At 67.6% G+C, this 57,671-nt stretch carries 38 protein-coding genes and 1 pseudogene (2 of these 39 cut by a window edge); 32 read left to right on the top strand and 7 right to left on the bottom strand.

Annotation, left to right across the window (positions count from 1 at the left end; translation table 11 throughout):
• From J2Y70_RS03745 to J2Y70_RS03755, 3 genes are all read right to left on the bottom strand, one after another.
• Nucleotides 1-2,215: the 5' portion of a DDE-type integrase/transposase/recombinase gene (locus J2Y70_RS03745; RefSeq protein WP_309913498.1), read on the bottom strand. It extends 161 nt beyond the left edge of the window; the window shows 2,215 of its 2,376 coding nt (coding positions 1-2,215); the start codon lies at nucleotides 2,213-2,215; its stop codon lies off the left edge, out of view.
• 1,000 nt (nucleotides 2,216-3,215) lie between these two features.
• Nucleotides 3,216-5,540, bottom strand: coding sequence for a hypothetical protein (locus tag J2Y70_RS03750; protein ID WP_309913501.1), 2,325 nt, complete (start codon nucleotides 5,538-5,540; stop codon nucleotides 3,216-3,218).
• Between the two features lie 295 nt (nucleotides 5,541-5,835).
• Nucleotides 5,836-7,035 (bottom strand): toll/interleukin-1 receptor domain-containing protein, encoded by a 1,200-nt coding sequence (locus J2Y70_RS03755; RefSeq protein ID WP_309913505.1) that lies wholly within the window; start codon nucleotides 7,033-7,035, stop codon nucleotides 5,836-5,838.
• Nucleotides 7,036-7,203: 168 nt separating this feature from the next.
• Between J2Y70_RS03755 and J2Y70_RS03760 the strand changes: the two are divergent.
• The 3 genes and pseudogenes from J2Y70_RS03760 to J2Y70_RS03770 form a co-directional block, all read left to right on the top strand.
• Nucleotides 7,204-7,455: pseudogene (locus J2Y70_RS03760) on the top strand (formyltransferase family protein); the annotation flags it as partial.
• A gap of 542 nt (nucleotides 7,456-7,997) precedes the next feature.
• Nucleotides 7,998-8,420 (top strand): PAS domain-containing protein, encoded by a 423-nt coding sequence (locus J2Y70_RS03765; RefSeq protein WP_206256775.1) that lies wholly within the window; start codon nucleotides 7,998-8,000, stop codon nucleotides 8,418-8,420.
• A gap of 23 nt (nucleotides 8,421-8,443) precedes the next feature.
• Nucleotides 8,444-9,961: a sulfite reductase flavoprotein subunit alpha gene (locus J2Y70_RS03770; protein WP_263395929.1), complete on the top strand. Its 1,518-nt coding sequence runs from the start codon at nucleotides 8,444-8,446 to the stop codon at nucleotides 9,959-9,961.
• A gap of 43 nt (nucleotides 9,962-10,004) precedes the next feature.
• Here the strand turns inward: J2Y70_RS03770 and J2Y70_RS03775 are convergent, their stop codons facing one another.
• Complete coding sequence (locus J2Y70_RS03775) at nucleotides 10,005-10,406, bottom strand: ribonucleotide reductase subunit alpha (RefSeq protein WP_179567646.1); 402 nt, start codon at nucleotides 10,404-10,406, stop codon at nucleotides 10,005-10,007.
• Nucleotides 10,407-10,591: 185 nt separating this feature from the next.
• On the opposite strand from J2Y70_RS03775, the gene moaA reads away from it, so the two are divergent.
• The 17 genes from moaA to J2Y70_RS03860 all read left to right on the top strand — a co-directional run bounded on the left by moaA (nucleotide 10,592) and on the right by J2Y70_RS03860 (nucleotide 29,303).
• Nucleotides 10,592-11,572, top strand: coding sequence for a GTP 3',8-cyclase MoaA (moaA, locus tag J2Y70_RS03780; RefSeq protein WP_179568085.1), 981 nt, complete (start codon nucleotides 10,592-10,594; stop codon nucleotides 11,570-11,572).
• 4 nt (nucleotides 11,573-11,576) lie between these two features.
• Nucleotides 11,577-12,575 (top strand): bifunctional molybdenum cofactor biosynthesis protein MoaC/MoaB, encoded by a 999-nt coding sequence (moaCB, locus tag J2Y70_RS03785; protein ID WP_263395928.1) that lies wholly within the window; start codon nucleotides 11,577-11,579, stop codon nucleotides 12,573-12,575.
• Nucleotides 12,572-13,828: a gephyrin-like molybdotransferase Glp gene (gene glp, locus J2Y70_RS03790; RefSeq protein WP_309913510.1), complete on the top strand. Its 1,257-nt coding sequence runs from the start codon at nucleotides 12,572-12,574 to the stop codon at nucleotides 13,826-13,828. Before moaCB ends, glp begins: the two co-directional genes overlap by 4 nt.
• Entirely contained in the window at nucleotides 13,825-14,085 is a 261-nt protein-coding gene (locus tag J2Y70_RS03795) for a MoaD/ThiS family protein (RefSeq protein WP_218848162.1), read from the top strand. Before glp ends, J2Y70_RS03795 begins: the two co-directional genes overlap by 4 nt.
• Nucleotides 14,086-14,090: 5 nt before the next feature.
• Complete coding sequence (locus J2Y70_RS03800; RefSeq protein ID WP_179567640.1) at nucleotides 14,091-14,654, top strand: molybdenum cofactor biosynthesis protein MoaE; 564 nt, start codon at nucleotides 14,091-14,093, stop codon at nucleotides 14,652-14,654.
• A gap of 114 nt (nucleotides 14,655-14,768) precedes the next feature.
• Nucleotides 14,769-15,188, top strand: coding sequence for a hypothetical protein (locus J2Y70_RS03805; RefSeq protein ID WP_179567638.1), 420 nt, complete (start codon nucleotides 14,769-14,771; stop codon nucleotides 15,186-15,188).
• Between the two features lie 142 nt (nucleotides 15,189-15,330).
• A complete protein-coding gene (locus J2Y70_RS03810) occupies nucleotides 15,331-16,749 on the top strand; it encodes a NarK family nitrate/nitrite MFS transporter (RefSeq protein ID WP_263395925.1) in 1,419 nt (472 codons plus the stop codon).
• A 73-nt stretch (nucleotides 16,750-16,822) separates the two neighbouring features.
• Nucleotides 16,823-20,563 carry a nitrate reductase subunit alpha gene (locus tag J2Y70_RS03815; RefSeq protein ID WP_191825150.1) on the top strand — a complete coding sequence of 1,247 codons (3,741 nt, stop codon included), beginning with the start codon at nucleotides 16,823-16,825 and terminating at the stop codon, nucleotides 20,561-20,563.
• A complete protein-coding gene (gene narH / locus J2Y70_RS03820; protein WP_191825151.1) occupies nucleotides 20,563-22,110 on the top strand; it encodes a nitrate reductase subunit beta in 1,548 nt (515 codons plus the stop codon). Before J2Y70_RS03815 ends, narH begins: the two co-directional genes overlap by 1 nt.
• Nucleotides 22,107-22,790, top strand: a complete 684-nt coding sequence (gene narJ, locus J2Y70_RS03825) for a nitrate reductase molybdenum cofactor assembly chaperone (protein ID WP_191825152.1) — start codon at nucleotides 22,107-22,109, stop codon at nucleotides 22,788-22,790. The genes narH and narJ overlap by 4 nt, the downstream gene beginning before the upstream one ends.
• Complete coding sequence (gene narI / locus J2Y70_RS03830; RefSeq protein ID WP_191825153.1) at nucleotides 22,787-23,491, top strand: respiratory nitrate reductase subunit gamma; 705 nt, start codon at nucleotides 22,787-22,789, stop codon at nucleotides 23,489-23,491. The genes narJ and narI overlap by 4 nt, the downstream gene beginning before the upstream one ends.
• Before the next feature lie 2 nt (nucleotides 23,492-23,493).
• Nucleotides 23,494-24,402 (top strand): peptidylprolyl isomerase, encoded by a 909-nt coding sequence (locus J2Y70_RS03835; RefSeq protein ID WP_191825154.1) that lies wholly within the window; start codon nucleotides 23,494-23,496, stop codon nucleotides 24,400-24,402.
• Between the two features lie 86 nt (nucleotides 24,403-24,488).
• On the top strand, nucleotides 24,489-25,811 hold the full coding sequence (locus J2Y70_RS03840; RefSeq protein WP_191825155.1) for a nitrate/nitrite transporter: 1,323 nt from the start codon (nucleotides 24,489-24,491) through the stop codon (nucleotides 25,809-25,811).
• 208 nt (nucleotides 25,812-26,019) lie between these two features.
• Nucleotides 26,020-27,222, top strand: a complete 1,203-nt coding sequence (locus J2Y70_RS03845; protein ID WP_191825156.1) for a coproporphyrinogen III oxidase — start codon at nucleotides 26,020-26,022, stop codon at nucleotides 27,220-27,222.
• Between the two features lie 55 nt (nucleotides 27,223-27,277).
• Nucleotides 27,278-28,024, top strand: coding sequence for a helix-turn-helix domain-containing protein (locus J2Y70_RS03850; RefSeq protein WP_191825157.1), 747 nt, complete (start codon nucleotides 27,278-27,280; stop codon nucleotides 28,022-28,024).
• 206 nt (nucleotides 28,025-28,230) lie between these two features.
• Nucleotides 28,231-28,479, top strand: coding sequence for a hypothetical protein (locus tag J2Y70_RS03855; RefSeq protein ID WP_191825158.1), 249 nt, complete (start codon nucleotides 28,231-28,233; stop codon nucleotides 28,477-28,479).
• Nucleotides 28,476-29,303: a cyclic nucleotide-binding domain-containing protein gene (locus J2Y70_RS03860; RefSeq protein WP_225209861.1), complete on the top strand. Its 828-nt coding sequence runs from the start codon at nucleotides 28,476-28,478 to the stop codon at nucleotides 29,301-29,303. The genes J2Y70_RS03855 and J2Y70_RS03860 overlap by 4 nt, the downstream gene beginning before the upstream one ends.
• Nucleotides 29,304-29,396: 93 nt before the next feature.
• Here the strand turns inward: J2Y70_RS03860 and J2Y70_RS03865 are convergent, their stop codons facing one another.
• Together J2Y70_RS03865 and J2Y70_RS03870 are read right to left on the bottom strand one after the other, a co-directional pair.
• Entirely contained in the window at nucleotides 29,397-30,620 is a 1,224-nt protein-coding gene (locus tag J2Y70_RS03865; RefSeq protein ID WP_191825160.1) for an NnrS family protein, read from the bottom strand.
• Between the two features lie 364 nt (nucleotides 30,621-30,984).
• Nucleotides 30,985-31,602: a TetR/AcrR family transcriptional regulator gene (locus tag J2Y70_RS03870; RefSeq protein ID WP_263395923.1), complete on the bottom strand. Its 618-nt coding sequence runs from the start codon at nucleotides 31,600-31,602 to the stop codon at nucleotides 30,985-30,987.
• A gap of 125 nt (nucleotides 31,603-31,727) precedes the next feature.
• On the opposite strand from J2Y70_RS03870, the gene J2Y70_RS03875 reads away from it, so the two are divergent.
• The 3 genes from J2Y70_RS03875 to J2Y70_RS03885 all read left to right on the top strand — a co-directional run bounded on the left by J2Y70_RS03875 (nucleotide 31,728) and on the right by J2Y70_RS03885 (nucleotide 35,832).
• Nucleotides 31,728-33,989, top strand: coding sequence for a TonB-dependent receptor (locus tag J2Y70_RS03875; protein ID WP_309913533.1), 2,262 nt, complete (start codon nucleotides 31,728-31,730; stop codon nucleotides 33,987-33,989).
• 11 nt (nucleotides 33,990-34,000) lie between these two features.
• On the top strand, nucleotides 34,001-35,173 hold the full coding sequence (locus tag J2Y70_RS03880; RefSeq protein WP_309913539.1) for a tyrosine-protein phosphatase: 1,173 nt from the start codon (nucleotides 34,001-34,003) through the stop codon (nucleotides 35,171-35,173).
• A gap of 206 nt (nucleotides 35,174-35,379) precedes the next feature.
• Nucleotides 35,380-35,832, top strand: coding sequence for a hypothetical protein (locus tag J2Y70_RS03885; RefSeq protein ID WP_309913541.1), 453 nt, complete (start codon nucleotides 35,380-35,382; stop codon nucleotides 35,830-35,832).
• A 47-nt stretch (nucleotides 35,833-35,879) separates the two neighbouring features.
• Here J2Y70_RS03885 and J2Y70_RS03890 read toward each other — a convergent pair whose 3' ends face one another.
• Complete coding sequence (locus J2Y70_RS03890) at nucleotides 35,880-36,377, bottom strand: hypothetical protein (protein WP_309913544.1); 498 nt, start codon at nucleotides 36,375-36,377, stop codon at nucleotides 35,880-35,882.
• A 51-nt stretch (nucleotides 36,378-36,428) separates the two neighbouring features.
• Between J2Y70_RS03890 and J2Y70_RS03895 the strand changes: the two genes are divergently transcribed.
• From J2Y70_RS03895 to J2Y70_RS03935, 9 genes are all read left to right on the top strand, one after another.
• Nucleotides 36,429-37,106: an STN domain-containing protein gene (locus tag J2Y70_RS03895; protein WP_309913547.1), complete on the top strand. Its 678-nt coding sequence runs from the start codon at nucleotides 36,429-36,431 to the stop codon at nucleotides 37,104-37,106.
• Nucleotides 37,103-37,639 (top strand): RNA polymerase sigma factor, encoded by a 537-nt coding sequence (locus J2Y70_RS03900; RefSeq protein ID WP_309913550.1) that lies wholly within the window; start codon nucleotides 37,103-37,105, stop codon nucleotides 37,637-37,639. The genes J2Y70_RS03895 and J2Y70_RS03900 overlap by 4 nt, the downstream gene beginning before the upstream one ends.
• Nucleotides 37,639-38,685, top strand: coding sequence for a DUF4880 domain-containing protein (locus J2Y70_RS03905; protein ID WP_309913553.1), 1,047 nt, complete (start codon nucleotides 37,639-37,641; stop codon nucleotides 38,683-38,685). Before J2Y70_RS03900 ends, J2Y70_RS03905 begins: the two co-directional genes overlap by 1 nt.
• A 326-nt stretch (nucleotides 38,686-39,011) precedes the next feature.
• Nucleotides 39,012-52,571: a filamentous hemagglutinin family protein gene (locus tag J2Y70_RS03910; protein ID WP_309913556.1), complete on the top strand. Its 13,560-nt coding sequence runs from the start codon at nucleotides 39,012-39,014 to the stop codon at nucleotides 52,569-52,571.
• Between the two features lie 173 nt (nucleotides 52,572-52,744).
• Nucleotides 52,745-54,448, top strand: a complete 1,704-nt coding sequence (locus J2Y70_RS03915) for a ShlB/FhaC/HecB family hemolysin secretion/activation protein (protein ID WP_309913559.1) — start codon at nucleotides 52,745-52,747, stop codon at nucleotides 54,446-54,448.
• Nucleotides 54,449-54,486: 38 nt separating this feature from the next.
• Nucleotides 54,487-56,316 (top strand): DUF2341 domain-containing protein, encoded by a 1,830-nt coding sequence (locus J2Y70_RS03920; protein WP_309913562.1) that lies wholly within the window; start codon nucleotides 54,487-54,489, stop codon nucleotides 56,314-56,316.
• A 9-nt stretch (nucleotides 56,317-56,325) separates the two neighbouring features.
• Nucleotides 56,326-56,739 (top strand): biopolymer transporter ExbD, encoded by a 414-nt coding sequence (locus J2Y70_RS03925; protein ID WP_263395912.1) that lies wholly within the window; start codon nucleotides 56,326-56,328, stop codon nucleotides 56,737-56,739.
• A 4-nt stretch (nucleotides 56,740-56,743) separates the two neighbouring features.
• Nucleotides 56,744-57,448 (top strand): energy transducer TonB, encoded by a 705-nt coding sequence (locus tag J2Y70_RS03930; protein ID WP_309913565.1) that lies wholly within the window; start codon nucleotides 56,744-56,746, stop codon nucleotides 57,446-57,448.
• Between the two features lie 53 nt (nucleotides 57,449-57,501).
• Nucleotides 57,502-57,671, top strand: partial view of a putative porin gene (locus tag J2Y70_RS03935; protein ID WP_309913568.1) — the start only. 1,552 nt of this gene lie beyond the right edge of the window; only the first 170 of its 1,722 coding nucleotides appear in the window; the start codon lies at nucleotides 57,502-57,504; its stop codon lies beyond the right edge, outside the window.

Genomic DNA, 57,671 nt, shown 5'->3' on the forward strand with positions numbered 1-57,671 from the left:
TCAGAAGCGCACCACGCACATCCGAGGACTCCAGATGGCGAATGGACTCAAGCGCGGGGGTGAAATCTTTGCTGAGATCCATCGTCGCCGGAGATCCATGGCGACACGGGACAAGCACGCCATCGACGAGCGCATACAAGGTGTTCATGTCCCAAGGCTCTTCGAAGACCTTGAGCCTCTTGCCGTGCTCCTTGGGCTCAAAGAGCTTCGGATGGGTGAACCAGCGCCCCAGGTGCCGAATCCCGCGAGCCAGGTCGACTTTCAACAAATTTTTCAGCGGCATCGCAGTGAGCGCTAGGAAGTCGGAGTCAAATGACGTCAGCACACCGCTCTCGGGAAAGAGGGACAGCGCATTGGCGGATTTTGTAGATCGGCTGTCTACATCGCAACGCGCCGCACTAGAATTGAAGAGCTCGAATACGAATCGATCGATTGCGTTGTAGGCCTCAACAAGCGTCCAAGCTGCATGTGACCTTCCCTTATGGGTAGCGACCGCGGAGCGGCTTCTGCCGTCATTGTTGGTGTTGCCATGCTGCGAGCTAAGGAACGCCTTCAAGGAATGGAACCATCCCTCGATTGTGCCTCCATACCTGGGCCGCCCCGGCGGCCGACGCTGGATCGCCACCCCCAGCCGGGCAAGTACTACTTCGAAGTACTCGGAGTGAAACTCAGCGCCATTGTCGACCACGATCGTTTCGGGCAATCGTCCATGCCGCCTGACGCAGTCCCGGACTACCGCTAAGCAACTGTGGCGACTTGGAGCTTTGAAGCTAAGCGACACAGCCAGAACAGAGCCTGTTGCCTCGTCGCGCATCGCAGTGAGTTGCGGACGTCGCGTGTGCCTCTTTGCTCCATCCGCAACAAGGACATGGATGTCGCAGAGATAGTGGTCGACATGCGCGCGCTCAAAAGCTCTGACAGGTGAAAGATACCTAGAGACCGGTGCCACGGGCTGTGCTGCCGCGGCAGCTGCGCGCCCTCCGCTGCGTGCAGCAGCTAGCTCCTCGGCGGGAAGACACCTGCTACGCGCAGCATACGTAACGTAGGAGACCGCCACGGAGGACTGGGCCAATGTACCTCTTGCCACAGCTCCTTGATGGTCGACTAAGTACTGGCCGTAGGCAGCCATGCGCGAAACGCACAGCTTACTCAGATAGTGCTCGCGCAAAGACGATAGGAGTAGGGCTTCCTCGTCATCGGATAGGCGTGGGGTGCGGTTCCCCTTGCTCCGATGATGCGGCCGGAGGCCGAGGGGATCGCCGTTCGACGCTTGTAGCTTCCTTCTCCACCTGCGAACGCTTCTGTGGGAGCGATGGGACTGAATTTCGCCACGCAGAACAAGGAGGCGATGATGAGCTTCCTTTAGCTCAGGGCTCGATAGCTGGGTCAACGCCTGGCTGCCAGCTGCCAGTGCTACCAGGGCTGAAACGTGCGCTTCGATTGCATCTTTGGATCGGGAAATTAGGCACTCGTCTGGTACCGAGAGCCGCCAGCGATCGAGATCAGTGAACAGATCGCCTTGCTCGACCAGACGCACAATTGGAGTTGCTGTCGCGATATCGGCATTTAGCATCAACTGCCCGATGCTCAGTACCTTGCTTGCGGATAGCGCGACGAGAGCCTTGCTCAACTTTCTTGCGCCCTCCGGCTCCACTGCAGCCTCCCGCACGTGGAGCATCAACCGGCAGTTGTCGGCGCGGACCTTGTGCCCCTGACCGCCTGAATAGACCAGATGCGGCAAGCCGATTTCTAAAAATCGTTCGGAGGCGGCCGTGTCGTGTGCTACTCCTCCGCTCCAGGTCCAGCGATTAGGGTGCTCACGAGACAGGCGCTCGCATTGATCCGCGGGCTTGACTTGGACGACTTGGATCTCGTTGCGTCTCACCACCAAGAAGTCGGGCACGTACGCGCATCGACGACGATGCCCATTTTTATCGCGAATGACGAGGGCGATGTTCGGCGGTTGCTCCCAGTATTCAAGGACATCCGCGTCGAATTCCAACTGGATGGCCAGGATGAACTCTTCCGAGCTTTCCAGCGCCACAGTAGTCCCCATCTTGGCGCTGGGATAGCGCCACACTGTGTTGTGACGGCCGTTCGACTCGACTCTGCGCGCGGGGTTGCTGGACCTGGCTTGGCTCACGTAGTCGATCGCTAGTTGCGACAGACACAGGCGCTTCGCGTACTTCCTGAATTCGGCAGTGGTGATAGGCATAAGACCTCCTACACCGCGGTTGCCCGCGGAGGAGAAAAAGAGAAGGCTCGCGGCATGCCGCGGGGCTTGACTTCTTTGGAGGGCTGCTCGCAATATCTAGCAACGGGCGACAATCCGTACGCTAGACCAAAGGCCGCACACTGCAATGTGCGGCCTTTGTTTTTGAGGGCCCCGTAGCTGAACTAGCTCATGGGGGGATCTCCTCTCTGTTCAGGGATTGCTGGAGCCAGGCGCAAAGCTCTTCTCGCCGCGCGAACCAGCCGCGACGCCCCGGAAGAGTGAACATTGCTATCTCGAGGCGTCCCGTTCTGCGCGCCTTCGCCAGCGCTTCTCGAGACGGGAACCCCATCAAGCGTGCCGTATCGGCCGCTGAGAGGATCGGGCTATTGGGGACTATTACGCCGGAGGGCAGCGGGCTCCATTGAGCAGGATCTGAGCGTGTAGAAGTGGTCTCAGCAGAACTGGACATGCTTAGTCGCGCTCCATCCGTTCCAGGCCTTGTCTAAGCGACGTAATAGCCTACAATTGCAAACAATGCAAGTGATTGATCTGATTGATATATTTATATTGAACTTGGCCGCTGGCGGGGAGCGAACGTGAGAAGTGGACAGCCGGGTCATCTCGACGGGCAGTCGGAGGTTGACGATCAGCGGCCTAGCGCAGCCGTACTTTCTTTCAGGCTGAAGCGCGAAGTCAGCGGATATGGCGCCGTTGGAATAGAGAGGCTCGAAGGCCTAGAGCACATACGCAAGCGTTCGGATGTCACTTGGCTTGGGGGAGAGTGAAGTACCTATCGCGGTGCTGCGCGAGCTCTCGCGCATCCTGGACAGTCACCCAGAGCTTCGTGCAATGAGGATCCTCGACCATGAAGGTCATGAAATGACTCTGTGGACCGGCGATCTTCCTAATGGATACGGCTGGCGTTTTCCAAGATTGCGACCATCGCCAAGGCAGTGCCGCGGCTTTCGCAGAAGCTGCGATACGGACGCAGGGGCAGCCTCTAGGGTTCGATCGTGTCGTCGGCAACGTCGGTGAAGTAGAGCTGGTGGGTGATCAGCGCCAGTTCCTCGCATGAGTGTGCCCGAATGCCGATGCCATGTTCGGCTTTGACACGTTCGAACAGGTGGTAGGGCTCCAGTTCACGGGCAGAGAGCAAAATCACCCGGCGTCGATGCTCGTCGTTCAACACGCTGGCGATCGCGATCTCCTCTTTCGTGAACGGCGCGAGCTTGATGTACGCCACGTAAGTCTGGAATCGATCCGATGGGAAGGCATCGGCGATGCGGCGCAGATTTTCGACGTCGCGCCGGAACTCATCCGGTTCGATGCGGCCACGGTCCTTGCATTCGCCGAGGATGACGGAGGTGGGCTTCGGATAGGTATTCATCTGCACCCACACGAAGTCGACCTCGCAGTCAGGATGTTGCGGGTCGTTGCGGGGCTTCAGGTCGATCGAGGGAGAGTAGACGCAGGAACTGAACGCCCGGTCCAGGTTTGCATCCAGCTGCTGCAGCGTCAGCACCACGGGAATAGCCCCTTGTGCGTTGCGCTCCGCACCCAGCACGCCTGAGCGCCGGAAACGCCACTCGCTGGCCAACAGTTGGCCAGTCGCGTCATAGTCGTGACCGCACAGTTCACAGCTGATCTGCTGCTTGAGTACGTCGAGCGCGACCCAACTCCTCATTCCGCATTGCGGGCAATCCAGGTCGACGCCGATCCGGAACAGTCCCGCGTCCACCATGGCCGCGAAGACGTGAGGAGGCGTCAGCTTCTGGTCGATCGGGCGTGGCCCGAGGAAGAGATCGACGTGCGCGCCGAACGTGCCCCTTAGTTCCTCGCTGGTCTTTCCCGAAATCGTCGCAAGCGCAACCTCCCTGGAGAACGTCGCCCGGGGGCCGAAGGACCTCAACAACTCCCTGGCTCCGGGAATCTTGAATACGCGCGCGCCCTGGAGGCCTCCCAGTTGCGTCAGCAGCTGTCGGGCGATGCGTCCGCTGTTGCTCAGCGTGCTGTTGTAACCCGCCAACGCGAAGATGCGTCTGATCAGTTCAGCGACCGGCATTGCGTTGAGAAACGCATCGTGATCGGCGGCATCAATGATGAGCCCGACCTGCTCCGGCTCGACGCGCAGCTTATCGTGCTCGAAATGCATGGTCCGGGCGTAGAAATGATTGAGCTCCGGAACGTATGGAACATGGAACGTGTGCTGTTGATCGCCGAAGAGGCCGCCGATCAGCGACACAGAGGCAACGAGGTGCTGATGCATGTAATGCGGGTGTCCGTGGTAGGGCTTCTCTGTCAGCGCGAAGCTCACGCGTGGCACGCCGCGTTCGCTTCCGATGACGCCCAGCGTCGACGCTTCTCCAAGGCGCATGACCGGTGGTACGACCGCGCTTCCGGACCAGAATCCCTTCCCGACGCTGTGCACGATCAGCCGCCTGTTCTCGAACAGTTGGTCGACTTGCGCGGCATCGCCGCGTGACCAAACGCCCAGGCCCGCGTCCGCGTCCATGCTGTGTTGCGCCATCTCCTGGATGATGGCTTCCATCTGCGGTATCAGACCTGCGTAGCGATCAAGGTGGGCGGTGTCGAGAAACCACAGGGGGACGTCGCAGGCGCGGATGTTCCAGTAACAGATGAGGTCCTCAAGATCGCCCGCGTCGCCGATAAAGAAGCCGGGCGTCTCCCAGCCGGGGCGCACCGTGTAGTGACGCCCAATCGCGAATCTACACACCGATGACAGGCTCGGGCGCCGCAGGAAATCGCCAGGTATCGGCGCGTCCTGCTGCAGCGCTACCGTGATCGGGTCCAGCAGTTCCTCGACCATCGCTGCGTAGTCGACGCCGACTTCCTCAACGTCCGGATACCTGCCGAACTGCATCAAGAACACGTCCGCCAGCGGATCGTCGCCTTGCCACTCGTACTTGCACAGACCCATATCCTTGAACTGGGTCCACTCGGGCTTGTTGTGCCAATGCGCAGCGGTGTTGAAGATATCGAGCACCCTCGAGAAGTTTCGCCACCGCGCTTGTTTGACGAAGATAGAGCCGCCGTGGAACGAAGGCTTCAGGTGGGGAAAGCGCTCGGCGAACTCTCGGACTTCCAGGCTGTCGCCCAGCGGCCAAACGACATCCAGACGGAATAGCTCGACCTGTTGCCGGGCTTCCTCCTCGTTGTCGACGATCAGAATTGGATTGAAGCGTCCACCCCAGAGGACGTGGGAGTAGCGTACCGCCCTTCGAAATCCCTCCAGGTCGTCCGCGCGAACCGCCCAGCCGATGCGCAAGGGCCGGTAGCACAGATTGACTCGTACGGTGTCGGCCATGTTCTCCTTGTTCGGTTCGTCTACATCATTATTTGGATATTGCCGGTTTACTTCAGTGCAGGACGATACTTGACTGGTGTTGGCGTTGTTGTGCGCGCTCCCCGGAGTCGCTTCCCCGTACGTTCTGGAGCGCGGCAAGTTGCTGGTGGAACTTTCGAGCTCCGCAGCAATCCTTCGGGAAAAAACGGCTCTTGATCCAGGCGTCGCTGGCCGCGCGAAACCCGGAGCCCGGCCGCCTGCGGGGGCGGCGCAAGGCTCTAGGGGGAAGGCACATAAGTTCCTGCATGCTGTCGCTTCAGACGCGGCTGCGGACGAAGCGCCTGGTCGCGTCGTTGCGCCGAATCTCGAAGCAGATGTAAGGGCTGGTCGCAAGAGCTTTCGACAACTGCACGGCCTCACGCTCTTCGAGATAGGCCATGGCCGGGTTTAGGCGCCGCGGCTCCCATCCGTAGCGCTGGCCGATCTGATCGGGCGCCCTGGGAAAGCTGGCATCGTTGACGGTATCCGCAGCGAGCCTAAGTGCATCCTCGGCCGGGTTCCAAGGCTTCCAGTAGCGGTCGAATTCGGCATAGAACGTATCCCGGACAATCACCGTGCCGTAGTCGATCTTGAGCCAGCGCCGCAGTTCGTGGAGCGCGTCGGTGACGTCTTCGCGTGACAACGAAGTGTGTTGTGCGATGCACTCCTCGTCGTCGCTGACGTCGCCGAACTCCCCGTTGTGGCTTTTCTTGACGAAGTACTCGGCGATCGCCATCGCCGCCGACGTGTAGCGGGTCTTCGGCAGCAAAGTCTGGGCAGGGGCTCGCCCTAAAGCGGGCTTTCGCGAGATGCCATGGATGTCGTTGATCAACTGCTGGATTTGGGTTAGCTCCCGGTCTATCTCGGGCGAAAGCGAGCCGGCAAGCAGCGGCGGCAGCCGGGATGCCTCCAGTCCATGGCGCAGGCCGATGAACTTGGCGCCCCGGCCGAGCTTCTGGACGAAGCCCGCATCCATCTCTTCCTGCACCCAGGGCCGGCTGATCGATGTAGGAGTCAGCAGGACGATGAAGTGCGTGCAGTCGCCAATACCCTGGTCGATCTTGCGACGCAGGCTATCGCCCATCATGATCTCCCACTCCGACCACCACGTCGATATGCCATTTCGCTGCAAGGCTTCCGCAATTCGTCTTGCCAGGTCGTGATCCTCCCAGCCGAAGCTTAGGAAGACTTTCGGCGGAATTTCTGCGCCGGTCTGGTCGCGTTCGTTATCCTCCACATCGGCCTCCACGTTAAGATCCTGGCGCACTTGATCCAGGACGGCAGGTGTTCCCTCGATGCGCAAACTCATGTCGTCTAAGTGCTCGCCGTCGACGATCACGGTGGCGAACCGCCCGGTTTCCGGATCGCGAACAGAAGCCACCCGTTCGCGCAGGTGGTCGCCCACCAGCTTTGCGGCGGCCTTGTGCAACGCCTTCTGGAAGTCATCGGCCTTGAACGGCTTCCCGTTGAACTTCATGACCATATCCGTCCTCCGTGAGCAGATCGTGCCTGAAATAGGAGGACCAATCCATACGCGGGACATCCCGGCTTTCCGGCGAGGATTTCAGGCGTCCCGAGGGACGGCCGGCGGCATCCCACGCTGATACATGACAGCTTCGGTCCCGGAGCGCCTGCGCGTTGTGCTTGCCATGACGTTGCAGAGTCGTCCGTGCCGCGTTGGCGGGGCGCTGCGCCGATCCAACGCGCCATCGAGGCCGGCAACGCCGAGACTGGCGTGTGTCTGAAGCAGATGGAAGCCGGACTGGACACCGCCCTGGGCTGCTGGCGCAGATCACCGCGATCGGCCAGCGGGAGACCGGACCAGCTGCGCGACCGCCTCGCCACCGTGCTGGCCGACGGCCTGGGAGTGCTGCACGCAGGCCTGACCCCGCTGCCGTGAAAGCAACCGGAGGAGGGCGCCGCTTACCTCGCAAGTTCCCTGGCTTGATTGGCGGGTCTAGGCGCGCCTGTAGCGCAGCTGAGGGCGTGATGCCTGCATCCTGCTAGCCGGAAATGCATGGCAATCCGGCAGTGCATGGTGGACGGACGTGGGTAGGTCCTTGGCGGACATCTTATGCCTTTAGATCGCGGACAATTTATGCTTACAAGAACAACGCCATCCAGGGTGCTCGCGTCATGCGGAGGGGCCACTGGCGCAATGCGCTTGCTGTGCAGCGGCAGCCGGCAGCGTGATCGCATGAACGGCTACGCGTCGCTGCCGGCATGCGTTGCCCGTGCCGCGCCGCCGCTGCCGGGCGAACGGCGGCTCAAGCGGCTCGGGCTTGATCTAGATCAACGCATCGCCTGAGCCGGCAGCCTATAAAGATTCTCAGCAAGAGTCCGGCAGCGTCGGGCATGCGGATCCCCGCAACATGGCGAGGATCCGCCATCCGGACGCCGGCTCTTCCGAACTCCATTCCCAAGGAATCGCTCATGGGCATCGCGCTCGCTCCAGAACAATTGCTGTCTTCCCTCGAGAAGGTGATGGTGATCTCCACCACCGACCTGCAGGGCACCATCACCTATGCCAACGACCTGTTTTGCCAGCTGACCGGCTTCGCGCGCGAAGAGTTGATCGGGCAGCCGCACAGCATCGTGCGTCACCCGGACGTGCCCAAGGCGGTCTACAAGGACATGTGGGACACGATCAAGGCCGGCAAGGTCTGGACCGGCATCGTGCCGAATCTGGGCAAGGGCGGCGTGCTCTACGTGGTCGATACCACCGTGCAGCCGTTGTACGACGAGCAGGGAAATATCAACGCTTACATCAGCATCCGCCGCGTGGTCAACGATCTGATGACGAACTTCGAGGCGGTGGAAGCGGCGAAGGAATACTTCGACGACTACTACGCCGGCAAGTGAGCGCTGCGCCCCCCATCGCGCGCGTGCTGGTCGGCTACGGCTCCGAATCGGGCAATGCGCGCGCACTCGCGCAACGCCTGGGCACGCAAGCGTTCCTGCAGCCGCACGGTCCCGTGGTGTTGGCGCTGGACGAGATCGATCTCGCCAGCCTGGGGCCGCACGATGCCCTGCTGATCGTCTGCAGTTCGTTCGGCGACGGTGAGCCGCCGGGCAACGCCGAACGCTTCCTGGACGCGCTCAGGCAGACACGGACGTTGCCGGACCTGCGCTATGCGGTCTTCGGCCTGGGCGACACCGCCTATCCGCGCTTTTGCGGCTTCAGCAAGACGCTCGACGCGCTGCTCGCCGAGCGGCTGGCGACCGCCCTGGTCAACAGGGTCGATGCCGATGCCAACTACGCTGCCTTCTTCGAGCGCTGGCTGCCCGTGCTCGAGCGGGTGTTGCATGGCGACCTGCAGGCAGGCCGCGACCTGCACCTTCAGGTCAAGGCCTATGGCGAGGCCAACGCGTTCGCGGCCACGGTGATGGAGCGACGCAGGCTCAGCGCCAGCGATCCGGCGGCCTGGCATGTGCGCCTGGATATCGCCGGCAGCGGCATCGTCTACCGGGCCGGTGACACGTTGCATGTGGTGCCGGAGAACGACGAGGACCTGCTCGGACGTCTGGCGTCCTGGTACGGGCAACCCGAGGCAGTACCGACTCTGCGCGGCAAGGAGTTGCGCCAGATCGGCAAGCCGCTGTTGCGCGAGCTGGCGCGGCTGGGCGGGAGCGAGATCCTCAAGGGCCTGACCAAGATCAGCCAGCGCGCCGCGCTGGAAGCGTATCTGTACGGGGCGGACCTGCTCGACGTGCTCGAGGATCACTGCACGCCCGACACGGTTCCGCTGGCGAGCCTGGCCGACCTGTTGCCTGGATGCCTGCCGCGCGCCTATTCGATCGCGTCGCGGGCAGATCCGGACAGCCTGGACCTGTGCGTGCGCGAAGTGCGCTATACGCGCGGCGGCCGTGTTCGCAGTGGCGTCTGCACCGGCTGGCTGTTGAGCGATCGCGCCGAACGGGTACGTATCTTCAGCCGGGCCAATCCGGGCTTCCACCTGCCGCCCGATCCGGGTTGCCCGCTGATCCTGATCGGCACCGGGACCGGCGTCGCGCCGCTGATGGGTTTGATGCGCGAAGCCGCCGCCAGCGACGGGCGCCGCGAGATCTGCCTGATCTTCGGCGAGAAGCGCCGCGAGCAGGATTTCCTCTATCGCGACGAACTCGAGGCGCTGCGCGACGGCAAGGTGCTGGACCGTCTGATCACCGCCTTCTCGCGCGACACCGACGCGAAGTACTACGTGCAGGACGCCATGGCCGAACACGGCGACTATCTCGCCGGGCTGCTGCGGCGCGACGCGCACATCTATCTGTGCGGAAACAAGCGACACCTTGAGGGCGTGGTGGAGCAGGCCGTAGGTGGGCTGATAGATGCGGACGCATCGCAGCAGGCTCCCTGGCATGCGCTGTCAGGGCAAGGGCGGCTGCACCGCGAGCTGTATTAGTCTTCGCACGCGGCCGGCAGGGCGGCCGCCGCATGGCGCGGCGTCAGCCGAAGCGGACCGGCACGCCCTGGCGGTCGAATGCGGCGAAACGGTCGATGCGGCCTTCGTTGATCGCATTGACCATGAAGCGCAGCGGCTGCATGGCCTCGTCGGCCGAGGGCGTCACGCCTGCGCGTCCAGCCAGGCCGCCGACGAACAGCAGATCCCACGCGATGCCGGTCCGTTCCGATTCGGCGAGCAATGCCTGGAACGACGCGATCTCCGCAGGCAGTTTGTCCACGCACAGCACGGGTGCAAGAGTGCCGCCCTGCCCCGATCGGTGTTGCTGCCGCTGCACCTCGGTCGCCGAGGCAGGCAGGTCGGTGCGAACGAAGACCAACAACAGGCGTTGCGGCTCCTGCTGAGCGCCGGCGGCCCGCAACAGGTCGGAAAAACTGGTCAGCATGGTGTGCTCGTGGGTGATGGCGGTCGCCTACAGCATGCACGCGGCAACCACAGGGTTTCTTGATCAAGATCATGGTGCACGCCGGTCGCATGCCCAAAGCTATGCGCAGTGGGAACAGGGGCGGAAGGCGGAGGGATCTCGTCGCCGCGCGGCCAGCCAGTGAATCAGACGAGCGAGCACAGATGATGGGCAGCCTCACCGACGGCTACGGGCGCAGCTTTCCCTATCTGCGCCTGTCGCTGACCGAAGCCTGCAACTACCGCTGCAGCTACTGCCTGCCGGACGGCTACCGCGCCGACGGCGCATCCCGCTTTCTCGGGATCGCGGAAATCCGGCGGCTGGTAGGCGGTTTTGCCGCGCTGGGAATGCACAAGATCCGCCTGACCGGCGGCGAACCCAGCCTGCGCAAGGACCTGCCGGCGGTGATCGCTGCGGTGTCGGCGGTGCGCGGTGTCCGCAAGATCGCCTTGACCACGAATGGTTGCCTGCTGCCGCGGCACGTGCGCACATGGCGCGAGGCCGGGCTGACCGCGCTCAACGTCAGCATGGACAGCCTGGATGCTGGACGCTTCCACGCCATCACCGGCCACGATCGCTTTGCCGAGGTCTACGAAGGCATCGAACAGGCGCTGACGCTGGGATTGGAGTCGGTCAAGGTCAACGCGGTGCTGCTGCGCGGCTGCAACGACGATGAGCTGCCGTGTTGGCTGGATTATCTGCGCGAGCGCGCGCTGAGCGTGCGCTTCATCGAACTGATGCGCACCGGCGACAATCTGGCGTATTTCGAGCGTCACCATCTGCGTGCGGAGGAGCTCGAGCTGCGCTTGCAGGCGGCGGGGTGGCGCCTGCGCGTGCGCGCCGCCGACGCCGGGCCGGCGCGGGAGTACGCGCATCCCCAGTTCCGCGGCACCATCGGCGTGATCGCACCGTACTCGAGGGATTTCTGCACCGGTTGCAACCGCTTGCGGGTCACTGCGCGCGGCGATCTGCGGCTGTGCCTGTTCGGCGACTTCGGCATCGCGCTGCGGCCGTTGCTGCAGTCCGATGCGGACCACGATGCGCTGGTGATGCGTATCGCCACGCAGTTGGGGCTCAAGGCGGCCGGACACGGCCTGCACCAGGGACATACGGGCCTGACCCCGCACCTGGCATCGATCGGAGGTTGAAACCATGAACGGCGATTCCGCAGCGGCCTTCCACATGGCCGACATCCGCGACAAGCGTCCGACCGCGCGCCGTGCGGTGGCGGTCGGCGAGCTGATGGCCGGGCCACTGGCGTACCCGATGATCGTCGCACGGCGCCTGCCCAAGGGCGACGCACTGGCGTTGGCGGAAGTCGCCGGCCTGCAGGGCGCCAAGTCGGCTTCGACGCTGATGCCGCTGTGCCATCCGTTGCCGCTGGAGCTGGTACGCACGTTGTGCGTGCCGGTACCGGAGCGGTATGCGATCCGCGTGTACTGCGAGTGCGCCAGCCAGGCGCGTACCGGCGTGGAAATGGAGGCGCTGGCCGGCGTCAGCGCGGCGTTGCTGACGCTGTACGACCTGAGCAAGCCGGTCGAACCGGCGCTGACCTTTGGCGGCGTCCGCCTGTTGTTCAAGGAGGGCGGCAAGCGCGGACTGTGGCGGCATCCGGATGGCATGAGCGAGTCCGAGCAGGCGCGCTTCCGGCCGCGCGCGCCGCTGGCGCTGGACGGCGTGCCGTGCGCAGTGCTCACGCTCAGCGACCGTGCCGCCGGCGGCCTCTATGCGGATGCGTCCGGCCCGGTACTGGTGGATGGGCTGCGGCATTTGGGCGCGCAGGTGTCCGCGAGCGAGGTGCTGCCCGACGGCATCGAGCCGCTGGCCACGCGCCTGCGCGCATTGGCGGACGCGGGCGTGCGGCTGTGCCTTTGCACCGGCGGTACCGGGCTGGGTCCGCGCGATCTGACCCCGGAGGCCTTCGCATGCGTCGCCGACCGCCGTGTCGAGGCGCTGGCGCAGATGCTGCGCACGCTCGGCGCGCAACATACGCCGCTGGCCTGGCTCAGCCGTGCCGAGGTCGTGCAGGTAGGCCGGATGCTGGCGTTCGCGTTGCCCGGAAGCCCGCGCGCGGCGGCGCAATGCATGGACATCCTTGCGCCGGTGCTCGGCCACGCGCTGCGCATGCTCGATGGAGGGCGGCATCCATGATCGGCTATGCGCAGGCGCTGTCGATGGTGCGCGAGGCGGTTCCGTTGCTGGGGATGGAGGCCGTGCCGGCGATTGCGGCCGAAGACCGGGTGCTGGCCGAGCCGCTGGTCAGCGCCGCTGCGCTGCCGCCGTTCGACAACTCGGCGATGGACGGGTTCGGCGTGCATGCCAGTAGCGCGGGACTGGCTGCCGGTGTGGAACTCGCCGTGGGCGGCTGGCAGGCGGCCGGCGATACGCAATGCCGCGCCGGCGATGGCGCCTGGGAAATGATGACCGGCGCGCCCGTGCCTGCCGGGCTGGATGCGGTGATTCCGGTGGAGCAGGTGGAGGTGCTTGCACGGGCCGAGGGCCGGCCGCTGGCGATCCGCCTGCTGGCCGCGGTGCAGCCGGGCCAGCACGTGCGCCGCAGTGGCGAGGACGTCTGCGTGGGCGAACCGGTGCTGCCCGCCGGCGAGCGCCTGGGTGCGCCGCAGACCACCATGCTGGCAGCGCTGGGCGTGGCGCAGGTGCTGGTGCGGCGGCGTCCACGGGTGGCGGTGATCGCCACCGGGCGCGAACTGGTGGGCGATCCGGCACAGCCGTTGGCCTCGGGCCAGATCCGCGACAGCAACCGTCCATTCCTGGCCGCGCAACTGCGCGCGGCGGGTGCCGAGGTGGTCTGGCAGGGCATCGTCGGCGACGAACCTGCGCAGTTCCATGCCGCCCTCGACGCTGCGCTGGCAGCGGGCGCCGATGCGGTACTCAGCAGCGGCGCGGTGTCGCAGGGACGCTACGACTTCGTGCCCGAGGCGCTGCGCCAGCGCGGCGCGCGGATCGGGTTCCACAAGGTGGCGATCCGCCCAGGGAAGCCACTGCTGTTCGCCACCCTGGCGGAGGGGCCGCTGTACTTCGGCCTTCCCGGCAATCCAGTGTCCAGCGCGGTAGGCCTGCGCTTCTTCGTCGAACCGGCGCTGCGCGCGATGCTTGGCCTGGCTGCGGAAAAGCCGCTGTGGTTGCCGGCGGGCATGCCGATCGCCAAGCCGGCAGCGCTGCGCTTCCATGGCAGCGGCGTGGTGGCGTGCGATCGCAGCGGGCAATTGCGCGCTGCGATCCTGCCGCAGCAGCACTCGTTCCGGCTGCGGCCGCTGCTGGCGGCCAATGCGTGGCTGGTGGTGCCGGAAGGCGTGGCCGACGTGGCCGCGGACGAACCGGTGCAAGTGTATGGCCTGGGCCATTGGCAGCCCGTGCAACTATCCTGGGAGAAACAGTCATGAAGATTTCGGTGCGCCTGTTCGGCGCGCTTTCCGATTACGCCGCCGGCCAGCCGCTGGAATTCGAACTTGCGGCCGGGCAATGCATGGCCGATCTGCGCGCGGTGCTGCAAGAGCGCCTGGAGGCCACGGTTCCGGGCTTCCGCCCGGCGCTGCTGCGCTGTTCGGCGTTCGCCGACAGCCGGCAGATCCTGCACGAGCGCGATCCGCTGCCAGCCGATGGCGAAGTGGCGGTGCTGCCGCCGGTGAGCGGAGGTTGAGCGGGATGAACGCACATGCAGGCATCCTTCATGCGCAGGTCGTCGATCGCGCGCTGGCGGCGCTGGATCCGGCCGCAGCGATCGATTTCGTATCCGACCCCGGCTTCGGCGGGCTGGCCGTCTTCATCGGCCGCGTGCGCGACTTCAATCATGGCCGCGTCGTGACCGGCATCAGCTACGACATGTTCGATGCGCTGGCGCTCAATGGCTTCGAGCGCATCATGCAGCAGGCGCTGGCCGACATCGGGCCAAAGCTGAAACTGTACGTGGCGCACGCCAGGGGGCGGCTGGCCATCGGCGAACTGGCGGTGGTGGTGGCGGCCGGCTCGCCGCATCGCGACGAAGCGTTCCGCGCGTGCCGGCGGGTGATCGAGGCGGTCAAGCACACCAGCCCGATCTGGAAGCGGGAACACTACCAGGACGGCAGCAGCGAGTGGAGCGAAGGCTGCACCTTGTGCGAATCGGCGCTGGTTCCCGCCTCAACGGCGGACACCGAGCGCGAGTCCGTGCATGCGCATCGCCACGACCGGGATGTCGCCGCGGACGGCATGGCGTTGACCGATGTCTGACGGCGCCATGTGCTGCGGCGCGCGATGCAGTGAGCGTCGATTGTGGGGCCATCCCTTCGCAACCGCTGAGCCGATGCGCCCGGCTGCGCTATCACTGACGTGGAGAAGCGATCCATGAAGCTGCAACACCAGGCACAGACCTTGCGGTTCCGGGTGGACGAGGCGGAGCTGGCCGTGCTGCTGGGGGGCGGAGAAGTGGCGAACCGGTTGTGCATCCCCGGCGGGCCTTCGTTGTGCCAGACGCTGGTATTGGCCGAACTGGAAACGGCGGCGATGGGTGGCACGCCGACCCACTGGCGGGTGGCGCTGCCACGCGCGGCGGTGGAGGCCTACTGCGGGCGATTGCCGTGCCGCGACGGGCTCCAGTTCCAGGCGGCGGCGCAGCAAAACGGCCAAAGCGCGCTGCGGATGGTGTTCGAAGTGGATGTGCGCGACAGCGCGCGGACGCGGACCGGCACCGCACGCGGACGCAATGCCGAAGCGCAGGCCGTGACCGGCATCCAGATCGGCTTTTCCGGCGACGGCGCCGTTTGACATTTGTCATGGATATCCGATTGGAGGCGGCGGGATTGATTTCGATCAACGGCCTGGTGCCGCGGTGATGGCTCAATGGCCGTGGGGCGATGGGAGCTGTATCTCCGCATCTGCCGCAAGTCCAATTCATCAGGTGACGGCCATGACTGTTCAAGCAGATGTCGCAACTCACAATCCCGGCGGCGGCCGCGGCCGCATCATCCAGGACTGGCGTCCCGAGGACCCGGCCTATTGGGCAAGCACCGGCCGGCGCATCGCCACGCGCAACCTGGCGATCTCCGTCCCTTCGCTGCTGCTGGCGTTCTCGATCTGGATGCTGTTCTCGGTGGTGAGCGTGAACCTGCCGCGCGCGGGCTTCGCCTTCGACACCAACCAGCTGTTCCTGCTGGTGGCGCTGCCGAGCCTGTCGGGGGCGACGCTGCGGATCTTCTATTCGTTCGTGATTCCGTTGTTCGGCGGGCGCCGCTGGACAGCGCTGTCCACCGCCCTGTTGCTGATCCCAGCGCTGTGGCTGGGCTTCGCGGTGCAGAATCCGAACACGCCGTACTGGGTGTTCGTGGCCATCGCCATCTGCTGCGGCCTGGGTGGCGCGAACTTCTCGTCCTCGATGTCCAACATCTCGTTCTTCTATCCGAAGGCGCGACAGGGCTTCGCGCTGGGCATGAACGCCGGGCTGGGCAACCTGGGCGTGTCGGTGACGCAGTTCGTGGTGCCGCAGGTGATTGCCTTCGGCATCTTCGGCGCGTTGTCTGGCGCGCCGCAACAGGTCAAGGACGGCACGGCACTGTTCCTGCAGAACGCCGGCTTCCTGTGGGTGCCGCTGTTGCTGGCCTGCGTCGTCGCGGCGTGGTTCGGCATGAACGACATCGCCAGCGTGCGCTCGTCCTTCGCTCAGCAGGCGCTGATCTTCCGGCGCAAGCACAACTGGCTGATGTGCTGGCTGTACGTCGGCACCTTCGGTTCGTTCATCGGCTTCTCGGCCGGGTTCCCGATGCTGATGAAGACCCAGTTCCCCGAGGTCAACGCGCTGGCCTATGCGTTCCTCGGCCCGCTGGTCGGCGCACTGACGCGTCCGCTGGGCGGCATGCTGGCCGACCGCCTGGGCGGGGCGCGGATCACCTTCTGGGTGTTCGCGCTGATGGCTGCGGCGGTGTTCGCGGTACTGCACTTCCTGCCCGGCGCGCACGGCGCAGGCAACTTCTTCGGTTTCCTGGCCTCGTTCCTGGCGCTGTTCGTGCTCACCGGCATCGGCAACGGCAGCACGTTCCGGATGATCCCGGTGATCTTCCGCACGCTGCACGAGCGCTGGTCGTCGCGCGCCGATGCGCAGGGCAAGGCCGCGGCGACACGGCAGGCGGGCATCGAATCGGCCGCGGTGGTCGGGTTCTCCGGCGCGATCGGCGCCTATGGCGGATTCTTCATTCCCAAGAGCTATGGCTCGTCGATCGCCCTGACCGGCGGTCCGGAGGCGGCGCTGTACGTGTTCGTCGCCTTCTATTGCACCTGCCTGGCGGTGACTTGGTGGTGGTACTACCGGCGCGGTGCCGAGGTTCCGTGCTGATCCGGCCGCCTGGCCGCGCAACGATTGGAAACACCCAAGCCACGATGCACACATTAGCGATGGGAGAGGCACGATGAGTTATTTCCTGGACCGGCTGCAGTTCTTCAAGCGAGCGCCAGAGCGCTTCGCCGACGGACACGGGGTCACCAAGAGCGAGAGCCGCGAGTGGGAGAACGGTTACCGCGCCCGTTGGCAGTACGACAAGATCGTGCGGTCCACCCACGGCGTGAACTGCACCGGCTCGTGCAGCTGGAAGATCTACGTCAAGAATGGGCTGGTGACCTGGGAGACGCAGCAGACTGACTACCCGCGCACGCGCCCGGACCTGCCCAACCACGAGCCGCGCGGCTGCCCGCGCGGCGCCAGCTACTCCTGGTACCTGTACAGCGCCAACCGGCTGAAGTACCCGCTGGTGCGCGGCGCGTTGCTGCGCATGTGGCGGCAGGCGCGCAAGACGCTCTCGCCCGTGGACGCGTGGGCCAGCATCGTCGAGGATCCGGCCAAGGCCATCGCGTACAAGTCGCGGCGCGGCATGGGCGGCTTCGTGCGCGTGCAGTGGGACGAGGCCAACGAGATCATCGCCGCGTCCAATCTGTACACGGTCAAGGAGTACGGCCCGGACCGGGTGATCGGCTTCTCGCCGATCCCGGCGATGTCGATGGTGTCCTATGCCGCCGGCGCGCGTTACCTGTCGCTGCTGGGCGGCGCCTGCCTGTCGTTCTACGACTGGTACTGCGACCTGCCGCCGGCCTCGCCGCAGGTCTGGGGCGAGCAGACCGACGTGCCGGAATCGGCCGATTGGTACAACAGCCGCTACATCATCGCCTGGGGTTCGAACGTGCCGCAGACGCGCACCCCGGACGCGCACTTCTTCACCGAGGCGCGCTACAACGGCACCAAGACCGTGGCAGTCACGCCCGATTACTCGGAAGTGGCCAAGCTCACCGACCACTGGCTGCACCCCAAGCAGGGCACCGACGCGGCGCTGGCGATGGCGTTCGGCCATGTGATTCTGCGCGAGTTCCACGTCGACAGCCCCTCGCAGTACTTCACCGACTATTGCCGGCAGTATTCGGACATGCCGCTGCTGGTGCGGCTGGAGCGTCGCGCGGATGGACGCCTGGTGGCGGGGCGCTACCTGCGCGCCAGCGACCTGGGCGGCCTGGGCGAGGACAACAACCCGGAATGGAAGACGCTGGCGTGGGACGAAGCCAGCGGCCGCATCGTGGTGCCGAAAGGCTCGATCGGCTTCCGCTGGGGCGAGCAGGGCAAGTGGAACATCGAACAGCAGGACAGCGCCGGCGCTGCGACCCGCTTGCGGCTGAGCCTGAAGGACGATCACGAGGCGATCGAGGCGGTCAGCTTTCCGTATTTCGGCGGCATCGAGAGTGCACCGTGGACAGCGTCCACGTTCCAGGACGTGCTCGAACGCAATGTGCCGGTGCGCCGCCTGCAAGGCGCCGACGGCACGATCGAGGTGACCACGGTGTACGACCTGCTGCTGGCGCAGTACGGCGTGGATCGCGGCTTCGGCGGCGGCAACGTGGCCACCAGCTTTGACGAGGACGTGCCCGGTACGCCGGCCTGGCAGGAACGCATCACCGGGGTGCCGCGTGCCGACGTGATCGAGATCGCGCGCGAATTCGCGCGTACCGCCGACAAGACCCGCGGGCGCAGCATGATCATCGTCGGTGCGGCGGTGAACCACTGGTACCACAACGACATGAACTATCGCGGCCTGATCAACATGCTGGTCATGTGCGGCTGCATCGGCCAGACCGGCGGCGGCTGGTCGCATTACGTCGGTCAGGAGAAGCTGCGCCCGCAGACCGGCTGGCAGCCGCTGGCGTTCGGACTGGACTGGAGTCGTCCGCCGCGGCACATGAACGGGACCTCGTTCTTCTATTTCAATTCGGACCAGTGGCGCTACGAGAAGCTGGAGGTGAAGGAAATCCTGTCGCCGCTGGCGGACCCGAGCAAGTTCACCGGCACCATCGCCGACCTCAACCTGCGCGCGATCCGCATGGGTTGGTTGCCGAGCGCGCCGCAGCTGGACCGCAATCCGTTGCAGCTGACCCGCGAGGCCGAGCGCGCCGGCGTGGCGCCGGCCGAGTACGCGCTGACGAAGCTGAAGGATGGCACGTTGGATTTCGCCTACGCCGATCCGGATTCGCCGCAGAACTTCCCGCGGGTGATGTTCATCTGGCGCTCCAACCTGCTCGGTTCCTCCGGCAAGGGCCACGAGTACATGCTCCGTCACTTCCTGGGCACCCGCCACGGCGTGCAGGGCAAGGACCTTGGCGAGGAGGGCGCGCGCAAGCCGGACGAGGTGAAGTGGCACGACGCGCCGGCCGAGGGCAAGCTCGACCTGCTGGTGACGCTGGACTTCCGCATGTGCACGACCGCGCTGTACTCGGACATCGTGCTGCCCACCGCCACCTGGTACGAGAAGGACGATCTCAATACCTCGGACATGCACCCGTTCATCCACCCGCTGTCCAAGGCGGTGGACCCGGCCTGGGAATCGCGCAGCGACTGGGACATCTTCAAGGGCGTGGCCAGGACGCTGAGCGCGATGGCGCCCGGCGTGCTGGGCGTGGAGCAGGACCTGGTGCTGGTGCCGATCCTGCACGACACCCCCAACGAACTGGCGATGCCGATGGGCGTGACCGACTGGACCAGGGGCGAGTGCGAGGCGGTGCCGGGCAGAACCATGCCGTCGATGACGGTGGTCGAGCGTGACTATCCGAACCTGTACAAGAAGTTCGCCTCGCTCGGCCCGCTGCTGGACAAGCACGGCAACGGCGGCAAGGGCATGAACTGGGATACCCGCGACGAGGTGGCCTTCCTCGGCAAGCTCAACCATACCGTGCTGGAGGACGGCGTCAGCCACGGACGTCCGGCGATCGAGTCGGCGATCGACGCCTGCGAGGTGATCCTGCACCTGGCGCCGGAAACCAATGGCCACGTCGCGGTGAAGGCATGGGAATCGCTGGGCAAGTTCACCGGCCGCGAGCACACCCATCTTGCGGTGGGCAAGGAGCACGAGGCGATCCGCTTCCGCGACATCCAGGCGCAGCCGCGCAAGATCATCTCCTCGCCGATCTGGTCGGGGCTGGAGGACGACCACGTCAGCTACAACGCCGGCTACACCAACGTCCACGAGCTGATCCCGTGGCGCACCCTGACCGGGCGCCAGCAGTTCTACCAGGATCACGAGTGGATGATCGCCTTTGGCGAAGGCTTCATGGGCTATCGCCCGCCTGTGGACACCAAGGCCGCCGCGCCGATGCTCGGGCGCAAGCCGAACGGCAACAAGGAGATCGTGCTGAACTGGATCACCCCGCACCAGAAGTGGGGCATCCACAGCACCTACAGCGACAACCTGATCATGCAGACGCTCTCGCGCGGCGGCCCGATCGTGTGGCTCAGCGAGGACGACGCGCGCAGCGCCGGCATCGTCGACAACGACTGGATCGAGCTGTTCAACGTCAACGGCGCGATCGCCGCGCGCGCGGTGGTCAGCCAACGGGTGATGTCCGGCATGGCGATGATGTACCACGCGCAGGAACGCATCATCAACACGCCCGGGTCGGAGGTCACCGGCACCCGCGGCGGCATCCACAACTCGGTCACACGAGTGGTACTCAAGCCCACCCACATGATCGGCGGCTACGCGCAGCTGTCCTACGGCTTCAACTACTACGGCACCTGTGGCACCAACCGCGACGAGTTCGTGGTGGTGCGCAAGATGGACAAGGTCGATTGGCTGGATGGCGAATCCGCGAAGGTCGCGGCAGGGGAGGTGGCGTGATGAAAGTTCGTGCGCAAATCGCGATGGTGTTGAACCTGGACAAGTGCATCGGCTGCCATACCTGCTCGATCACCTGCAAGAACGTATGGACCTCGCGCGAGGGCGTGGAATACGCCTGGTTCAACAACGTCGAAACCAAGCCCGGCGTGGGCTATCCCAAGGAATGGGAGAACCAGGACAAGTGGAACGGCGGCTGGGTGCGGACCGCCGCCGGCAAGCTGATCCCACGCGCCGGCGGACGTTTCCGGATGCTGGCGAAGATCTTCGCCAACCCCGACCTTCCGCAGATCGACGACTACTACGAGCCGTTCGAGTTCGACTACCAGCACCTGCATACCGCCCCGGACGTCAAGCACCAGCCCACCGCGCGCCCGCGCTCGCTGATCAGCGGCCAGCGCATGGAGAAGATCGAGTGGGGGCCGAACTGGGAGGAAATCCTCGGCACCGAGTTCGCCAAGCGATCCAAGGACCGCAATTTCGACAACGTACAGAAGGAGATCTACGGCGCGTTCGAGAAGACCTTCATGATGTACCTGCCGAGGCTGTGCGAACACTGCCTGAATCCTGCCTGCGTGTCGGCGTGTCCATCGGGCGCGATCTACAAGCGCGAGGAGGACGGCATCGTGCTGATCGACCAGGACAAGTGCCGCGGCTGGCGCATGTGCGTGTCGGCCTGCCCATACAAGAAGATCTACTACAACTGGAAGAGCGGCAAGTCGGAGAAGTGCATCTTCTGCTACCCACGCATCGAGATGGGCGAACCGACCGTGTGTTCGGAAACCTGCGTCGGCCGCATCCGCTACCTGGGGGTGATGCTGTACGACGCCGACCGCATCCAGAGCGCCGCCGCGGTGCCGGCCGAAAAGGATCTGTACCAGGCGCACCTGGACATCTTCCTGGACCCGGAAGACCCGCAGGTGATCGCCGCCGCACGCGCCGAGGGCATCCCGGATAGCTGGCTGCAGGCGGCCAAGGCCTCGCCGGTGTACAAACTGGCGATCGACTGGAAGCTGGCGCTGCCGCTGCATCCGGAATACCGCACGCTGCCGATGGTGTGGTACGTGCCGCCGCTGTCGCCGATCCAGTCGGCGGCCGAGCGCGGCCACATCGGCATGAACGGCGAGCTGCCGGACATCGCATCGCTGCGCATTCCGGTGCGCTATCTGGCCAACCTGCTGTCGGCCGGCGACGAGGCGCCGGTGGTGCGCGCGCTGGAGCGGTTGATGGCGATGCGCGCGTGGCGCCGCGCCAAGAACGTGGACGGCGTGGAAGACCTCGCGGTGCTGCAGCAGGCCGGACTCAGCGTGGCGCAGGCCGAGTCGATGTACCGGTACCTGGCGATCGCCAACTACGAGGACCGCTTCGTGATCCCCACCGCACATCGCGAGTACGCCAACGACGCCTTCGGCGAGCGCGGCGGTTGCGGCTTCACCTTCGGCAATGGCTGCAATGGCGACAGCGCGGCGGACCTGTTCGGCAACCGCAAGCCCACCGGCCACACGGTGCCGTCGCCCAATCGGCGCGGAACCGAGGAGGTGGTGCGATGAGCCTGCTCAAGCTGATCGGCGTGCTGATGGATTATCCGCAGGACGCTCTCTGGCAACACGGCGAGGAACTGCTGCAGGCGGCCGACGATCCGGCCTTGTCGGCGCCGCGCCGCGCCGCGCTGTGCGGCTTCGTGCAGGAGCTGCTGGCCGAGGACCCGCTCGCGGTCCAGGACCGCTGGCTGTCCATGTTCGACCGCGGCCGGGCGATGAGCCTGCTGCTGTTCGAGCACATCCACGGCGAGTCCCGCGATCGCGGCCAGGCGATGGTCGACCTGATCGAAGCCTACCGCAGCAACGGTTTCGAGCTGTCCGCGCGGGAGCTGCCGGACTACCTGCCGCTGCTGCTGGAATACTTGGACCAGCGGCCCGACGCGGAGGCGCGCGACTGGCTGGGCCATGTCGGCCATATCGTCGGCCTGCTGGCGGCGCGCGCCGCCGAGCGCGAGAGCGGCTACGCGCTGCTGTTCGAGCTGCTGCTGGAATACGCCGATGGCGAAGTGAACCTGGCGCTGCTGCGCAAACGTGCCAGCGGCGAGGCGCGCGACGACTCGCCCGAGGCGATGGACCGGTTGTGGGAAGAAGAAGCGGTGCGCTTCGGCGCGCAGGCGCCGGGCGAAGACTGCAAGCCGGTCCCGCGGCCCGTCGCAGGCATCCAGGCCATCAACGAGGTGAAGCCATGAACCACTTGCATCAGTTCGCATTCCAGATCTATCCGTACATCGCGCTGGCGGTGTTCTTCGTCGGCAGCTGGGTGCGCTTCGACAAGTCCATGTACACCTGGCGCACCGGCTCCAGCCAACTGCTGTCCGACCGCGGCATGCGCATCGGCAGCAACTGCTTCCATGTCGGCGTGCTGGCGATCCTGGGCGGACACCTGGTCGGATTGTTGACGCCACACGCGCTGTACGAGCACTTCATCACTGCTCCGCAGAAGCAATTGCTGGCGATGGTCGTCGGCGGCGTGTTCGGCGCGCTCTGCTTCGTCGGCATCGCCATCTTGCTGGTGCGCCGGCTGACCAATCCGCGCGTGCGCGCCACCGGTACCTTCGGCGATACGCTGGTACTGGTGCTGCTGTTCGCACAGTTGGTGCTGGGCATGATCAGTATCGGCTACTCGACGCAACACATGGACGGCGCAGTGATGATCCGGCTCGGCGAATGGGCGCAGCACATCGTCACTTTCCGCTGGGGCGCGGCCGACTACATCAGCGACGTTTCCTGGGTGTACAAGACCCACGTGTTTCTGGGGATGACCCTGTTCCTGATCGCCCCGTTCACCCGCCTGGTGCACGTCTGGAGCATTCCGCTGAGCTACCTGTGGCGTCCGTACCAGGTGGTGCGGCGGCGTCAGGCGCCGCTGAACTACGACAGGAGGCGCTGAACATGGCCGCCACCTTGTCCGTGCCGCGGCGCCTGCCGCTCACCGTGATCGATTCGCAGCAGCCGGTGGCGGAGGAGGCGCACGCGCACCACGACGATGCGGATGCTGGCCCGCGCACGCTGGGCGCGCCGGCGCCGTGCCTGCTGTTCGTCGGCGACACGCCGATCAGCGAGGCGGATATCGCGCAGGAGATGCAGTTCCACCGCGCGATGCGGCCGCAGGTGTCGCGCGCGGCCGCGGCGCGCGCGCTGGTGGTGCGCGAACTGCTGCGCCGCGAGTGCGAGCGCCTGGGATTGGCGGCGCAACTGCCTGCCGACGGGCGCGAATCAGCCGAGGAGGCCACGATACGCATGCTGCTCGAGGGCGAGATCGAGCAGCGGGTGCCGGACGAGCAGGCCTGCGCGCGGTACTACGCGCAGAACGCCGAGCGCTTCCGCTCGCCGGACCGGGTCAAGGCCAGACATATCCTGTTCGCGGCGCCGGCCGACGATGTGGGCGGGCGCCACGAGGCGCGCCGCCGCGGCGAGAGCCTGATTGTCGAACTGCAGCAGCGCCCGGAGTTGTTCGCCGATTTCGCCATGCGCCATTCCGACTGCCCATCGCGCGAGCAGGGCGGCGAGCTGGGCTGGCTGCAGCGCGGGCAGACCACGCCGGAGTTCGACCGCCAACTGTTCCGCCTGCGCCAGGGCCTGGCCGGGTTCCCGATGGAATCGCGCTGGGGCTATCACGTCGTCGTCGTCGACGACATCGAGCCGGGCCTGCCGCAGACCTTCGAGCAGGTGCATCGGCGGATCGCCGACTACCTCGAACTGCAGTCGCGGCAACGCGATCTGCAACGCTACCTGCAGCTGTTGCAGGAACACTACGGGGTGAGCGGCCTGGATGCCATCGAGGCGGAAGCGGAGGCCTGAGCCGGCATGGCCTCCCGCCATCCCTCCAACCGCCCAAGATGCAGGCAGGCGCGCCTGTGCCTTTCACTACGAATGCAGACCATGCGATGAACGCCGTCCTTCCCTCCGCTGCCCAGCAGCGCGCCTTGTGGCTCAGTACCTTCGCCTTCACCACGTGCTTCGCGGTATGGATGATCTTCTCGATCGTCGGCATCCAGATCAAGCAGCAACTGGGACTCAACGACACCCAGTTCGGCCTGCTCATCGCCACGCCGGTACTGAGCGGTTCGCTGATCCGGGTGAACCTGGGCGTGCTGACCGACCAGATCGGCGGCCGACGCCTGCTGACCGCGGTGATGTTGTGCGCGGCGGCGTCCACCTGGCTGCTGACCTATGCGCGCAGCTACCCGCAGTTCCTGTTGGCGGCGCTGTTCGTCGGCATCGCCGGCGGCGCGTTCTCGGTCGGCGTCGCCTACGTCTCCAAGTGGTTCCCGGCGGCGAAGCAGGGCACCGCGCTGGGCGTATTCGGCGCCGGCAACATCGGTGCGGCCGTGACCAAGCTTCTGGCGCCAATGCTGATGGTGGCGGCCGGCTGGACCACGGTGGCGAAGGTATGGGCCGTGGCGCTGGCGGTGATGGCGGTGATCTTCTACCTGTGCACCCAGGAAGATCCCTCGCAGGCCGAACGCAAGCGCTCGGGCGTCAAGCCGATGTCGTTCCGCGAGCAGATGCGGCCGCTGGCGAAGCTGCAGGTGTGGCGCTTCTCGCTCTACTACTTCTTCGTGTTCGGCGCGTTCGTGGCGTTGGCGTTGTGGTTGCCGCGCTACCTGATCGGCGCCTACGGCATGGACATCCGCCAGGCCGGCCTGGTCGCGGCCTGCTATTCGATCCCGGCGAGCCTGTTCCGCATCGCTGGCGGCCTGCTGTCGGACCGCTATGGCGCGCGCCGGGTGATGTACTGGACGCTGAGCGTATCGGTAGTGTGCACCTTCCTGCTGGCGTACCCGGATACCCGTTACGTGATCAAGGGCATCGACGGCGACATCGCCTTCCACCTGGCGGTTGGCGTGGTCCCATTCACCGTGCTGGTGTTCGTGCTCGGCTTCTTCATGTCGCTGGGCAAGGCCGCGGTGTTCAAGCACATTCCGGCCTACTACCCGCAGCACGTCGGCGCGGTCGGCGGCGTGGTCGGCATGATCGGCGGGTTGGGGGGCTTCGTGCTGCCAATCGCCTTCGGTGCGATGAACGACCTGATCGGGGTGTGGACCAGCTGTTTCATGCTGTTGTTCGTGCTGGTGAGCATCGCCCTGGCGTGGATGCACTTCGCGGTCCGGCGCATGGAGCATCGCCAGCATCCCGGCCTGCGCGCGCAGACCGACCTGCCGGAGATCGCCGAGGCCGCCGCCGCAGCGAACGCACCTCTGGCCTGAACCGCCTGCAGCGACGCCTGAGACAGGACGGCGCCCACGGTTGCGGGGCGAGCCGCTCGGTCTGCTGCGCATCCGAGACGTCGGCGCAGCCATTCGCAACACCGCTCGCCCCGGCGCACGGTCGCCACCCGATCGCGATCGTCGCGTTCGAGCGCCGACTTGATCTTGATCAGGGCCTGGCTGGCAAGTGGCCGCTAACGTGTCCGGCATGGAATGCTCCCCGTTCGCGATCGACCGGGCTGCTCTGGCACGCTACCTGCCTGCAGCACCGCACTGGCCGTTGCATCCGCCTTGCGCGCACTACGTCTGCGGCTTCGGCGATGCCGATTTCGCCAAGACGGTGCGGGTCGGCAACGACCACCTGATCCCGCGCTCGCTGACGTTGTGCTTCGGCGCTCCGCGGGGCGGGTCGCCGATCGCGCCGGGCGAGTACCTGCACTGCCTGTTGCGCGCGCTGGCGCGGAGCGCGGCGCTGTTCGACGAGGATCGCGAAGTGCTGTACATCGTGCTGGGCGAAGGCTTGCCCGAGCTGATCGGCTGCGGCGGCGTGGCGCGCTTGCTCAATGCGATCCCGCAGTCGCTGCGCACGGTCGCACGCGCGGACGTGGCCGTGCTGTTGCGGCCAGGCAATTCGGTGGCGGCGCGTTCGCTGGTGGCCGCGGGCTGTACCCGCGGGGTACTGCTCGACGACGGCACCGCGTCCGCGGCGTCGCGGCTGGCCGCGCGCGAGGCAATCGCCGGCGCCGGCTTTGCCGCCACCGGTCACGTGCTGGCCGGATACCCGGATGCCTTGCGGCTGGAGGAGGTATTGTCGTGGCGACCGGATCGGGTGGGACTGGCCTGGCTGGCGGCGGTCGGTCCCACGCTGCCGCGCCTGCTGGCCGATGCGGTGCAACGGCTCGGCGAGGCCGGCTATGCGCCTGCCGGGGCGGACACCTTCGCCGTGGCGTCCAGCCCGCCCTGGCGCCGCGGCAGCCGTGCGCAGTATTGCGACCTGACCGGAACGGTGCGCGCCGAGCGCACCGACCTGATCGGCATCGGTGCGGGGGCGGAGAGCCAGCTGGGCGAGGTGTTCTGCCAGGCGATCGGCGATCCGGCGCGCTGGTGCGCGGCCGTCGCCGCCGGGCGGCTGGGCATCGAGCGCGGGCTGGTGCAGTCGCAGGACGAGGCCATGCGCGCGGAGATCATGCAGTCGCTGGCCTGCGACTACCGGCTGGATGCGCGGGCGACGCAACGCACCGATGCCATGCCGTTCCACGACGAATTCGCGCTGGCGCTGGCGCGGCTGCGACCGCTGGAGGAGCAGGGGCTGGTCAGCTGGAACGACCAGGTGCTGTCGCTGTCATTCACCGGCGCGCTGCTATGGCGTATCGTTGCCGCATGTTTTCAGCATCCAGCGTCGGCTCCCTAGCCGGTAACCCGTCGCCGCATTGCGGCAGCCCCGTTCGCGTGTCCAGGTGCGGCCGATGACGTCGTCCGCTCCCCCGCTCAATCCGGCCGCGTCGAGCGATGGCGACGAGCTGCGCTTCTGCTCGACCTGCGCGTTCTCCGATGCCTGCATCTCGCAGGGCTACGACAAGTCGATGCTTTCCGAACTGCATGTGCTGGTGGATCATGTCGGCCCGTTCCATGCCGGCGACTACATCTTCCGCACCGGCGAGGAATTCCGCGCCATCGCCGCGGTCCGGGCCGGCATGGTCAAGACCTTCGTCAACGACAGCAACGGCAACGAGCAGGTACTGGGCTTCAGCCTGCCGGGCGAAGTGATCGGGCTCAACGCGATCCATTCCTCGCGCTTTCCCTGCAACGCTGTGGCGCTGGACACGGTGCTGCTGTGCCAGTTCTCCTTTCCCAAGATGACCCTGCTGGCCTCGCGCATGCCCGGCCTGCAGGCCAAGCTGTTCAGCCTGCTCAGCGCGGAGATCGGCAAGGCGTCGATGCTGGCCGCCGACTACCGCACCGAAGAGCGCATGGCCGCATTCCTGCTCGACCTGTCGCGGCGCTACGCGCAGCGGGGCTTCTCGGCCACGCGTTTCAACCTGACCATGGCGCGCACCGAGATCGCCAACTACCTGCGCATGGCGCCGGAAACGGTCAGCCGCGTGCTGCGCCGGCTCGGCGACGACGGCATCATCGCGATCAAGCAGCGCGAAGTGGTGTTGCGCGATCCGGCGCGGCTGGAGGCGTTCGCATCCGGCGGGGGGAGCCCGTAGCCGGATGCTCCTAGATCGCGTCGCTCGCGGCGCGGCCAGCGACACGTGCCGCATGCGCTGTCCTGTGCGCTCCTGCAATGCACGAATGTGAGCCCCGGTCCGCTTGACTGCGGTCAAGGCGGTGCCGCGTACCGCGGCCTACAGTGTCGGTGTCCCGGATGCGACCGCAGTTGCGCGGCGCGACGGTGCATGCACGAGAGACCGCCATGTCCATCCATTCCGAAACGCCGCTGACGGCGGAACGTATCGCACTGATGCAGGCCGCGTTGCGAACCACCGATCCTGGCGCCGAACTCAGCATCGATCGGGCCAGCGGCCAGCTCGACATCGTGACCTCGCTGCCGGCGCACGAGGTGCTGGCGGTGCTCGGCAGCTTCGGCGCGAAGCCCGAACTGGTCGCCGATGGCGATGCGCCAGCGGACGGTGGCGGCTGCTGCGGGTGCTGTGGCGGATGAACGCGCGGCGGCACGCTGCATCCGCGCGCGCCACCGCCACGTCGGTTGCGTCACCACCTAGGCACACGAGCGCACTCCACCCGCCGGTACCGCGCCGGCTGCCGATCTGTCCCAACCGCAACGGCAGCGCCATGCGGCAATGCCTGATCTGCGATGTCGGCGCGCTCTGCCTGGCGCGTGGTCACGAGCAGCGTGTGCACGACATGCACCTGCACGTCGTGCACAGCGGCCCGTACCCGGCGGGCGCGTGCCTGTTCCACGAAGGCGATCCGATGTTGGCGTTGCTGGTGGTGCGCAGCGGCACGGTCAAGCTGGTCGTCGGCGCGCCGTCGAGCGAGGAACAGATCCTCGGTTTCGCGATGCCCGGAGACGTGATCGGGCTGGACGCCATCCACGCCGAACGCCACGGCTGCAGCGCGCGCGTGCTCGAGGCCACATCGCTGTGCCGCCTGCCGCTGGCCACGGTCACGCGGTTGACCGAGACCGTTCCCGGCCTGCAGCGCAACCTGTTGGACCTGCTCAGCCGCCGCCTCGATCGGAGTACCCGCCTGCTGATCGGGCGCTACGAGGCAGACCAGCGCCTGGCCGCCTTCCTCATGCTGCTGTCGCAGCATGCGCAACGGCGCGGGCTGTCCGCGCAGCGGCTGCACCTGGGAATGCCGCGCACGGACATCGCCAACTACCTGCGGCTCACTCCGGAAACCGTGAGCCGCACATTCCGGCGCTTGCAGTTGCGGCGGCTGATCGAGGTGAGCAGGCGCGAGCTGCAACTGCTCGACCTGGCGGCGTTGCATCAGATGGGTGGCGCACTGCTGCCGGCCTGACGCGCCATAGTGTGCCATGGAGCGCCGGTTGGCCTTTGGCGACGTGGGATTTGCGAAGCATGCCAGTGGCGCGTCCCGCCCGCGATGGTGCGCTCAGCCGCCCTTGCCGTCGGGGCGCGGACTCAGGTAGATGCGGCCGATCCGGGCTACCCAGGGAGCCAGCGCCAGCAGCCAGCCGACGGCGGCCGCCACCTGCCAGCGCAACGGGTCCGGTGTCAGTTCGGCGACGACCCGCATCGTGGCCACACCCTGGATCGCGGCGAACGCGAACCAGGCCACCGGCGGCATCGTCAGCGGGCGGCCGGAATGGCCCTGCGTCACCCGCGTCACCATCGCCACCAGCAGGCTGCCGAACAGGCCGATGGACAAGGCGTGGATCGGCCCACGGCCCAGCAACAACTGCCCGGTGAGCAGACAGCCCACGCTCTGGACCACGTATAGCGCGTAGGTGACCGGCAACCAGGCCATGCCGATGAACAGCGCGGCCAGCAGACCGGGCATGCAGCCGCGCGGCCACCAGCGCCATAGCGCGTACGCGGCGAGCGCGAGCGCAGGCGCGTCGGCCAGCCATAGCCAGGCGTCGGCGCCGGCCAGGGCCAGCGCCAGGTGCGCGAGCAGCGTTGCCCACATCGCAGCCAGCCACCACAGTGGGCGCCACGCCACGTAACCCGGCACCGCGTTGCCGGCGAAGAACGGGAACATGCGATGGGCGACGCTCAGGTACAGCGGCAGCAGCAGGCCGAAGCTGCCCAACGCGATGTTGGCGGCCATCAGCCTGCTCTCGCCGGCGGCCACGCCCGCGAACGCCAGCAGGCCCAGCCAGCCCAGCAGCAACGCCGCGTAGCACGAGTATGCGTGCCAGGTGCGGCCGCGCTCGGCCTTCAGCAGCCCGCCCAGCACGACCAGCGCACCGCTCCAGCCGGCGATGGCCAGCGCCAGTCCCAACCACAGGCCCGGCGCCCAGCCCAGCATCGCCAGCAGCAGCGCCGCCTGTCCGCCGAACAGCCCGGCGCCGATCGGCACATAGTGTCGGCGCGGCAGTTCCGGCAGTCCCATCCAGCGCGGGAACACGGTCAGCAGGAAGCCGAAAACGAAACTGGGCAGCACCAGGTACTGCATCGCCAATGCATGCAGCCAACCGGCCGGCAACGGCGGTTGCGGCAGCGCCCAGCCGCCGTGCAGGCCGGCCAGCCATAGGGCCCACCAAGCCATCAGCAGCAACAGGTTGCCTGCGCCGACGAAGAACAGCAGTCGATGCGGCGCGCGCGCCAGCATGGCCGGAGAAGGATGCTCATGGGACGCGGGTAGGTTAGGCATGGCCGCTAGTTTCCGGTCGCGACCCGTGCGTGTCCTTGACCTTGGTCAGGCGCCGCCGCGATACCTGGCGGCGTCCGGTAGGAGGCGCTCGCGACTGCGTCGTTAGTGAGTCAAATTGCGAGTCAAAGTGGTGGGCCGTCCTGATGAATTTTTAATTCTTACAATGGCTTGTAGGGTTAATTCGGTTGCTGGTGGGCCACCAACAAGCGGTCCCACGGACGCCTGGTTACGGTGCTGCACGATCTCCTGCCGAGCCTGCCAGCCGATCACGCAAATCTGCTTGGCGGCCGGGGCGCACGAAGAACACTGGAGCAGACGTGAGGGCTGCGTTTGACGTGGCCCGACTTCGTTGCGCGGCTCTGTCTCAGCCTTCCAGCGCCAGCGGCACCACGCGCTGCAGCAGAGCTTCGACCAGGGCCGGGTCGAAGTCCGGTTCGCGCGCAGCCATCAGGGCCAGGCCGTCGGAAAAGCACTGGATCATGGCCGCGGCCAGTTCCAGTTGGTCCGCAGCACGGCTTCGTCCTTGCTTGGCGTCGCGCTGCTGCAGCCAGCCCACGACCATCTGGCGCATGTCTCGGCCGTTGCGCTGCAGGTCGCGCGCGACGTGGACATCGCGCATGCCCAGCGCGGTGATCTCGCTCTGCAGGCCGACATGGAACGCGCTGACCTTGCGGCTGCGCCACAGTTCGAAGGCCGATTGCAGCGTGTCGGCCAGGTCGTCCGCGGCCTGGATCCGCGCCAGGCCCTGGCGACTTTCCTCCAGGTGCTGCTCGATCAACGCCAATACGATCGCGCGTTTGTTCTGGAAGTAGTGGTAGGGCAGGCCGGTACTCAGGCCCGCGCGCGCTGCGATCTTGGCCATCGACGCGGCCTCGAAACCGTCTTCGATGAAGCACTCGCGCGCGGCGTCGAGGATGCGCTGGCGCTTCTGCCTGGCGTAGTCGTTTTCCGAAGCGGCGTCGCTGCTGGCGAATGAAGGCATGGATTCGCTCGCACGTGGGAGTGACGCCGATGGTAGCCCAGGGAAGTGCGTTGAACGGTCATTCAACTGTCAACGGCGGCTCGCAAGATTGCCGGCTATTCCCACCCCCTTCAGGAACCACCACAATGCGTCATCCTCTTTCCCGCGCCGTCGCCCTGGCGCTGGCCGCGTTGGTCGCCGGGCCGGTGTTCGCGCAGGAAGCCCCGCAGGAAGCCGCGACCCGGCAGGCGTCCGATCCGGTCACGCTCGACCAGGTCGTGGTGAGCGCGCAGAAGCGCGTGACCAACCTGCAGGAAACGCCGATCTCGGTATCGGTGCTCAACGACGAGGAACTGAAGGATCGCAGCGCGATTTCCCTCGGCAGCCTGGCCGACGGTTCGATTCCCTCGCTGCGTATCGCGCCGTTCGCCACCCGCAGCTCGGCGCTGAACATCGGCATCCGCGGCATCGGCGCCAGTGGCGATGCCAACCAGCCGGCGCGCGACCAGGGCGTGGGCGTGTACGTCGACGGCGTGTTCCTCGGCCGCGCCCAGGGGTTGGGGACCGCGCTGTACGACGTGGAACGCATCGAGGTGCTGAAGGGGCCGCAAGGCACGCTGTTCGGCCGCAATACCGAAGGCGGCGCCATCAGCATCGTGACCAAGGCGCCGACCGGCGAGTTCGGGCTGAGGACCAACGTCGGCGTCTCCAATTACGATGGCTACAGCAGCGGCATGCACCTGGATCTGCCGCGCGTGGGCGACGTCAGCTTCAAGATCGACGCGGTGCAGGCGCATCGCGGCGGCACCACCGACAATCCGATGCGCGGCCAGGAGGATTTCAACGGCTACGACAAGCGCGGCGCGCGCCTCAGTGCGCTGTGGCAGCCGAGCGACAGCTTCGAGGCCCTGTACGCGCTCGACCATTCCTACGACGCGACCACGCCCTACCATGCCCAGTACCTGGGCGGCGGCAGCGCGCGGCGCGGCCCGCTGCTGAGCGCCGGCGCGCAGCGCGACCGGCGCGACTCAGCCATCATCGGCGTGCCGCAGGAAGAGAACGTCGGCAAGACCGATGGCCACCTGTTGAACCTGACCTGGACGCTGTCGGACGATCTGCAGCTGAAGTCGATCAGCTCGTACCGACAGCTTGAGCAGGGCCAGTTCGACAACGGACTGAACGATGCGATCTCCTCGTTCGCGCCTAACGGCGAGTTCGGCCGCTACAGCCTGGCCAAGTTCTACCAGCACCAGTACAGCCAGGAGTTCCAGCTGATCGGCAACACCGCGCAGGTGGAATACGTCGCCGGCGCGTTCTACTACCACGAGACCGTGGGCGACAACGCGCAGACCCCGAACACCTTGCGCTGGAACGCCGACGGCAGCGCCTACACCACGATCAACCAGCCGCTGGACCTGGGCAAGGTGCGCATCGACCGCGCCAGCAAGGCCAAGGCCGACAGCCTCGGCGTCTTCGGCCAGGCCACCTGGACGCCGGCCTCGATCGAAAACCTGCACCTGACCGCCGGCGGGCGCTGGACCAAGGACGACAAGGAAGGGCGGCTGCACACCTTGAACGGGGTGGCGTCCAACCTGGCATTCGAAGGCTCGTGGAGCCGCTTCGACCCGATGCTCAACGTGGCCTACGACCTCGGCGACGACACGATGGTCTACGCCAAGTGGAGCACCGGCTTCAAGGCCGGCGGCGCCAATTCGCGTTCGATCAGCTACCGCGCGTTCGCGCCGGAAGAGGTCGAAGCGATCGAACTCGGCGCCAAGACCCAGTTCTGGGACGATCGTGCGCGGTTGAACCTGGCGCTGTTCTCCGCCACGGTCAAGGACCGGCAGATGGACTTCTTCCTGCCGCTGGCGCCGGGCCAGACCCGTACCGTGTCCGATACCACCAATGCCAGCACCGACGGCAAGTCCAAGGGCGCGGAACTGGAGTTCAGCATCATGCCGCTGGACGGCCTGACCCTGAGCGTGGACTACGCCTACACCAAGGCCGACCCGCTGAGCGCGCCCAATCCGTACGTGGCCGGCAATCCGCTGGTCACCGTGCTGCCGCTGTACGCGCCGGAAAACGCCGGCAGCGTCGGCATCGACTATCTGGTGCCGCTGGGCGCTTCGGCGCTGAAGTTCCACCTCGACGGCAACTGGTCCGACGGCTACTACACCAGCGAGGTCGAGCAGACCCTCACCGACAGCTCCTTCGTGGTCAACGCGCGCGTGGCCCTGATCGATGTGCCGCTGGGCAGCAGCGGGGCCACGGCGGAATTCTCGCTGTGGTCGCGCAATCTGCTGGACGAGGAGCACCTGTTCTACACCAGCAATACCGCCAGCCTGGGCACCTACGGCATCTTCAACGACCCGCGCACCTTCGGGCTCGACGTCGCCATCCGCTTCTGAGGAACCATCACATGAAGAACAGCAAGCCACTGTTGGCCCTCGCCATTGCCGCCCTCGCGTTCGACGCGCAGGCGCAGCTGCCGACCGACATCGCCGTCGAGCGCGTTTCGCCGACCAGGATCGCCGTGGTCTGGACCGGCGCGCTGGCCGTCGGCGAAAAATTCGACCTCGTGCTCAGCGATGCCCAGGGCAAGGTCCCCGGCAACGCCAAGCGGATCGACGATGCGCCCGGCGCCGCCGGCCGCGTGGAGCTCGAACATGCCGCCGGCACGCGCCCGTACGTGCTGGTCGACGACAACGAAGGCCACAAGGAAGTCGTCGCCGAACGCGTGCTGCCGTTGGAAGGCGGGGTCAACTTCCGCGACCTCGGCGGCTACCGCACCACCGATGGCCGCAGCGTCAAGTGGGGCAGGCTCTACCGTTCCGGCGTGATGAGCGACCTGACCGATGCCGACTACGCCTACCTGCAGAAGCTCGGCATCAAGACCATCTGCGACCTGCGCTCGCAGGAAGAGCGAAAGGTCGAGCCGACCGATGCGCAGCGCATCACCCAAGGTGGCGACTACTACAGCCTGGACTACAAGCTGGATTTCGACCCGGGCGCCTTCGCCAAGGCGTTCTCCACGCCGTCGGCCAACCCGGAAATGGCCGCGCTGCGCGTGTTCGGCAGTTTCTACCGGACGATGCCCAAGATGTACGCGGCGCAGTTCAAGCAGGCCTTCGCCGACCTGCAGGAAGGCAATGGCCTGCTGTTCAACTGCAGCGCCGGCAAGGACCGCACCGGCGTGCTGGGCGCGCTGGTGCTCACCGCGCTGGGCGTGGCCCCGGATACGGTCAGCGCCGACTACGCGCTGAGCGCGCTGGTCTATCCGAAGCAGGAAGCCGCACGCAAGGCCAAGCACGCCGCGTCCAAGGCCAAGGGCGAGCCCAAGGCCGACGGCCCGCACAGTTCGACCATGGAAGCGATGGGCAAGCTGCCGCCGGAAGCGCTGAAGGTGTTGTCGGGCACCGACGCCTCGCTGATCGCGGCCGCGTTCGACCAGATCCGCAACGACTACGGCTCGCTCGACGCCTACTTCGAGAAGGAACTGGGGGTGAGCCGCGAAGACCGCAAGCGTCTGCAGGCGATCTACCTGGAGCCGGCGCCGCTGGTGGCCGCAAGCGAACGGCGCGCCGCCCGCTAGCGGACGCGGCATCCTGGGCGCCATCGCCAGCGCCGCGATTCCGATCATCGGCGGTGACGGTAGCGGCCGGCAGCGCAGGGGCGCGGCGCAGTCGGCCGCTTCGCCGCGCCCACGCTTGCGCACGGCACCACGGGCGAGACTTTGCGAGGACGGAAGAGATGCAACACGACAAGACGGGACACCCGCGATCCGGATGGCGGTATCGCTTGCGCACGTTATCGCTGGCAAAAACGTTCGGCTTCGCCTTGGGCGGCGCGATGCTGGCCGCTGGCGCCGGGGCGACGGCAACGTCGGTGCAGGTACCTGTGCCCGCGCACTGGGCGCGCTACGCCGCGCTCGCCAGCGGCGAATTGCAGCACCGCCTCAGCGACGCAGGCGGCGAACTGGTGACGCGATTGCATGCGTGGCTGGAGCAGCCGCAGGTGGCGGCCGCACAGGCCGAGCCGTGGGTGGTGCGCATCTGGATCTCGGCGCAGGGCGGCATCGAACGCGCCGAGTTCCAGACGCTCGGCAGCCCCCAGGCCGACGCCGACCTGCGCGCGCTGTTGGCCGCCAAGCCGCTGTCGGCGCCGCCGCCGGCCGACATGCCGCAACCGCTAGTGCTGGGGCTGTCGCTGCGCGCGAATCCGGACTACGTGCCGTATGGCTCGCAGCGCTGAGGTGCGGCCGCGCGGCGTCCATTCCGTGCCGCCGCTCCTTTGCCGCTTCAACGGTTGGGGACGACCGGGCGCGGTGCGGGCGGCGGCGGCCGTTGCGGCGTGGTGGACTTGCCGAAGGTGTTGCCCATCCGCTGGCTGGTGGCGGCGCGATCCGCCAGTCCCAGTGCGGCCGGCGGGCGCCGGGCGATGCGCTCGGATGCGGTCATGGCCGCGGGCCGGCCGTCGGCAGTTGTGTGTTGGCCGGCGAGCATCTGGCTGAAGCAGTCGTAGTCCGGGATGCGTTCGCCGTTCACTTCGACTTCGATGCAATGGAGCGCCTCGTCGTCGGCATCCCGCGGTTCCGGGTCGACCGCGTGCGCGTCGGCCGCAAGCAGCGCCAGGGCGATCGGCAGAATGGACAGACGGGGACGCGACGTTCGAGGTCGGGGCATGGCTGTCACTGGATTGAAATCGAGCCCGATTAGTGTGATGGATTCCGCGTTGCGATGGTGGCGCGTCTTGCATGCAGTTTGATGACATCTGGACGCGACGCCATCGGTAGCCATACGCCGCGGCATGCGTCCGGATCATCCAGGGGCAGGTGGTGTTCGCTCGCCGTGTTGGCGCTCGCCTGGCTGCATCCGGCGCTAGCGTTCGCGGACACACCTCGGTCGGGCGACAGCGCGCAGGCGCGGGTGGAGGCGGTGCGCGCGTTCGACATCCCTTCGCAACCCTTGGCCGATGCATTGCAAGCGTTCGGGGAGACGAGCGGATTGGCCGTGCTGATCGATTCGCGCCTGCTGGTCGGGCTGGAGTCGTCGCCGGTCGCGGGGCGCTATCGGCAGAGGGAGGCACTGCAGTTGATGTTGGTCGGCACAGGGCTTGCGCCCAGGTACGTAGAGGACGGGGCGTTCACGCTGGTGGCGACAGATACGCTCTCGCCCGGCACCGAAAACACGTATGCGGCGCCCGCGACGGTGGCGGGAAGCGCGGCTGCGCGCGCGGGCAGCGCGCGCGTCATCCAGCGCTCGCTGGAACAGGCCTTGTGCGCGTCGACGCTGGCGCGCCCGGGGCGTTATCGCGCCGGGGTGCGCTTCTGGCTGGACGAGCGCGACCGGATCCGGCAGCCGGAATTGTTCGAATCCAGCGGCGATGCGCAACGCGACGCGGAGATCGTGCGGCGCCTGGCCGGCTTGCCGCTGCGCGGCCTGCCGAGCGAGGTGCCGCAACCGGTGATGCTGTTGTTGCTGCCGGAATCGGACACGTCCACGCCGCCGTGCAAGCGCTCGCGATGAGCGCCGGCCTGCGCAGCCTGTTCCTCGACAACTACGAGGCCTTCCGCAAGCGCCTGAGGCGGCGGTTGGGCTCGGACGATCTGGCGCTGGACGCGTTGCAGGAAACCTGGCTGCGGGTGGAGCGCATGGGCGCTGCCACCCACCCGCAGCGCAATCCGGTCGCCTACCTGTTCCGGATGGCAGTGAACGTCGCCTCGGACCAGCGCGCCAGCCAGGCGCGGGTGCTGACCGGCGAAGAAATCGAGGCGCTGATGGACGAGGACACCGGCGGCATCGATCCGGCGGTGGTCGCCTTCGGCCAGTCGGAACTGCTGCTGCTCGCGCAGGCGCTGCAGGAACTCAGTCCGCGGCAGCGCGCGATCCTGGTGGCGGCGCGGATCGAACAGCGGCCGTTGGACCTCATCGCCCAGCAACATGGCGTGTCGCTGCGGATGATCGGCAAGGAACTGAAGAAGGCGCTGCAGCACTGCGCGATGCGCCTGGACCGGCAAGTCGTGCAGCGGTTCGGTCCGGGCGCGGGAAAACCGTCCTGATGAATATGAAGACCACAGAACCGATGCACATCGGTGCGTCCGTCAGGGAGCAGGCGCAGCACTGGCTGCTGCGGCTGACGTCCGGTCGCGTCACCGCGGACGATGCGGAGGCGTTCCGCCGTTGGCGCCAGGCCGATCCGCTGCATGCGCGCGCCTTTGCCGAAGTCCGGCAGGTGTGGCGGGCGCTGGAGCCGGCGCACCGGCTGGCGGTGGTTGCCGAGCGCGAGCGTGCCGACGCCGCTCCGGCGCCCGGCACTGTCGCCACGCCGCTTGCGCCACCTCCGGGCGTCAGCGCCGGGCGCGGGCATGGGCGCGAGCGGCGCATGGGACGTCGCGCGTTCCTCGGCGGCGCGGTGGCGGCCGCCACGGGCTGGATGGTCGTCAAGTCGCCGTTAGGTCTATGGCCGGACTGGCAGGAACTGTCGGCCGACTACCGCACCGCCACCGGCGAAAGCGTCCAATTCGATGTGCAGGGATTGAGCATCGCGATGGCCACCCGGACCGCGCTCAAGCGCCAGTCCGGCGCAGGCCGATCGGTCGCTATGGAACTGCTGGAAGGCGAAGCGCAGTTCGAATTGCCGCGCGCCGCGGCGGCAGGTGTGTCGATCCTGGTCGCGGGAGCCGAGGTCATCGCCGCGCCCGGCTCGCGCATCAACGTGCGTTGCGTGGACGAGGACATCCGCGTGACCTGCCTGCAGGGCGAGGCGCGGGTCAGCCGCAACGGACGCAACGTGGTGCTGCAGCCGGCCTGGCAGGCGCGGTTGGCGCCGGACCGGATCGCATCGGTGGCGCAGGTCGATGCCGAGCGCATCGACGGTTGGCGGCACGGCCTGCTGATCTTCAATAACGAGCCGCTGGCGGCGGTCGTGGACGAGATCAATCGCCATCGCAGCGGCCGGATCGTGGTGACCAACGGCGCCCTGGCCGAGCGGCTGGTGCAGGCGCGGATCCCGCTCGATCGCCTGGACACCTTCGTCGACCTGGTGCGCGATGCCTATGGCGCAAGGATCCTGTCGATGCCGGGCGGCGTGGTCGTGATGAGCTGAGGCGGTCTTCAGGCGGTGCCGGACGATCGCAGGGGAGCGGTCGCCGCGTGCCGCGGATGCCGCAGGCGCGTCGGGCGCGCGCGGTATAGCGCGTCCACATGACATCGGCATGAAACGCGCCAGGCGATTTGCGGCTGTTTCGCGGCGCTCATGAAATTTTTGTTGCAGCGGTTCAGTCCGCGCCGCAAGCGCCGGTCTTATCCCTCGTAACGAGCGCAACGCGGTGCATTGCGAAGATCGTGGCCCGCGATGCGCGGCCGCGATCGGCAGGGATCGAAGGCGCTCGTCCATATCAGCGAACGATATTCCGACGGGTGGATGCAATGGTGAAACAGGCGAACCAGGCTGGCCGCAACTCCGCGAACCGCGGCCTGCGGATCAAGCCGCTGGCACATGCGATCACCGTGCTGCTGGTGGCCGGCGGCATGGCCGGCAGCGTGCATGCGCAGCAGGCATTCAGCGCCGGCTGGTTCGCCGCCAAGGGCGCGCAGCAGCAGGCCGCGGCGCAGACCGGCCAGCTGCCCAATGGCATGCCGGCCAACCTGCCGCGTCCCCAGCAGCAGACCCAGGAAGCGCGCGACAAGCTCAAGACGTCGCTGGAGAACCTGGGCACGGCGGCGCAGGCCATCGCCGTGCAGCAGCGCATGCAGCAGGCCGCGCGCGACGCGGCGCGGGTGCGCCCGGCCAGCGTGCCCGACGGACTGGGCGAAGGCGGCCTGAAGATCGACGACAACGCGCTGACCAGCGGTTGGCACAACGCGAAGGATCCCACCCAGGCGGTCGCCGGCGGCAAGACCACCGTCACCATCGAACAGACCGGCGACAAGGCGGTGCTCAACTGGGAGACGTTCAACGTCGGCCGCGACACGCTGGTGGATTTCCGCCAGGACGCGAGCTGGTCGGTGCTCAACCGCATCAACGATCCGCTGGCGCGGCCCTCGCAGATCCAGGGCCAGATCAACGCGCCCGGCACGGTGTTCCTGGTCAATCGCAACGGCGTGGTGTTCGGCGGCAGCAGCCAGGTCAACGTCAAGAACCTGGCCGCAGCGGCCGTGGACATCAGCGACCAGCAGTTCGCCAAGGGGCTCTACAGCGACGCCAAGGGCAGCGGATTCGTTCCCACCTTCGCCAACGATCTCGCCAGCGCCACGAACGGCTTCGGCCAGGCCAGCGGCAGCGTCGTCGTCGAGCGCGGCGCCCAGATCACTACGCACACCCCGTCGACGGTCACCGAAGGCGGCGGCTACGTGATGCTGCTCGGCGCCGAGGTCCATAACCATGGCCAGATCAGCGCGGCCAACGGCCAGGCCACGCTGGCCGCCGGCGATGCCTTCGTGATCCGCAAGGGCATGGGCACCGAGCAGAACCAGACCTCGACCACGCGCGGCAATGTGGTGACCGCGTTGCGTTCCGGACCCGGCGCGAGCCAGGCCGCAGACGCGGCGCCGCGTGCCGGCGGCGTAGTGAGCAATACCGGCCTGATCCAGGCCAGCACCGGCGACATCACCTTGGCCGGACGCGACGTGCGCCAGCAGGGAACGCTGCTGTCGACCACGTCGGTGCATACCCGCGGCACCATCCACCTGAGCAACGACGCAGGCGACGCGGACGGCCAGGTTCGCCTGGGCGAAGGCAGCCTGACCGCGATCGTGCTCGACGACAGCGCGACCACCGCGCTGGACGTGCAGCGCGAGACCCTGGTCAAGGACGCGGACAAGCCGGGCGACGGCGTCCAGCATCGCCGCGACCAGTCGCTGGTGCAGATCGCCAGCGGCGGCGACGTGACCTTCGACGGCGGCAGCCTGACGCTGGCCACCAGCGGCCAGGTGCTGGTCGACGCCGCCGGCACCAGCCGGGTGCAGGAAGGCGCGCGCATCGACGTGTCCGGCCACGTGGGCGTGAAGATCGCGATGGAAGCGAACAACGTCCAGATCAACGTGCAGGGCAACGAGCAGCGCGACGCCCCGGTGAACCGCGACGGCAAGGCGCTCAACAACAACAACATCTGGCTGGACCGGCGCGACCTGGTGCTGGTCCCGGCGGGCACCAACGGCTACGAAGCCGATCGCTGGTACACCGCCGGCGGGCTGCTGGAAGTGGGCGGCTACCTGGGCATCACCGGCCATGGCATCGGCGAGTGGTCGGCGCAGGGCGGCACCGTGCAGTTCGGCGGCGGCGAGCTGGTCAGTCAACGCGGTTCCCGCATCAACCTGTCCGGCGGCACCCTCGACGTGCAGACCGGCTATGTCAACCAGACCCACCTCAAGGGCGCCGACGGCAAGCTCTACAACGCGTCCACCGCGCCGGGCGACCTGCTGTACACCGGCCTGTACCGCGGTTTCGAAGATGCCCACGAGCGTTGGGGCAATGCCGCCACCGCGTACTACTACAGTCCGTTGATCGGCAGGCAGAAGCGGCTGGAGAACGGCTACACCGTCGGCCGCGACGCCGGCAGGCTGGTCGTCGCCACCCGCGCCGCCACGCTGGAAGGCGACATCGAGACCGCCACGTTCCAGGGCGACCGGCAGACCCAAGCGCGCGAGCAGGACCTCGACGGGTATCGCCAAAGCCAGACCGCCGCGGCCCGCAACGGCGAGCTGATCGTCGGCAGCTACGCCACGGTGTACGACAAGGACGCCCAGGACCTGCGCTACAGCGCCGGCGCGGTCGCCAAGGACATCGTCATCGGCCAGGCGGCCGGCGATGCCGATGCCGACGTCGATGCGGGCGATGACGGCGCCGCCTCGGCCCCGGCCGATGCCGACGCGCGGCGCATCGTGCTGGACGCGGGCTGGCTCAACCGGCAGCAGCTGGGTTCGCTGCAGGCCTACGCGACGGACGGCGTGGAGGTGAACGAGGCGGTCGCGGTGGCGGCCGGTGGGCAGATCGCTTTGCACGCCACGCAGGTGGACGTTGGCGCCGATCTCACCGCGCGCGGTGGCCGCATCGCCCTGGGCAACGTGGTCGAGAAATGGACCGGCAACCTGGGATGGATCGAAACCGCGGTGGCGCCCGTGCCGGACGGCATGTCCGCGCGCACGGCGATCGATGAAGGTGTGGTGCTCGATACGCGCGGCCTGTGGACCAACCTGGCGCGGGACGGCGGCGACATCGGCGGCATGCCCTATGCGGGCGGCGGCGACATCGGCGTGCGCAGCAGCGGCAGCGTGAGCGTGGGCAAAGGCGCGCTGCTGGACGCCTCGGCAGGCGCGGTGCTGATGGCCGACGACACCCTGCGCGGCGGACGCGGCGGCGACATCGCGCTGATGGCCAGCGATCTGTTGACCAGCGAGACCGTCGACGACGCCAAGCCGGGACGGTTGACGCTGGCAGGCGAAGTGCGCAGCCAGGGCGTCAAGGGCGGCGGCCGGCTGACCTTGCAGTCCGGCGGTTCGGTGGTGATCGGCGGTCAGGTGCCGGGCAGCGATGGCGTGCTGAGGCAAGGCGAGGCCTCGCTGATCGATCTGATCACCGAATCGGATTTCAGCGTGGCCGAGGGCGCCGTGCTGCCGTCGGACTATCGCTACACGCGCAGCCACGCCAAACCGGGCGAGGCGGTGGGTTCGGCCCCGGTGGTCGCGATGAACCGGCCGGAAACCCACCTGACGCTCGCTGCCGCCTGGACGCTGCCGTTGCCCGATTCCGGCGCCAGCTATTGGGTCAACACGTCCGCCGGCGAGCAGATCTTCGTGTACTCGTACAACCCGCCGCCGCAGTTGCCGGCCGGCACCGTCATCACCAACATCGATGGCACGTTTCCCACCGGCTATGTGGTACAGGGCAAGGTGTTCCCCAGTGGCCTGGCGGTCAAGCCGGCGACGGCGGTGGTGAAGGCCGGCGATCGGGCACCGGTCGCGGTGGTGTTCGAGGCGGGAACTCGCATCGCCGCGGGCAGGGTGCTCCAGCAGGACGTCGCGGTGGCCGCGCCGCTGCATCTGGATGCTGACCTGTTCGCGCAGGGTTTTTCTTCCTACGAGATCCACGGGCAGCAGAGCCTGGCGGTCGCCGAGGGCGCCACGATCGACGTGCGCATGCCGGTGCTGCAATGGGACCGGTCCAGCGCGCGGTTGGTCGAGACCGGGGCCGATCCGAGCGCGGCATTGACGCTGTGGCAGCCGCCGCAGTTCCAGGAAGACGTGACCGCGGCGCGGCTATCCCTCCGCGATGGCGCCGACCTGCAACTGCACGCGGGCAGCCGTTTCGGCGCGCCGTCGACCCTGTCGATCGGAGAGGGCGCGCGCATCGGCGTCGATCCCGGGCGCAGCATCGGCTTGACCGGCAACGGGCAAATCACTGTGGAAGGCACGTTGCGCGCTGCAGGCGGCCACATCGATCTGCAAATCGACGACTTCGATCCCGCGCTGAACACGGGCCAGTCGCATGACCGCTCGCTGTGGATCGGCGAAACCGCGCTGCTGGATGTCGCCGGTCTCGCGCATGTCGCGCTGGACGCGCAGGGCCGCCGCTATGGACAGGTGACCGACGGCGGCCGTATCCAGATCGGCGCCACGTACAACGCCGATGCCACAGAGGTCGGCGCAGCCGACGCGTTCGTGGTGGTGCGTCCCGGTGCGCGGCTGGAGGCGTCCGGCGCGGCGGCCACGCTCGACGTTCCGCAAGGGCAGGCGGCTCCGATCGCCTCCGATGGCGGGCTGATCCATCTGGCCAGTTCCAATGGCCTGTTCGTCGATGGCGACCTGCGCGCGGCGGCAGGCGGCGCCGGCGCGGCGGGCGGCACCCTGGCGCTGGCGCTGGAAACGCCGAACTATCCGCTCGCCGACAGGCCGGATCCGCGCGTGCGCAGCGTGCGTGAAATGCACCTGGTGGCCGAGCAGGAGCGCGAAGCGCTGCCGGAACAGCTGCAACCGGGGTACGCGGGGACCGGGTTGGACTACGGCCATGCGCGCATCGGCGTGGACCGGATCCAGGCCGGCGGCTTCGACAATCTCTCGCTGCTGGTCAACGGCGTTCTCGGCATCGGCGATGGCGTGGACCTGCAGCTTGGCCAGAGCCTGCGCCTGACCGCCGGCAGCATCAGTCTTGCGCCGGGTTCACAAGGCGCCGACATCGCGCTGGCGGCCCCCTACGTGCGGCTGGCCGGCGCCACCCGCTCGCAGAAAGACCACCACGCCATGCCCTACCCGGTGCCTTCGGGGTTGCCGGACGTTCTCGAAGGCTCGCGCCTGACGATCGACAGCAGCCTGCTGGATGTCATCGAAGACGTGGCCTTCGGCACCGCCGGCATCGCGGCCCAGGCCAGCGGCACGCCGCTGGACGTGCAACGCGCCGGCTTCGAAACCGTGGAGCTGCGCAGCCAGGGCGATCTGCGCTTCCTCAAGGCCACCGCCAAGGATCGGACGTCGCTGGACACCGGCGGCGACCTGGTGCTTGCGGCCAGCCAGATCTATCCGGCGACCGGCGCGCTCGCCGAGGTGAACGTCGGCCGCTATCCCTACTTGAACCAATGGGGCGGCGAAGCGGTGGCGTTCGACGGCGAGCGCAGCCTGCGCATCGAGCGCACCGGCAGCGCCGAGCCGCGCGTGCCGTTCTCCGTCTTCGGCAGCCTGTATCTGCGCTCCGCCGCGATCGACCAGGGCGGCGTGCTGCGCGCGCCGCTGGGCACGATCGTCATGGGCAGTGGCAACACGTTGGTGGATCCGGACGAACACGACGTCGGCCAGCCGAGCAACGTGGTCCTTCGTCCCGGCAGCATCACCTCGGCCAGCGCCGCCGGATTGACCATGCCCTACGGCGGCACCGTCGACGGCCTGACCTACACCTACGACGGCCGCGACGTGACCTATCAGGGCCTCGGCAGCCTGATGGGTTCGGTGCAGCTGGACGGCGGCAGGATCGAGGTGCAGGACGGCGCATCGATCGATCTGTCCGGTGGCGGAAAACTGGCCGGTGCGGCGTTCCTGTCCGGGCGCGGCGGCTCCACTGATGCGCGCCTGAATCCGCTGGTGCAGATGGCGGCCGATGGCGGCGGGTTCGTGCTGCCGGGCCTGTCGACCAATCCGGTCTATGCGATCGTCCCGGGCACGCAGCCGGGCTACGCGCCGGTAGCGCAGGAACACGGCGCCGGCGATCCCGCGATCGGTCGGCAGATCACCCTGGGCGAAGGTGTGCCCGGGCTGCCCGCCGGCACCTACACGCTGCTGCCTTCGTCGTATGCCCTGCTGCCCGGCGCGTTCCGCGTCGAGCTCAACGGCCTGGCCAACAGCGTGGCCGCCGACGGTGCGGTCAGTCCCATGCGCAACGGCTCCTACGGCGCATCTGCGCGGTTGAGCGTCGCCGGCACCGATATCGCCGATCCGTTGCCGACCCAGGCGATCCTCACCTCGGCCGACACGCTGCGCGCCTATTCGCAGTACAACGAAACCAGCTTTGCCGAGTTCGGCCTGGCCTGGGCCGAGCGCGACGGCGTGCCGCGGCCGCTGCTCGAGCGCGACGCCAAGACCCTGCACCTGGCGCCGGGCAATGGCCTGGACGATCGCCACGGCCTGCAGATGGCCGACGGCACGGTGCGCTTCGCGGCGGCCGAAGGCGGTTACGGCGGCACCTTGGTGGTGCGTGGCCGGGACATCGAGATCCTGGGCGAAGGCGCTGCCGCGACCGAAGGATTCGACGGCGTCTCGCTGCATGCCGACGTGCTCAACGGAGTGGGTGCTTCGACCCTCAGCATCGGCAATGAGTTGATATCGCAGTTCACAGACATGCAGCGCAGGACGCAGGACGCGCACCTGGTCAGTCTCGGCAACGTCTACACCAGCGCGCGTTCGATCACGCTGCGCGAAGGCGCCGTGCTGTCCGCGGCCCAGGTATTCCTGATCAGCGGGCAGCCCGCGGGCGGCATCACCGTGGAGCAAGGCGCCTCCATCGACACGTTGGGCCGCGGCGCGGCGGCCTGGGATTCGAAGCTGGGCTACGTGTTCGACCCGGGCCTCAATGGCGTGCTGGCGCTGTCCAATGGTTGGCTGGACATGCTGGCACCGAAAGCCAGCGATGGTCTCTACGGTTCCGGCAGGATCGATATCGGCGCCTGCGCCGAGGGCGCCAGCTGCACGGGCAGCACGCGGCTCTACGCCGAGGGCACGATCACCGCCGCGACCGAGAAGTCGTTCCTGCTGGACGAGTCGGTGCGCTACGGCACCCGCAACCTGGTGTTGGCGGTGGGCGGCGTCAACATCGGCAGCGAACAGGCGCTGGCCGATGCCGCCGCGCGCGGCGTCCTGCCCAATGGCCTGACCCTGAACCAGCAGGTGCTCGACCGGTTGTTGGCGGGCGACACCAGCACCGGCGCGCCGGCGTTGGAGAACCTGGTGCTCACCGCGCGCGATTCGGTGAACTTCTTCGACTCGGTGGAGTTGTCCACGTTCGACGCGCTCACCGGCAAGTCGTCGTTGAAGCAGTTGGTGTTGGGCACCCCCGCGCTCTACGGCCATGGCGATGCGGCGGACGTGGCGCGCATCGAAACCGACACGCTGGTCTGGAACGGCGCCAAGGGCGCCGCCGGCAGCCTGGTCGCCGGCGGCCCGGGTTCCGGTAGCGGCCAACTGGTCGTCGATGCGCGCCAGATCGAGTTCGGCTACGGGCCGCGCAGCCAAGCGGACACGCTGGCCACGCACGACCGCCTGGCCCTGGGATTCGCCAGCGTCGCGCTCAATGCCAGCGAACGGATCACCGCCAACCACAAGGGCAGCCTGTCGGTTTACCAGTCCCGCGATGGCTGGGACGACGCCAGCAAGTCGTTCCGCTACAGCGGTGGCGATCTCAGCATCTCCACGCCCTTGCTGACCGGCCATGCCGGTTCGGTGAACACGATCAAGGCCGGCGGCAACATCACCGCCACGGCACCCGCGGGCACCGGTCGGCCCTCGCCGGACAACGCCGCGCTGGCCGATGCGCTGGGTGCCGAACTGGTCCTGGACGCGCGCGGCGCGCTGACGCTCGACACCGCCGTCCTGCTGCCCAGCGGCAGGCTGACACTGGCGGCGGACGGCGACGTGGCGCTGGCCGATCGCGCATGGCTGGATCTGGCCGGCAGGAAGATCGATTTCTACGACGTCAGCAAGTACAGCTGGGGCGGCGACGTCGTCCTCGACAGCCGCCAGGGCGATGTCCTCCAGTCGGCGGCGTCGCGCATCGATATCTCTGCCGACTTCAACCGCGCCGGCAAGCTGACGGCGATGGCGCTGGAAGGCGGCGTCGATCTGGCCGGCGCGATAGCCGCCGGCAGCAGCGGGCACTACGACGCCGGCGGCACCGCGGTGCCGTTCGCTTCCGGCTACATCGACGTGCGCGGCCAGCGCATCGCCGACTTCAGCGGCCTCAACGCCAGGCTGACCGCAGGCGAAGCGTTCGGCGGCCGCAGCTTCCAGCTCGGGCAGGGCGACCTGGCCGTCGGCGACGAACTCAAGGCGCGCGAGATCAACGTCTCCGTCGACAACGGCAGCCTGACCGTCAACGGCACGGTCGATGCCAGCGGCGAGCAGGTGGGCAGCATCCGCCTGGCGGCGAACGCGGGCGTCACCCTGGCCGGCAGCGCGGTGCTCGACGCCAGCGCCAGCGTGTTGCGCACGGACAGCTATGGCAAGGCGATCGAGGCGCCGAACCGCGCGACGATCGAAATAGATTCCGGCGATGGCCGCCTGATCATCGGCAGCGGGGCGCGCATGGACCTGGGCGTGGCCGGCGCGAGCGCCGACTACGGCACCGTCACGCTCAACGCGCCACGCCTGGGTGGCGCCACCGGCAACGACGTGGACATCGACGCGTCGGGCACGGTGCGGATCGCCGGCGCCCGTGCGGTCACCGTCAATGCCTTCCACCGCTACGACGACGCCGCTGCCGGAACGGATATCGGCGTGGACGGCCGCGACTACCAGACCATCGACCAGGCCTACCTGGACCGCAAGCATGCCGACAGCCAGCAGTTCGTCGCCAACGCGCTGGCGAACGGCGGCCTGATGAACGGCAAGCTGGGCGGACTGCGCGCCTACGGCAACCAGTTCCATCTCCGCCCGGGGATCGAGATCGTCAGCAGCACGGCCGATGGCGATCTGCACATCGATGGCGACATCGATCTGTCCGGCCATCGCTACGCCAGCGTCAATCCGCATGCGCAGCTGACCGGCGCGTACGGCTCGGGCGAAGCGGGCGCACTGCTGATCCGCGCGGGCGGCGACCTGGAAATCTTCGGCAGCCTGAGCGACGGCTTCGACGGATCGAAACTGCCGGTCTCGCCGGACGACAAGGGCTGGGTGCTGCCGGCCGGGCGCATGCCCTGGGGCGGGGACCTGATCATTCCGCATGGCGGCCTGGTCACCCTGGCCGAAGGCACGCAGTTCGCGGCCGGGCGCACGCTCAACTACGACCTGCCCACCCAGGCCATGACGCTGCCGACAGGCACGGTGCTGCCCGTCGCGATGCCGCTGGAGCAGGCGCTCACGCTGCCGGCAGGCAGCGTGCTCGGCGCGGCGGTGCGCGATGCCGGCGGCAACGTCGTCCATGCGGCGGGCACGGTGCTGCAGCAGCCGGTCGAACTGCAGCCGGGCATGCAACTAGGCGCCGGGTTCCGCTTGCCATCGGAAACGCAGATGGCGGCCTTCGTGTGGCCGGCCGGCGTGCCGCTGCCGGCGAACATGACCCTGGAGCGGCCGCTGGCATTGGCCAAGGGCGCGATCGTGCCCGGCGAGACCGACGTCAAGCTTCCCGGCGACGCGGTCATGGTCAACCTGCGTCCGGCGGTCGATGCCGACGGCAACCAGGGCAGGACCTGGGCGTTGGCGCCGATGTTGCCGCAAGGGTCGCAATCGTGGGATCTGCGCCTGGTCGCCGCTGCGGACACGGCGGCGGCGGACACCCGGCTGGTCCGGCACGGCAGCGATGCCCGCCTGCACCTGGCCGATACGCACTTCGGCCTGGGCTTCATGGAAGTGGAGATTCCCGGCAGCGGCAGGCCAGCGACCTATCACTGGGCGCCGGATGTCGACGTGGCGACGTGGGAATCGATTGGTGTTGTCGGCATCGTGCCTGGCGAAGAGATTTCGGCGGACATGATGCAGATGCTGCGCAACATGGGCTTGATCTCCGAAACGCCATTGGAACTCAACGACTGGGGGCTTGGCGCGGTGGCCGGGGTCCTGGATCCAGGCAAGCCCGCCGAAACACGCGTGGAAGGCCGGCCGGCACGCCAGCAACTGTTCAGCGTGCTGCGCACCGGCACCGGCGATCTGGACCTGATCTCCGGTGGCGATTTCCAGATGAGTTCGCCCTATGGCATCTACACCGCAGGCACCGCGTCGGCATCGCTGGGCTTGGCGTACGACCAGCGCCGGGGCCGACTGGCCGATGGCAGCGTGCTCGGCAGCGAAGGCACGGAGTACGAGGCCTGGGTCGACGGTGGCCAAGGCAGCCTGTACCAGGCGTGGTACCCGGAGCATGGCGGCAACCTGCTGCTGCGCGCGCAGGGCGACGCCATCGGCGATCTCATCGGTCACAACGCCGGGCAGTACCGGTTCAACGTGACGCTGGGCAACATTCGCGAACATATCGGCACCACCGCAGTGGGCAGCTGGCTCTGGCGCCAGGGCACCGGCAGCGTGGACACCGGCGCGGACGCCGTGCCGGCGGCCTGGTGGATCAACTTCGGCACGTATGTGGCCGGGCCGGCCAATGGCCAGCGGGACGAGACCGGCCAGTCGTTGTTCGCCAATACGCCGTTCCTCACCGGATTCACCGGGATCGGCACGCTGGGCGGCGGCAACCTCAGGGTGGAAGCGGATGGCGACGCCGGCATGATCGGCGCGCGCGGCGATGCCGCGCTCACCGGACAGACGGGAAATACCCGCTCCTATGCGCCGCGCAGCCAGGGTCTGCACCTGGCGGTCGCCAGCACAGGGCGGATGACCGCGGCCGGCGAGCTGGTACAGACCGGCGGTGGCGATCTGGACATCCGCATCGGCGGCGCGCTCAATCCCAACCCGGGCCTGCAGCGCAACGAGCACGATCTCAACAGCACCTTCGTCAACCTGCGCGGCGCGCTGAACCTGCAGGCCGGCGCCGTCGGCGGCGTGCAGCTGCGCTATGGCGTGCTCGACCAGATGGACTCGCGCGGCGGCGATCCCTTCGCCGCCGGACGTTCGCTGTCCGGCGGCGGACCGGTGCTGGTGGTCGGCGATGCGACCGCACGCCTGGACAGCCGGGGCGATCTGGTTCTGGGCGGCGTGGTCGACCCCGGCCGCAGCCTGCAGTACAACGCCACGCCGTTCTCCTACCAAGGCGTCGCACACGAGGGCGAGGGCTGGAGCTGGTTCTCGCTGTGGACGCCGGCCAGTGCGGTGGATCTGTTCAGCGCCGGCGGAAATCTGACCCCGACCACGGCGTGGGCCGAGAGCGGCGTGTCGGAAGACGTGGTCAGCCCCTCCCACGGCCGCAACCAGTCGGCCACCCTGGACGGCCATTTCTATCCCTCGATCCTGCGCGCGGTCGCGGCCAACGGCAGCATGTACTACGGCGTGGGTACCACCCCGCTGCTCAACCCGATGGCCCCCCAGTCGCCATTGCGGGTGTCGATGGGCCTGACCCTGGCGCCGTCGCCGCACGGCGAGCAGTTCGTCAACGTCACCGGCAAGGGCGAACTGCAATTGCTGGCGATGGACTCGATCTACGCCAGCGGCTACCCGATCACCGCCTCGACCGCCGACCCGCTGGCGCTGACCAGTCCGTTCCGTCCCGGCTTTTCCGGCCTGGTGTCCTACACCGGCGGCGGCCAGTGGGGCTTCGATCCGGTGCGCGTGCACAACGTGGCCCCGGAAGCGGCCGCCTACAGCGACTGGGCGCTGGAGGGCGGGCGCTACAACGGCGCCGCGCTGTTCACCTTCGCCAGTGCGGCCACGTCTGCCTATGCGCCGCAGGCGCAGCCGCCGGCACAGTACTACGCGGTGCAGGGCGACATCGTAGGCCTGCGCGCCGGCAACATCGCCTCGCTGGGCTACCTGGGCCGCGACGGCGTGCGCTACGAAGGCTCCATTCCGGTGGCCATACGCGCCGGCCGCGACATCACCGACTCCGGCACGCCCCTGGGCAAGAACGACACCGTCGTCGCCGGCAAGGGCAACCTGGTCTCGCACGCGCATGCCGACGACATCTCGGTGGTGGAAGCCGGCCGCGATATCCGTCACAGCAGCTTCTACGTCACCGGGCCGGGCCTGCTGGAAGTCACCGCCGGGCGCCATCTCTACTTCGCGGACAAGGGCGAGTTGAAGAGCCTTGGGTCGGTGGTGGACGGCGCGCCGGGCGATCGCAGCAGCGGTGCGAGCATCGCCGTCGCCGCCGGCATGGGCGAGGGCGCGAACTGGTCCGGCTTCGCGGAGCGCTACCTGGATCCCGGCAACCAGGCCGATTCAGAACGGCCGTTCGCCGATCAGCCCGGCAAGGCGTTGACCATCTACAGCGGCGAGTTGACCTTGGCGCGCTGGTTGCAGCGCGAATTCGGCTACAGCGGCGATGACGCCGGCGCCGCGTCGTTCCTGGCCGGCAAACAGGCCGAGCTGGACCAGCGGCGCAACGACGCCGTGGCGCAGGGGCAGGCCGCCAGCAATCGCTCGCTTTCCCGCGAATACAAGGTCGAGAGCCGACTGCACCTGGTGAACTGGCTGAGCGAGCGCTTCGGCAACGGCAGCGGCAATGGCCTGGGCCTGCATTTCGACGCGGCGACGATGGATGCGCGTGCGTTCTTCGGCGGCCTGCCGCCGGAACAGCAGCGCGCCTTCCTGCGCAACGTGTACTACGCCGAACTCAAGATCGCAGGACGCGAATACAACGACCAGGACGGCCAACGCTTCGGCAGCTACCTGCGCGGCCGCGAGGCTATCGCCACGCTGTTGCCGGAGCAGGACGCCGCCGGCCACAAGCGCGTCTACGAAGGGGATCTGACCCTGTTCAGCAGCGCGCTCTATTACAACGACTGGGTGACCTCGAACGGCATCGGCAAGGACCGCCCGACCCCCGGCAAGACCTACATCACCAAGGCCGAATGGGAGGCGTTGGGCAGCCCGGGCTACGACGTGGCGTTCTACGACGTGCTCGATGCCGGCATCCACACCAACTTCGGCGGCGACATCAGCATCATGACGCCGGGCGGACGCACGTTGGTGGGCGTGGACGGCGGATTCGTTCCGGGTGCCGGATCGGGCGTGATGACCCAGGGCGAGGGCGACATCAACCTGTACGCGCTCGACGACATCCTCATGGGCCAGAGCCGCATCTTCACCACCTTCGGCGGCAACATCCTGGCGTGGTCCGCGCAGGGCGACATCAACGCCGGCCGCGGCAGCAAGACCACGGTGGTGTACACCCCGCAACGCCGCGCCTACGACGACGTCGGCAACGTCAGCCTGTCGCCGAGCGCGCCGAACACCGGTGCGGGCATCGCCACGCTCAATCCCGTACCCGAAGTGCCGCCGGGCGACATCGACCTGATCGCGCCGCTGGGCACCATCGATGCGGGCGAGGCCGGCATCCGCGTGTCGGGCAACGTGAACCTGGCCGCGCTGCAGGTGCTCAATGCCGAGAACATCCAGACCCAGGGCGAAGCCACCGGTATCCCGGTAGTGGCGGCGGTGAACGTCAGCGCGCTGACCTCGGCCAGCGCGGCGGCCAACAGCGCGGTGCAGGCGGCGCAGGACATGGTGAAACGGCAGACGCAGCAGGCGCGGCCGTCGGTGATCAGCGTGCAGGTGCTGGGATTCGGCGAGGATTCCAGCAGCGTCGAACCGCCGCGCAAGGACGAGGGCTACGACAGCAACAGCGTGGTGCAGGTGGTCGGCATGGGAGAGCTGACGCCCGAGCAACGCGCGCGCCTGGCGCCAGACACGCAATGACCGCAATCGTCATGGCGCTCGTGGCGAAGGCGCCCAGCGAGCGCCTTCGCCACGAGACAGGACCGGAAGCGCGGCCCTTTGCAACGTCGGCGATACATGCGCACGCCATGATGCGCGGGCCGCAGGAAACACGCAGGGGAATCCGTTTCCGCGCGCCCACATCGACACCCTAGATGAAGTGGAGCCGCGACGGCTTCTTCACCCTTTCCCGTTTCGAGAATCCACCGATGTTCCAATCGAACAAGGCGCTTGCGTTCGCGCCATTGACCCTGTGCATCCTGGCCGGCCTGAACGTGGCCAGCGCACAGTCGGCGACGCCGCAAGGCGAAGCGCCGCCGGCAGCGCCGGACGCCGTGGCGGCGCAGGCCGCTGCGCCGGCGCCGCCGGCGCAGCGCGTCAACATCAACGAGTACCTGGTGCGCGGCAATACGGTGCTGGCGGCCCGCGACATCGAAAAAGCGGTCTCGGCCTACCTGGGCCCGGGACGGACCTTGCAGGACGTGGAAGCCGCGCGCGCCGCGCTGCACGCGGCCTACCAGCGCAACGGTTACCAGTCGGTGTACGTGGACCTGCCGGAACAGCAGGTCAGCGGCGGCGTGGTGATCCTGCAGGTGACCGAAACGCGCATCGGCCAGGTCAGCGTGAGCGGCGCCGAGCACAACGACAGCGACGCGCTGCGCGAGCGCGTGCCTGCCTTGCGCGCAGGCAGCGTGCCCGATTTCGACCTGGCGCAGGAGCAGCTGGCGGCGTTGAACCGCACCGCCAAGCGCCAGGTGGTGCCGCTGGTCAAGCAAGGCAAGGCCGACGGCACCATGGACGTGGACCTGAAGGTGCAGGACAAGTCGCCGTGGCGCTTCGGCGCCACACTCAACAACGACCACAGCGCCGATACCGAGCCGCTGCGCTCGATCCTCACCATCGGCCACGACAACCTGTGGCAGAAGGAGCATGTGGCGTCGCTGACGTTCTTCGCCGCGCCGCAGGACCTGGACCAGGCGAACGTGTGGTCCGGCTCCTATGCCATGCCGTTGGGCAGCCCGGACTGGACGCTGGAGTTCTCCGGCTACACGTCCGACAGCAACGTCGTGTCCACCGGCCAGACCAATGTCACCGGCAAGGGCCACGCCCTGGGCGCCAAGCTGGTGCGCACGCTGCCGATGGCCGGCGCGTGGTGGCACCAGCTGTCGATCGGCGTGGAGTTCAAGGACCTGGACGAGTCGGTGGCGATGGTCGGCATGCCGTCGGACTTCGCCCCGCTGAAATACGCGCCGGTGACGTTCGCCTACAGCGGCTTCCGGCAGGGCGACAAGCATCATCTCAGCGTCGGCCTGCAGACCGTGTTCGGCACGCGCAGCCTGCTCGGCTATGGCAGCAGCGACGACGAGTTCGACTGGAAACGCGCGCATGCCGACGGCAGCTTCTTCGCGGTCAAGGCCGACATCAGCGACACCTACACGATGCAGAACGGCGCGCAATGGTTCGCCCGTATTTCCGCGCAGCTGACCGACCAGCCGCTGGTGTCGGGCGAACAGTTCGCCGCCGGCGGCATGTACACGACCCGCGGCTACCGCTCTGCCGAAGGCATCGGCGACTACGGCGGCCTGGCCACCATCGAGTGGCGCAGCCGCCCGCTTGCGCTGTGGAACCTGCAGGACTGGCGCGTCTACAGCTTCCTCGACGGCGCCTGGCTGGGATTGCGCAGGCCGCTGGCCGAGCAGGACGACGCATCGTCGATGGCGGCGATCGGCGTGGGCACCAGCTTCCGCGTCACCGAACACTTCAACGTCCGCCTCGACTACGGCCACACGCTGACCGACGGGCCGACCACGACCAAGGACGCCGACCGCCTGCACATCAGCGTCGGCGCCAACTACTGAACACGCCTTCCAACGCGACACCTCGGAGATTCCATCAAATGCAACGCCTCATCACCCTGTTGTTGTTCCTCCTGGGCATGTCGATGCTCGGCGCGGCCCATGCCGAAACCCCGTGGTGGCAGGCGGACTGGAAGTACCGCAAGCCGATCACCATCGACGCCGGCCCGCAGGGCGCGGCGCTGGGCGGCAACGTCGGCCGGGTGCCGGTGCTGATCCGCCTGCATAGCGGCAACTTCGCCTTCGATGGCCTGGCCGATGGCGGCAAGGACATCCGCTTCGTCGGCAGCGACGGCCGCACCATCCTCAACCACCAGATCGAGCAGTACGACGCCAACCTGGCCATGGCGCTGATCTGGGTGGACGTGCCCGCCGTCAACGGCACCGCCGCGCAGACGATCTGGATGTACTACGGCAATCCGAACGCGCCGGCGGCGGGCAACGGCCAGCTGGCGTTCGACCCGGACTACACCGCGGTCTACCACTTCGCCGAAGCGGGCGCCGAGCCGCGTGACACCACCGCCTACGCCAACCATGCGGCCGGCAAGCTGGCCGCTGCGGAAGGCGCGGTGATCGGGCGCGGCGCGCTGCTAGCCGGACAGCCGATGCGCCTGCCGGGATCGCCGTCGCTGGCGACCACCGCCGGCGGCGCGATGACCTTCTCCGCCTGGATCAAGCCGGAACAGCTGGGCGCCAACCAGGCCATCTATGCGCGGCGCGAAGCAGGCAATGCGCTGCTCGTCGGTCTCGACAACGGCGTGCCCTATGTCCAGATCGGGCAGAGCCGCAGCGCCGCCGTGCCGCCGCTGAAGGCGGGCCAATGGGCGCACGTTGCGCTGGTCGCCAGCGAGGGCGCGGCGATCCTGTACGTGGGCGGACGCGAGGCCGCACGCATCGACGCCGTGTTGCCGGCCTTCGGTGGCGAAGCGCTGATCGGCGGCGACGCCGCTGCTGCCGCCGCAGTGCCGACCGATCCCGCCGCGCCCGCCGCGGCGATCGCGCCGGCCAACCCGTTCGCCGGCGCGATCGACGAAGTGCGCGTGTCCAAGGTCGCCCGTCCCGCCGCCGTGCTGCTGGCCGATGCCAGCGCGCAGGGCGCCGAGTCGCGCCTGACCGCGTTCGGCGAGGACGAACAGACCGCCGGCGTGAGCCACTTTGGCTTCATCCTCAAGGCGATGCCGGTCGATGCCTGGGTGGTGGTGATCGTGCTGGGCATCATGCTGTTGCTGTCGTGGGCGATCATGGTTGCCAAGAGCCGCTACTTCGGTAGGGTGGCCAAGGCCAACGCCGCGTTCACCCAGCAGTACAAGAAGGTCGTGGGCGCGCCGGTGGCGACGCTGCAGGACCTGGAGAAGCAGGGCGCGATCGGCGCGCAGATCCGCGATACCTCCACGCTGTGGCGGCTCTACCGGATCGCCATGGACGAGCTGCAGGGCCGCCAGGCGCGCGGCGCGCACGGGCTGTCGGCGGCGGCCATCACCTCGATCCGCGCATCGATGGATGCGGAGGTCACCCGCGAAGCCGAGCGCATGACCAAGCGCATGAACTGGTTGTCCACCACCATCGAGGGCGCGCCCTACATCGGGCTGTTCGGCACCGTCATCGGCATCATGCTGGTGTTCGCGGTCGCGGCGATGGCCGGTGCGGTCGACATCAACTCGGTGGCGCCCGGCATGGCCGCCGCGCTGCTGTGCACGGCCGCGGGCCTGGGCGTCGCGATCCCGGCGTTGTTCGGCTACAACTGGCTGGCGTCGCGCGCCGAATCCATCGCCGCCGACATGGCGGTCTTCGTCGACGAGTTCACCGCGCGCCTGGCCGAAGAGTTCGACCGTTCCGGATCGCCGGCGCCGCTTGCGTCCGTGCAGGCCTGAGGAGGCGTCATGGCCAGGCCCAAGAGATTCGGTATCAAGAAACGCGAGAAGGGGATCAACGTCACCCCGTTCGTCGATGTGCTGCTGGTGGTGCTGGTGATCTTCATCCTGACCAGCAACGCGACCATTCCCGGCATCCAGGTGAACCTGCCCAAGGCCAGCTCGAGCATGGCGCTGGAGAAACCGAAGACCAAGGCGATCACCGTCGACAACGCCGGCCAGATCTTCCTGGACGCCTTTCCGGTCAGCCTGTCCGAACTGGAAGACCGGCTGCGCAGCGAGAAGGCGGTCAACCCCGACTTCCCGGTGATCGTGCGCGGCGATGCGCAGGTGCAGTACGCGCGCGTGGTCGAGGTGCTGGACCTGCTGCGCAAGGTCGAGATCAGCCAGGTCGGGCTGGTCACCGGCAAGCCACAGGGGTGATGGCGTGACTTCCTCCCATCCCGATCGGGGCGGACCCACGCGCCCATGGCCACGCTGGCTGCCGGCGGTCCTCGCCTCCATCGGCCTGATCGCGGCGCTGGGCTTTCTGGCCTGGTACCTGCTCTTCAAGGACGCGGCGAGCACGCGGCGCCCGGTGGCGGACACGCCGATGGTGATGTTGCCGCCACCGCCGCCACCGCCGCCGCCAGAACCGGAGCCCGAACCGGAACCGGAGCAGGAGCCGGAGGAAACGATGCCCGAACCGGAGCCGCTGGACGAAGCGCCCAAGCCGGCCGAGGAAGCGCCCACGCCCGACGCAGCGGATCCGGTGACCATGGATGCCGACGCGCAGGCCGGCACCGACAACTTCGGCATCCAGTCCGGCAGCGGCGGCGGCAGCACCGGCGCGGGCGGCGCCGGTGGCGGCGGCAACGCGTCCTACGGCCGCTACCTGGGCTACGTGCTGCAGCAGGCGGTGTCCCGCGACGAACGCATCCGCAAGCTGGCCTTCCAGCTGACGGTGCACGTGTGGCTGGACGGTTCGGGCCAGCTGACCCGCGTGGAGCTGTTGCGCGGCAGCGGCAACCACGAGGCCGACGAAGCGGTGCTCGCGGTCATCCGCGCCGTCGGGCGCGTGGACGAGATTCCGCCGGCCTCGTTGAAATTTCCCGCGCGCGTGCTGGTGCAGGGACGGCGTCCGGCCGGATGAGCACGCGTTCGAATCAACCCTTTCGAAGACTTCCAAACCTTGTGAGCAAGCAGATGACCCGTTCGACCATACGCTCCGCCTTGCGCGGACTGCGCACCACCGCCGTCGCCGCCGGCATCGGCCTGGCCCTTTTCGCCACCGGCGCACAGGCGCAGGGCGCGCGCAGCGAAAGCACGATGATCAAGCTGATCCGCGGCCTGATCGACAGCGGCGCACTGAAGCC

The organism is Xanthomonas sp. 1678 (genome assembly GCF_031455575.1).
Taxonomy (GTDB): domain Bacteria; phylum Pseudomonadota; class Gammaproteobacteria; order Xanthomonadales; family Xanthomonadaceae; genus Xanthomonas_A.

Excerpts from the sequence above, each read along its gene's own strand:
- J2Y70_RS03750 (WP_309913501.1), bottom strand. The coding sequence starts at position 5,540 with ATGGCCGACACCGTACGAGTCAATCTGTGCTACCGGCCCTTGCGCATC.
- J2Y70_RS03755 (WP_309913505.1), bottom strand. The coding sequence starts at position 7,035 with ATGAAGTTCAACGGGAAGCCGTTCAAGGCCGATGACTTCCAGAAGGCG.
- J2Y70_RS03775 (WP_179567646.1), bottom strand. The coding sequence starts at position 10,406 with ATGCTGACCAGTTTTTCCGACCTGTTGCGGGCCGCCGGCGCTCAGCAG.
- moaA (WP_179568085.1), top strand. The coding sequence starts at position 10,592 with ATGGGCAGCCTCACCGACGGCTACGGGCGCAGCTTTCCCTATCTGCGC.
- moaCB (WP_263395928.1), top strand. The coding sequence starts at position 11,577 with ATGAACGGCGATTCCGCAGCGGCCTTCCACATGGCCGACATCCGCGAC.
- glp (WP_309913510.1), top strand. The coding sequence starts at position 12,572 with ATGATCGGCTATGCGCAGGCGCTGTCGATGGTGCGCGAGGCGGTTCCG.
- J2Y70_RS03795 (WP_218848162.1), top strand. The coding sequence starts at position 13,825 with ATGAAGATTTCGGTGCGCCTGTTCGGCGCGCTTTCCGATTACGCCGCC.
- J2Y70_RS03800 (WP_179567640.1), top strand. The coding sequence starts at position 14,091 with ATGAACGCACATGCAGGCATCCTTCATGCGCAGGTCGTCGATCGCGCG.
- J2Y70_RS03805 (WP_179567638.1), top strand. The coding sequence starts at position 14,769 with ATGAAGCTGCAACACCAGGCACAGACCTTGCGGTTCCGGGTGGACGAG.
- J2Y70_RS03810 (WP_263395925.1), top strand. The coding sequence starts at position 15,331 with ATGACTGTTCAAGCAGATGTCGCAACTCACAATCCCGGCGGCGGCCGC.
- J2Y70_RS03815 (WP_191825150.1), top strand. The coding sequence starts at position 16,823 with ATGAGTTATTTCCTGGACCGGCTGCAGTTCTTCAAGCGAGCGCCAGAG.
- narH (WP_191825151.1), top strand. The coding sequence starts at position 20,563 with ATGAAAGTTCGTGCGCAAATCGCGATGGTGTTGAACCTGGACAAGTGC.
- narJ (WP_191825152.1), top strand. The coding sequence starts at position 22,107 with ATGAGCCTGCTCAAGCTGATCGGCGTGCTGATGGATTATCCGCAGGAC.
- narI (WP_191825153.1), top strand. The coding sequence starts at position 22,787 with ATGAACCACTTGCATCAGTTCGCATTCCAGATCTATCCGTACATCGCG.
- J2Y70_RS03835 (WP_191825154.1), top strand. The coding sequence starts at position 23,494 with ATGGCCGCCACCTTGTCCGTGCCGCGGCGCCTGCCGCTCACCGTGATC.
- J2Y70_RS03840 (WP_191825155.1), top strand. The coding sequence starts at position 24,489 with ATGAACGCCGTCCTTCCCTCCGCTGCCCAGCAGCGCGCCTTGTGGCTC.
- J2Y70_RS03845 (WP_191825156.1), top strand. The coding sequence starts at position 26,020 with ATGGAATGCTCCCCGTTCGCGATCGACCGGGCTGCTCTGGCACGCTAC.
- J2Y70_RS03850 (WP_191825157.1), top strand. The coding sequence starts at position 27,278 with ATGACGTCGTCCGCTCCCCCGCTCAATCCGGCCGCGTCGAGCGATGGC.
- J2Y70_RS03855 (WP_191825158.1), top strand. The coding sequence starts at position 28,231 with ATGTCCATCCATTCCGAAACGCCGCTGACGGCGGAACGTATCGCACTG.
- J2Y70_RS03860 (WP_225209861.1), top strand. The coding sequence starts at position 28,476 with ATGAACGCGCGGCGGCACGCTGCATCCGCGCGCGCCACCGCCACGTCG.
- J2Y70_RS03865 (WP_191825160.1), bottom strand. The coding sequence starts at position 30,620 with ATGCCTAACCTACCCGCGTCCCATGAGCATCCTTCTCCGGCCATGCTG.
- J2Y70_RS03870 (WP_263395923.1), bottom strand. The coding sequence starts at position 31,602 with ATGCCTTCATTCGCCAGCAGCGACGCCGCTTCGGAAAACGACTACGCC.
- J2Y70_RS03875 (WP_309913533.1), top strand. The coding sequence starts at position 31,728 with ATGCGTCATCCTCTTTCCCGCGCCGTCGCCCTGGCGCTGGCCGCGTTG.
- J2Y70_RS03880 (WP_309913539.1), top strand. The coding sequence starts at position 34,001 with ATGAAGAACAGCAAGCCACTGTTGGCCCTCGCCATTGCCGCCCTCGCG.
- J2Y70_RS03890 (WP_309913544.1), bottom strand. The coding sequence starts at position 36,377 with ATGGCTACCGATGGCGTCGCGTCCAGATGTCATCAAACTGCATGCAAG.
- J2Y70_RS03900 (WP_309913550.1), top strand. The coding sequence starts at position 37,103 with ATGAGCGCCGGCCTGCGCAGCCTGTTCCTCGACAACTACGAGGCCTTC.
- J2Y70_RS03905 (WP_309913553.1), top strand. The coding sequence starts at position 37,639 with ATGAATATGAAGACCACAGAACCGATGCACATCGGTGCGTCCGTCAGG.
- J2Y70_RS03915 (WP_309913559.1), top strand. The coding sequence starts at position 52,745 with ATGAAGTGGAGCCGCGACGGCTTCTTCACCCTTTCCCGTTTCGAGAAT.
- J2Y70_RS03920 (WP_309913562.1), top strand. The coding sequence starts at position 54,487 with ATGCAACGCCTCATCACCCTGTTGTTGTTCCTCCTGGGCATGTCGATG.
- J2Y70_RS03925 (WP_263395912.1), top strand. The coding sequence starts at position 56,326 with ATGGCCAGGCCCAAGAGATTCGGTATCAAGAAACGCGAGAAGGGGATC.